We start from the raw sequence: 57,671 nt of genomic DNA, 5'->3' as shown, positions 1-57,671 counted from the left end.
AAAGTTCCAAAGCGCAAGCTGATGCCGCGTACCTCCACACATGCTTTCACGATCGCGGGAATCGAAGCCCGTCGATACATCGAGATTCCAATGCAGCTTCGCGCTCGTCGCTTCGATGACGGATAGACCGAGAAGCCAATCAGACGTTCTGATCCGCCGCATGAGGCGCAACTGGACAAGGCGACGTTCCGAATGATGCGTCCCTGGCCTCTTCCTCAGTCAGCAATTTCAGGAGCACCGTCCGCTTGGACTCATCGTTGAATTCAGCGAGACGTTTCCTGAACAGGATGAGGTTCTGCAGATGAATGTATTCTTCCATGACCGACCTCACTGATGGGAGCCAAGAACAACGCGTCGGGCTGACCTTGATTGAGATGAATTTCGGGCATGATGCTCTTCCCGGTATCGCCGATGACAATCTCTGCGCCGCAGTCGGCAGCCTCGCCCCCCAAAATTCAGATCGCGTTCTGACAAGCCGAGACATGGCACGTCCCGTGTTTACACCATCGTGCATGCAAACGCACGATCAGCTGCGCCGATCAGGTGGCACGACCGCAGTCTCGATCATCCGTTGATCCAGAGAACGGGCGCCTGCGGACGTACTGTGCCGCAGCGCGACATGACCGGTTGGTCAAAATTGCTCGTAAATTTAACGAAACGAGCTGATGCCGCCCGCGGGACACGCAAGCTCGCCCATCGAATGGCGATGTCAACGCCCCTGACACATAGGACCAGTCGGCCGATACGGCCAAGCTCAGTCCGGCGCGCGCAGCCGATAGCCGATGCCGGTCTCGGTCAATACGAATTGCGGGCGCTCGGGATCGGCCTCGATCTTCTGCCTGAGCTGACGCACATAGACGCGCAGATATTGCGCGTCGGTCAATTCGTCCCACAGCTCCTTGAGCAGGAAGCGGTGCGTCAGCACCTTGCCGGCGTGCTGCACCAGGACGCGGAGCAGATCGTACTCCTTGGGCGACAGCTTGATCTCGCGCTCGCCGACCTTGACGATGCGGCGGACGAGATCGACGGAGAGATCGCCGGAGCGGAACACCGGACGCTCGCCCTGCACCTGCAACTGATGCCGCAACGCCGCGCGCAGCCGCGCCAGCAACTCATCCATGCCGAACGGCTTGGTGATGTAGTCGTCGGCGCCGAGATCGAGCGCCTGGACCTTGCCCGCCTCGTCGCCGCGGCTGGACAGCACCACGACCGGCACAGCCTCGTTGCGGCCACGGATGGTACGCAGCAGCTCGAGCCCGTCGATGTCGGGCAGGCCAAGGTCGAGAATGATCAGCGCCGGCTCCTGGCCCAACAGATCCAGCGCAATCCTGCCGTTCGAGGCTTCGAGAATCTCGTAGCCCTGCGTGGTCAGGCCCATCCGCAGCAGCTTGCGGATCGGCGGCTCGTCGTCGATCACGAGCACCTTGATCGGAGCGCCGGTCATGCGGCCGTATCCAGCGGTCTGGCCTGCGCCGGCACCGGCAGGCGGATGGTGAGGACCGCGCCGCGCCGATCGGTGCGGTTGCCGGCGAAGATGCGGCCATGCATCGCCTCGATGAAGCCGCGCGAGATCGCGAGCCCCAGCCCCGTGCCGGGCCGCACCTGGTCGCCCTTCTGCACGCGATAGAACTTGTCGAACACGTGCTCGACCTCCGCGGCGGGAATGCCGTCGCCTTCGTCACGGATCTCGAGCACGACCCAGTTGTTGTCGCGGGCCGCACGGATCGCGATCGAGGTCTCGGGAGGCGCATATTTGGCGGCGTTGTCCAGCAGATTGAACAGCACCTGCTCGAACAGCACCGCGTCGACCTCGACCATCGGCAGATCGGGCGCCAGCTCCAGCGAGACATGATGACCGGCGAGGATCTTGCCCGCGCGCCGCAGCGCGCTGCCGACGATCTCGCCGACGTCGTGGAGCGCGGCGTTCGGCACGATCGCGCCCGATTCCAGCTTGGTCATGTCCAGGAGATTGGCGATGAAGCGGTTGAGCCGCTCGGATTCGTCGATGACGGTGGCGAGCAGGTCGAGCTTCTCCTTGTCGGACAGCCTGGCGGCCAGATCGCGCATCGTCGAAGCCGCGCCGAGCACGGAGGCGAGCGGCGTCTTCAGATCGTGCGAGATCGAGGTGAGCAGCGCCGAACGCAGCCGGTCCTGCTCCATGGTGCGCTTGACCTTGTCCATGTCCTCGACCAGCAGCACGCGCTCGATCGCGAGCGCGCCCTGATCGACCAGGGCATCGAGCAGGCGGCGCTGGTCCGGCGTCAGCAGCGGCCCGGTGCGATCGTCGTCGATGCCGATGACACCGATCGAGCCGCGCCCGGTGCGCATCGGCAGGAACAGGCGCTTGGCGCCGGGCAGCGTGTCGGAGCCGCGGCCCGCTGCGCGGTCGTTGCTCCAGGCCCAGCTCGCAGCGGCGAGGTCGGCGTCGTCGAGCTGATCCTCCGGCGGGTAGCCGGTCATGACCGTGAGCTTGCCGTCCTGCGGCAGCAGCAGCACCACCCGCACCTTCAGCATCAACGCCGCCTGATAGGCCGTCGCCCACAGCACGTCGTCGAGGGTCGCGGTGCCCGCGAGCTTGCGGCTGAAGGCGTAGAGCTGCTCGGTGGTCCGGATGCGCTGGGTGGCCGAATCCGCCTGAACGCGCACGCGCGCGGCGACGTTGGACACCAGGATGGCGATCAGCATGAAGAAGAAGAACGCGCCGATGTTGGTCGGATCGGTGATCGTGAACGTATACAGCGGCGGCAGGAAGAAGAAGTTGTAGCAGAGCGAGGCGGCGAGGCTCGCCAGCAGCGACGGCCCAAGACCGTAACGCGCGGCGACGCCGACCACGGCGGTCAGGAACACCAGATCGACGTTCTCGATACCGAAGAAGGGCTGGATGAGCTCGGCGAGGCCGAGGCCGACAGCCGTGATCAGCAGCGCCATCAGATAGGGCTTTGGCTGCAGCGGCTCGCTGCGCGGGCGCGTCTGCACCGACGGGCTCGGCGTGTCCGGCGCCTCCTCGCCGGCGATCACGTGGATGCTGATGTTGCCGGCGCGCCTGACGAGGTCATGCACCACCGAGCCCCTGATGATCTCGAACAGGCGCGAGCGGCTCGACTTGCCGATGATGATCTGGGTGACGTTGTTGGCCTGCGCGAAGCTGATGAGGTCATCCGCGATGCGCCGGCCGACGCCCGGAATCGTCAGCGCCTCGCCGCCGAGGGTCTCGGCCAGCCGCAGCGTATCTGCGAGCCGGTCGCGCTGCTTGTCGGTGAGCTGCAGGTTGCGCCGGGTCTCGATGGTAACGGCGGTCCACGGCGCGTGGACACGGTCGGCGAGCCGCTTGGTGTAGCGCACCAGCCCTGTCGCCCGCGGATCCTCCGACACGCAGACGAGGATCCGCTCGCCGGCCGCCCAGGGCCCGGCGATGGCATTGGCCTGCATGTGGGTGAGCAGTTGCTCGTCGACGCGCTCGGCCGTCCGGCGCAGCGCGAGCTCGCGCAGCGCGGTCAGATTGCCAGGCGAGAAATAATGCTCCAGCGCGCGCTCGGCCTGTTTGGGGACATAGACCTTGCCCTCCTTCAGCCGCTGGATCAGATCGTCGGGCGTGAGGTCGATCAGCTCGATGGCGTCGGCGCGGTCGAGGATCGAGTCCGGGACGGTTTCGCGTACGCGCACATGAGTGATCTGGGCGACGACGTCGTTGAGGCTCTCGATGTGCTGGACGTTGACCGCGGTGTAGACATCGATGCCGTGCGACAGCAGCTCCTCGACGTCGAGATAGCGCTTGGGGTGGCGGCTGCCGGCGGCATTGGTGTGCGCAAGCTCGTCGACGATCGCGAGCTTGGGGCGGCGCGCGATCACGGCATCCAGATCCATCTCCTCGACGATCTGGTCCTTGTAGGAAATATGTTTGCGCGGGACGACCTCCAGGCCGCGCACCAGCGCCTCGGTCTCGGCGCGGCCATGGGTCTCGACGAAGCCGATCACGACGTCGACGCCGGCCCTCAGCTTGGCATGCGCGCTCGACAGCATCTCATAGGTCTTGCCGACGCCGGGGGCGGCGCCGACGAAGATCTTGAGCTTGCCGGCAGGACTGTCCTCCCGCCGGGCCGCTTCGAGCAGGGCTTCCGGCGAGGGACGTTGGTCAGGATCGCGGCGTTGACTGGCCATGCGGCATTATAGACGGAGGGACCTCGGCGCCAAGGCCAAGACCTTCAAGGCCAAGACCTTCAAGGCCAAGACCTTCAGGGCGTCACTGCGGTTTGGCAGCGTCGAGTGCCAGATTGAGCGCAAGCACGTTAACGCGGGGTTCGCCGAGCAGTCCGAGCAGACGGCCCTGGGTCTGCCGGGCGATCACGGCCTGGACGCTTGCCTCCGGCAAGCCGCGCGCCTTGGCCACCCGCGGCACCTGGAACAGCGCCGCCTCCGGCGAGATGTCCGGATCGAGCCCGCTCGCCGAGGTCGTCACCAGATCGACCGGCACGGCCTGCGCGGGATTCTCCGCCTTCAGCTTGTCGACGTCCTCCTTGACGCGGTCGGCCAGCGCCTTGCTGGTCGGGCCCAGATTGGAGCCGGACGAGTTGGCGGCGTTGTAGGGTGCCGGCACGGTCTTGGTCGCATCGTTCGGATCGGCTGCCGAGGTCGCCGACGGACGGCCGTGGAAATATTTGTCGTCCTTGAACTCCTGGCCGATCAGCGCCGAGCCGATCACCTGGCCGTTGCGCGTGATCAGGCTGCCTTCGGCCTGCGCCGGAAAGATGGTGCCGGCGACGACGGTCATGGCGAGCGGGTAGATCAAGCCCGTGATGAGCGTGAGGGCGAGCAGGACAAAGATGGCGGGACGGATTTCTTTGAGCATCGGTGTCTCCTATTTTTCTCCGTCATTGCGAGGAGCGAAGCGACGAAGCAATCCAGGGCTGCGCGCGGGACTCTGGATTGCTTCGCTTCGCTCGCAATGACGCCGGTAAGTGGTCAAGCCAAATGCAAGGCGGTCACGATCAGGTCGATCGCCTTGATGCCGATGAAGGGGATGATGATGCCGCCTAAGCCGTAGATCATCAGGTTACGGCCGAGCAACGCGCCGGCGCCGATGGCGCGGTAGGCGACGCCCTTCAGCGCCAGCGGGATCAGTGCGATGATGACGAGCGCGTTGAAGATGATCGCCGACAGGATCGCGCTCTGCGGGCTCGCCAAGTTCATGACGTTCAGCACGTTGAGCTGCGGGTAGAACGCCAGAAACATTGCCGGGATGATCGCGAAATACTTGGCGACGTCGTTGGCGATCGAGAATGTCGTCAGCGCGCCGCGCGTCATCAATAGCTGCTTGCCGATCTCCACCACCTCGATCAGCTTGGTCGGGTTGGAGTCGAGGTCGACCATATTGCCGGCCTCGCGCGCGGCCTGCGTGCCAGTGTTCATGGCGACGCCGACATCGGCCTGCGCCAGCGCCGGCGCGTCATTGGTGCCGTCGCCGCACATCGCCACCAGCTTGCCCTTGGCCTGCTCGTCGCGGATCAGCCTGAGCTTGTCCTCAGGCGTCGCCTGCGCCAGGAAATCATCGACGCCGGCTTCGGCGGCGATCGCCGCCGCGGTCATCGGGTTGTCGCCGGTGATCATGATGGTGCGGATGCCCATCCGGCGCAGCTCGGCGAAGCGTTCGCGGATGCCGCCCTTGACGATGTCCTTGAGCTGGACGACGCCGAGCAGGCGCCCGTCCCTGGCGACCGCGAGCGGCGTGCCGCCGGATTTGGCGATGTCGTCGGAGATTGCACGGATCTCGCGGACAAGCTCGCTCTCGACCGGCTGGACCGCACGCACCGTGTTGCCGGAGACGGGCTGGGTCGGGCCACCGCCGATGGAGTTGAGGATGGCGTCGACCGCCCCCTTGCGCACCGAGGAGCCGCCGGCATCGACGCCGCTCATGCGGGTCTGCGCCGTGAACGGCACGAAGGTCGCGCCGAGCTCGGCCATGTCGCGGCCGCGGATGCCGTATTTGTCCTTCGCGAGCACCACGATCGAGCGGCCCTCCGGTGTCTCGTCGGCGAGCGATGCGAGCTGCGCCGCGTCGGCGAGCTCCTGCTCGCTCACGCCCCTGACGGGACGGAATGCAGTCGCCTGGCGATTGCCGAGCGTGATGGTGCCGGTCTTGTCGAGCAGCAGCGTATCGACGTCGCCGGCGGCCTCGACCGCGCGGCCCGACATCGCCAGCACGTTGAAGCGCACCAGGCGGTCCATGCCGGCGATGCCGATCGCCGACAGCAGCGCGCCGATCGTGGTCGGGATCAGGGTCACGAACAGCGCCACCAGCACCACCACCGAGATCGAGCCGCCGGCATAGGCCGCGTAGCTCGGGATGGTCACGGTCGCGAACACGAAGATGATGGTGAGGCCGGCGAGCAGGATGTTGAGCGCGATCTCGTTCGGCGTCTTCTGCCGCTCCGCACCTTCGACCAGCTTGATCATGCGGTCGATGAAGGTCGAGCCTTGCGCCGCCGTGATCTTGACGCGGATCCAGTCCGACAGGACCTGGGTGCCGCCGGTCACCGCCGAGCGGTCGCCGCCGGATTCGCGGATGACGGGAGCGGACTCGCCGGTGATGGCGGCCTCGTTGACCGAGGCGACGCCTTCGATCACCTCGCCGTCGGAGGGGATGGTGTCGCCGGCCTCGACCAGCACGATGTCGCCGACCTTCAGGCTGGTGCCGGGCACGAGCTTGTAGCTGTGATCGGCCGGGTTCGTGCCCGTCAGCAGCTTGGCCTGGCTCTCGGTGCGAGTCTTGCGCAGCGAATCCGCCTGCGCCTTGCCGCGGCCTTCGGCGACCGCTTCGGCGAAATTGGCGAACAGCACGGTGAACCACAGCCAAAGAATGATCTGGAAGGTGAAGCCGAGGTTCGCTCCGCCGATGACGACGTCGCGCAGGAAGATCACCGTGGTGAGCGCGGCGACGACCTCGACCACGAACATCACGGGGTTCCTGATCATCAACCGCGGGTCGAGCTTGACGAGCGCCGCCTTGATGGCCGGCAGCACGATCTTCGGGTCGAGCATCGTCGACATCGACGAGCGCTTCTGCAGTTTCATGGTTTCCATGGAGATTGCTCCGGATCAGAACACGGTGCCGGCGGTCATCGCGAGATGCTCGACGATCGGACCGAGGGCGAGAGCGGGGAAGAAGGTGAGGCCGCCGATGATCAGGATGACGCCGACGACGAGACCGACGAACAGCCCGCCGGTGGTCGGCAACGTGCCCGCCGAGGGCGGGATCGACTTCTTCGCGGCGAGCGAGCCCGCGATCGCCATCGCCGGGACGATCATGAAGAAGCGGCCGACGAACATCGAAGACGCGAGCGTCAGATTGTAGAAGAAGGTGTTGCCGGTGAGACCGCCGAAGGCCGAGCCGTTATTGGCGGTCGCGGAGGTGTAGGCATAGAGCACCTCGGTGAAGCCGTGCGGACCGGCATTGGCCATCGAGGCGACGGCCGAGGGCAGCACCACGGCGACCGCGGTCCAGCCGAGATACATCAGCGGCAGCACCAAGATTGCCAGCATCGCCATCTTGACCTCGCGGGCCTCGATCTTCTTGCCGACATATTCCGGCGTGCGCCCGACCATCAGGCCGGCGACGAAGATCGCGAGCACGACGAACAGCAGCATGCCGTAGAGGCCGGCGCCGACGCCACCGACGATGATCTCGCCGAGCTGCATGTTGATGAGCGGGATCATGCCGCCGAGCGCGGTGAAGCTGTCATGCATGGCGTTGACGGCGCCGCAGGACGCCGCCGTGGTGATCACGGCGAACAGCGACGAGGCGACGATGCCGAAGCGGACCTCCTTGCCCTCCATGTTGCCGCCGGTCAGGCCGAGCGCGTTGAGCACATTGCTGCCGCTGGCCTCGGCCCAGTAGGTGACGGCGACGCCGGCGATGAACAGCACGCCCATCACGGCGAGGATCGCCCAGCCCTGGCGCTGGTTGCCGACCATGCGGCCGAACACGTTGGTGAGCGCGGCGCCGAGCGCGAAGATCGAGAGCATCTGGATGAAGTTCGACAGCGCAGTCGGGTTCTCGAACGGATGCGCGGCGTTGGCATTGAAGAAGCCGCCGCCATTGGTGCCGAGCATCTTGATCGCGACCTGCGAGGCCACCGGGCCGACCGCGATGGTCTGCTTCGCCCCTTCCAGCGTGGTCGCCTCGATATAGGGCCCGAGCGTCTGCGGGATGCCCTGCCAGACCAGGAACAGCGTGTAGACGATGCAGAGCGGCAGCAGCACATAGAGCGTGCATCTGACGACATCGACCCAGAAATTGCCGACGGTCCGCGCCGAGGCGCGTGAAAATCCGCGGATCAGCGCCATCGCGAGCACGATGCCGGTGGCGGCCGACAGGAAGTTCTGGTGCGTCAGGCCGAGCATCTGCACGAGATAGGAGACCGTGCTCTCACCGCCGTAGTTCTGCCAATTGGTATTGGTGAGGAAGCTGATCGCGGTGTTGAACGACAGATCTTCGGCTACCGCCGACTGCCCGGCCGGATTGAACGGCAGCACGGCCTGCAAGCGCATCACGCCGTAGATGATCAGGAAGCCGCCGACGTGGAACAGCAGCATCGCGACCGTGTAGGTCAGCCAATGCTGCTCGCGCCGCTCATCGACGCCGCCGATCCAATAGATCGCGGATTCGACCGGCCGCAGCACCGGCGAGAGGAAGGTGCGCTCGCCATTGAAGACGCGCGTCATGTACCAGCCGAGCGGCTTGGCGAGCGCGACGATGACGGCGCAAAAGAGCAGGATCTGGATCCAGCCGATCACAGTCATGGGATATGTCCTTGAAGGCGCGACAGCCGGCGGTCAGAACCGCTCGGGCCGCAGCAGCGCATAGGTGAGATAGAACAGAAGGCCGAGCGACACGGCGCCGGCGAGCGAATAGTCGAAGATCATGGCCCGTCTCCTAGAGTCGCTCGCAGGCATAGGTGTAGCCGATCGCCAAGGCGAAGAAGCCGGCGGCCAGCGCCAGCATCAGGATGTCAAGCATGGTGTGCTCCTCATGCGCGCGAGAGACGCGCAAAGCGTAAGGACAGCCGGAGGCGCGCGACTTGTGATAGATCAAGCATCCCGTCGCCGTGCCCCACGATCCGCTCCATCGCGACAGATGGCATCCGGAACCATAGGTTTTCGAGACAGCGCTGCCGGGAAAGTTATAGGAATTTCATAAAGACCACGGCATTCCCGCAGTGGCTTTCGCCTGGTCGCCGCGGCGATCGCATATGGAGGCAGCCACAGCACCGAGGCATCTTTATGCGCCGCTTATTTCTCTCAGCCCCCGCCCCTCTCGCATTCCTACGGCGCCGTCGGCCACATTGCCGATCAGGGCCCATCGGGCCAACGCTCACTGACGACGGGAGGCCAGCATGGCTGCCTTGACAACACGACCGGATGTCCTGGAGCCGGCACAGCTCGCGCAGACCACCACGGCGATGCTGACGGCTTTGCTTGACGACGACGAGGGAGTCTCACCCTTGTCGGCGCGCGGGCGGCGCCGGCTGCGGATCGCAAAATTGCTGGAGACCGAGGCGCGCGTCGATGCCGCGCTCGAACTGGTCGCGTTGCAGCTGCCGCGATGGCAGCTTCGCCGCATTGCCTATGACGACGGCGAATGGCACTGCGCATTGTCGCAACAGCGCGAATTGCCGGACTGGCTCGATCGTTGCGCTGAAGCCCGCCATAGCGATCTCGCCCTCGCCATTCTCCACGCCGCGGCCGAAGCCCGCCGTCTCGAGCCAAGCGTCTCGCAGCCTGACGCAAGGCGCGGCATCACGACGGAGCCGGCGGTCGCCGACCTGCTCTGCTGCGACAATTTCTGAGCCGCCGTCATTGCCGCGATGTTGCTTTCCGCTGACAAGGCCACGGAGCTTCCGGCCGCCAGGGTGCTGCTTCGATTTCTGCTACGAATGTTGGTCCTCATCCTGTTCGCCGCGTTCGGCAGCATCGGCTTCGGTCGCAGCCTCGCTGCCCTGCTCTGGATGACGACGATCCTGTGTGCCGTGCTCGCGACGCTGCGCCGGGAGCGCGTGTTCGCCGCGAGCCTGAACCATTGGGACGAGATGATCGGCTACACCGCGCTCTATTGCGCGGTGATGGCGCTGATCCAGCCGTCCGGAAACTAAGCGCCCTTACACCGCTCTTATGCGATCGCACGCGGCGCCATCTCGAATTCCTACCCCTCGCCTTCGATATTGCCGTCCATGAGCGCCGATCGTTCCGACCGGCCTGCTCACACCACAACAAGGAACAGTCCCGTGAAAAGTCTCGAACCCCCATCGTACAACATGCCGGCCCCCGCGCTCGTCTTCATCGGCAAGAACGGACATGGCCAGTGGGTCGCCCAGGAGCAGAATGGGCTCTATGGCGGGCTGTTCGTGAGCCGCGCCGAGGCGATGAAATATGCGCTGTTCGAGAACGGCCACCATCCGGAAACCATCGTCGAGCTCGCGCGCACGATCGAGCTCGATGCCGATGGCCGGCTTGCTCCGATCGGTCTGCTGTTCGCGAGCGGAAGGCGACCGGTCGCATGAGCGATGCGCTCAGGATGCAGCCTGGATCGGCCGCACGCTGGCTCGCCGGCACCATCGCGGACATTCCAACCCCGTTCGATGCCAATGGTGCGCTCGACCGCCCGGCGCTCGCCAGACTGTGCGAGCGGCAGATCGAAGCGGGCGCCAGCGCGATCCTGGTCTGCGAGACCGCAGGCGAAGCATCTACGCTCACCGCGGCAGAGCGCGAACAGGTCATTCGCACGGCAGTGACGGCGGCCGCCAATCGGGTCCACGTCATCGCCGGAGCAGGATCCAACGCGACGCTCCAGGCCGTGCAGAACACCCGCCAGGCGGCAGCCGCCGGCGCGGATGCGATCATGTCGGTGGTCCCTTACTACAACCGACCTACGGCAGAGGGAATCTACGCGCATTTCCGCGCCGTCGGCGACGCGACGGCGCTGCCGGTCATTCTGCACGATTGCCCGTCGCGCACGGGACGCGCACTGCCCGACGATACACTGGTGCGCCTTGCGCGGTGGGCGCAATTCGTCGGCCTGCGTGACGGCACCGGCGATATCGCACGGACCGTACATCTGCGATCGCGGCTTCCGGTCGGCTTCCGCCTGTTGTCAGGCGACGATGCGACGGCGGTGCCGTTCGCAGCCGCCGGAGGCGACGGCAACATCTCGCTGGTGGCCAACGTCGCACCGCAGCTCTGCGGCGCGCTTTTCGCCTATTGTCAGCGCGCCCGCTGGAGCGCTGCGCGACGGCTGCATCATCAGTTGCTGCCGCTGATCGAGGCGTTCAGCCGCGATACGCCGGCCGCAGTCAAATACGCGCTCAGTCTCCAGGGGCTCATCGCTGTCGGCGTTCGTCTGCCATTGACAGCTTTGGACTCTCCCACGATGGCAGCCGTCATGCAGGCCATGACGCTGCTCAGCGCTCACACCGCAGCCGCGTCACGGAGGCAAGAGGTCCGGTGTTGAGAGGGCCCACCGCGCGGTGCCGCGAGGACCGATCGTTCAGAAGCTCCCTTTGTCGTCAACAATCTGCGGCGACCGCGGCCGGACTCTCGCATCACCCGGCAGCGACGGAGACGCCACGGAACTGCGCCGACAGAGCAGCTCGTTGCGCAAGCGCCGCAGCTTGGCCGCGGCGATCGCGGCATGAATGGTCCTGAAGATGCCGCGCAGCGTCTTGATTGGATGCGGCCGCCGGATGGCTCTCAGGCCGATAGCGCCGCGGGCTTCGCGAAACAGGTCAACCGCGCTCATGTCCATTCTCCGTCGGGCCGGCGCCAGATCCGGCCGGCAAGGCGGAAGATGGAGCCCAGCAGCGTAGGAATGCGAGAGAGGCCGAATTCGTCTCGTATAGGAAATCAATAAGTGCAAGGAGGTTCGGCGCTTTCGCGGTAAGCGAGCTTCCACCTAGCGGCCGCGCAGCACCGCGCAAAAAAAGGGGCGGCCGATCCGGCCGCCCCGTTTGTATCATCGTCGATCGGTCAGAAGATCTTGACCGCGCTTTCCAACGTCTTCCAGACGCCCCAGGCCAGCGGCACGCCGACGAAGGCCCAGAACAGGGCGGCCTTGACGTCGAGGCCGCCCTTGCCGATGCCGAACGACCCGTGCTGGATCGCCGACTCGTTCTTGGCGAGCTCCGCCTGGTACTTCGCGACTTCGTCCGCGCTCATGTTCCACTTGTCATCGACGGGCTTGATCAGGAAGTTGCAGATCAGGCCGGCGAGCAGCATGGCGCAGAGAATATACATCGTCGTGTTGTACAGCTGGTCGCGCGGCACGCCGGCGGCGAGCTGGAACTCGCGGATGTAGTTGACGACCACCGGGCCGATGATGCCGGCTGTCGCCCAGGCGGTCAGCAGCCGGCCGTGGATGGCACCGACGAACTGGGTTCCGAACAGGTCGGCCAGATAGGCAGGTACGGTCGAGAAGCCGCCGCCATACATCGACAGGATGATGGCGAAGGCCCCCACGAAGAGCAGCTTGGACCCCATCGCTGCGAAGGTCGGCGCCAGCGCATAGAGCACGATGCCGATCAGGAAGAAGCAGTAATAGGTGTTCTTGCGGCCGATGTGATCCGAGAGCGACGCCCAGAAGAAGCGGCCGCCGATGTTGAACAACGACAACAGGCCGGCAAAGCCTGCCGCGATGCCCGCGATCGCGGCCTTCTGGCCGGCGTCGAGCTGGTTGAAGCTGACGTCGGGCAGACCGATCAGCTTGCCGGCGAAGATCTCCTGCAGCATCGGCGAGGCCATGCCGATCACGCCGATGCCTGCCGACACGTTCAAGCAGAGCACCCACCAGACCAGCCAGAACTGCGGAGTCTTGTGCGCGTTGTCGAGATGCACATGGTGCTCCGAGATCATTGCCTTCTTGACCGCAGGCGGCGTCCAGCCTTCGGGCTGCCAACCGACCGGAGCGACGCGATAGGCAAAGGCACCGATCATCATGAAGACGAAGTAGATCACGCCCATCGTGACGAAAGTCTCCCAGACACCCACCGAGGTCGGGGTCTTGAAGTAGTTCATCAGCAGGTTGGCGAGCGGAGCACCGATCATCGCGCCGCCGCCGAAGCCCATGATGGCCATGCCGGTCGCCATGCCGCGCCGGTCCGGGAACCATTTCACCAGGGTCGACACCGGCGAGATGTAGCCGAGGCCGAGGCCGATGCCGCCGATGACGCCGGCGCCGACCCACATCATCCAGAGCTGGTGCACATAGATGCCAAGCGCTGCGATCAGCAGGCCGCCACCCCAGCAGCAGGCCGCGACGGCACCCGCCTTGCGCGGTCCGGCCCGCTCGAGCCAGCCACCCCAGACCGCCGCGGAGCCACCCAGCAGTACGAAGAACAGGGTGTACATCCAGCCAAGGCTTGCGACCTTCCAGTCGCAGGTCGTCGTGAACAGCTCCTGCACCAGGGTCATGTCCGGGCAGGCCTGGGTCTTGGTCACGCCGATCGCGCGCGACAGCGGCAGCCAGAACACCGAGAAGCCATACGCCATGCCGATGCACAGATGGATGCACAGCGCAGCCGGAGGAACCAGCCAGCGGTTGAACCCCGCCTTGGCGACCGTGTGCTCACGGTCGAAGATCCCCGCTTGCGAGCCCGGGAGCGTGCCCGCGCTTTCAATGGTAGCCATGCATTCCTCCCCTACGGACTCCCGTCCAACGCAACAACGTCATGTTCTGTCCCCTTGATCAGAATCAATACGCCCACTCACCCCGCCCGCTATCGCGTACCAGAGCAGTCCCGCAACGCACAAACGTTCATCATTGGCTCGATGCGCATAACACCCCACCCGAGACGTTATGCCCTCACCATCTTTGTGCCGCTGTTCTGCCTGGCCCGCTCCCCAGCGGGCATGACTCGTCTCCCGCAACCTCCGCGGAAGCGTCTCAATTGGTGCAGAACTGAGGCAAATTGTCGATAGTAAAATGGTAATAATCGGTCGATCTTCGTGGATTGATCGCAATGCAGCGGGAATGTGTTGCTAACAAACACACAAATTCACGTGCAACCAACGCGACCGCCACTCACGGCTGTAGCCGCATTGCTCTCGATTACTTTCCGGACGCGTCACGACCATTCCTGATGGAATCAACTAATGAGATGTCCGGGCGATCAGCGACGGGACACGGCTTAACGCCGCATGCGCGGCGCTCGCGGAAACGTGAAGACGAAGCAACTTGTCCTTGCCTGGCAACAGCGTCGCAAGCCTGGACTGAGAACGCGGCATTGTTGTGAGCTCGGGTTGACGCCGCTGCGACGATAGGAAGCAGCACGATCCCTTGACACATCGATGCGTCGAGATCGCACCCGCGAACTACGTAGTTCGAGCAACCTGCAGCAGAGGATGTTCACCGCCGCACGGGTCATCCGGCCGGTCCCGCCGCCTTCTCGATCCGAAACAGAATCCCGCGCTCGGTGCGATCGACGCTCTCCACCCGATCTCCGGTCTCCCGTACCAGATTCGGGATGTCGATCACCGCAAGCGGGTCGGTACAGCACACTTCGAGCCGCTCTCCCGCCTTGAGCGTCCGTAACGCCTTCCGGGTCTTCAGCACCGGCAGTGGGCACTTCAGGCCCGTCAGATCCAGCCTCGTCATCATCATGTGCGCGACCATGGCCAAGCGGTTCCGGCACGTCAACCGGGCCGCACCATCACGGGAACCCTGAACTGGGTTCCTGGGATGCCAGAGGAACACTGGCGTTGCGAACTCGCGCGAGTTCCATCACGGAACACCAAGTTTGTCGCACAACGCCAGAACGTCCGCCAGCGGCATCGCCAGATGGTGGACGAGCGCCGCGATCGCCGGGATATCGTCGAGATGAACGCGCGGCAGCGCGGTCTCGACATCGCCGTCGCTGGCGAGCCCGACGATGCCTGGATCATCGGGAAACAGCAGCGGCTTGCCGTTGGCTGTGCGATGCACCTCGATGCGGCGATGCGGCCCGGCCTTGTAGCCTTCGATGACGACCAGATCGACGGGAGACAACTTCGCCAGAAGCTCCGCGAGTGCCGGCTCCCTTGCGCCGCGCAGCTCGTGCATCAGCGCCCAGCGCGTGCCCGACGCGACGAGGACCTCCTCGGCGCCGGCCTCGCGATGCCGCCACGAATCCTTGCCGGGAACGTCGACGTCGAACTTGTGATGGGCATGCTTGATCACCGAGACGCGCAGTCCCTGCCCCTTGAGATGAGGAATCAGCCGCGTCAGCAGCGTGGTCTTGCCGGCGCCGCTCCAGCCGGCGAGGCCGATGACTTTCATCGCGGTCTCCAGAAAAGCCCCGGCGCTTTCGCACAGCCAGGAGCGCGGGATCGATCGATGGCCCGAAGGCCGGGTGGAACGCCATATCCACGCTTCGCGCTGTCATGCCAGCAGCCCCGCGGACCAGGCAAGGCCCGTAAGCGAGGGGCATGCCGGTGCGGCCGCCCCGCAGGCGCAAATGGTGGATCGTGCGCGCCCAACGCTGACGCCCTGGCAGCAGTCGTGGTAACGAACCCGCGATGACAGCGATGACCTCGACTTCGATCCCCGGCGTGCTGCTCGCCGGCGGTCGCGCGCAGCGGATGGGCGGCGGCGACAAGCCGTTGCGCATGGTCGACGGCCGCACCATCCTGGAGCGCGTGATCGCCCGGCTGGCGCCGCAGTGCAGCCAGCTGATCCTCAATGCCAATGGCGACCCCGCGCGCTTCGCAGGCAACGGCCTGACAGTCGTGCCGGATGGTGTCGTCGGCTTTCCGGGCCCGCTCGCCGGCATTCTCGCCGGCCTCGACTGGGTTGCGGCGCACATGCCGGAGGCACGGTGGATGCTGAGCGCCGCCGGCGACTGTCCATTCCTGCCGCGTGATCTGGTCGCACGGCTGGCGACAGCGCGGGCGGCGGAGCAGGCCGAACTGGCGTTGGCGGCGTCCGGCGGACAGATCCACCCAGTGATCGGGCTGTGGCCGGTCGGGCTGCGCGAGGACCTCCGCCACGCCCTGGTCGCGGAGGACATCCGGAAGGTCACCCGCTTCACGGCGCGCTACAAGGTCGCGACCGTGAGCTGGCCGTCGGTTCCGCTGGATCCGTTCTTCAATGCCAATACCGCGCTCGACCTCGCCGAGGCGGAGCGGCTCGCAGCTCTCGAGGATTGAGGACGCCTGATGGACGCGACAACCATGGTCCGCCGCGCCGTGCTCGCCGTTGCCGTGCTCAATCTCGGATATTTCGGCATCGAGTTCGCCGTGGCGCTGGCGATCGGCTCGGTGGCGCTGTTCGCCGACAGCGTCGACTTTCTGGAAGATGCCTCGGTCAACATCCTGATTGCGCTGGCGCTGCGCTGGAGCCCGCCGCGGCGGGCGCTGCTCGGCAAGGTGCTGGCGCTGATCCTGCTGGCGCCGGCGATCGCCGGACTGTGGACCGCCGGGGAGAAGTTCTTCACGCCGATCGTGCCCGCGCCGCTGCCGCTCACCGTGACCGGCCTCGGCGCGCTGATCGTCAATCTCGGCTGCGCGCTGATCCTGGCGCGGGTCAGGGACCACCGGGGCAGCCTGACCCGCGCCGCCTTCCTGTCCGCACGCAACGACGCCTTCGCCAACATCGCGATCATCGCGGTCGGTCTCGTGACCGCCTTTGTGTGGCCCTCGATCTGGCCCGACCTGATCGTGGGCGTCGGCATCGCACTGATGAACGCCGACGCCGCACGCGAGGTGTGGGAGGCTGCGCACGAGGAGCAAATGACCGCCAAGGCCTGAACGGCCGAGGAGCCTGCGCGCGTGCGCGACGACCTCGCTGCTTGCGGCGTTGCAGCGCACAGGGTCGCTCCGCCGCTCCGCCGTCCGGCACGATTGACGGCCGCCCTGGATTGATTGCAGATAGGCGGACCGGCCGGCAGAGCCGGAACAAACAACGGCATCATGCCGGTATCGGTGGAGGACTGATTGCAACTCAGCTGCTTGAAGCGGGCGGCGTGGGCCGCAGCCGCGCTGCTGGTCACGACCGCCGCGCAGGCCGAGATCTCCGACAACGTCGTCAAGATCGGCGTGCTCAGCGACATGAACGGCCCGGCCTCGACGCCGACCGGACAAGGGTCCGTCACCGCGGCGCAGATGGCGGTCGATGATTTCGGCGGCAAGGTTCTGGACAAGCCGATCAGCGTCATCGTCGGCGATCATCAGCTCAAGCCCGACATCGGCGCGGCGATCGCGCGCCGCTGGTACGACACCGAGCAGGTCGATCTCATCGTCGACGTGCCGGTCTCCGCGGTGGGCCTCGCCGTGCAGACCATCGCCACCGAGAAGAAGAAGCTGTTCATCACCCAGTCGACCGGTTCCGCCGATTTCCACGGCAAGTTCTGCTCGCCCTACGCGATGCAATGGGTGTTCGACACCCGCGCACTCGCCACCGGCACGGCGAAGGAGGTCGTCAAGCGCGGCGGCGACAGCTGGTTCTTCATCACCGACGACTACGCTTTCGGCCATTCGCTGGAGCGCGACGCGTCGAGCGTCGTCACCGCCAATGGCGGCAAGGTCGTGGGCGCGGTGCGGCCGCCATTCGCGACGCCGGATCTGTCGTCCTTCATCCTGCAGGCGCAGGCCTCCAAGGCCAAGATCATCGGCATCGCCGCCGGCCCGCCCAACAACATGAACGAGATCAAGACCGCATCCGAGTTCGGCCTGCTCAAGGGCGGACAGCAGATGGCGGCTTTGCTCGCGCTGGTCACCGACATCCATTCGCTCGGCCTGCCGGCGGCGCAGGGGCTCCTGCTCACCACCTCGTTCTACTGGGACATGGACGACAAGACGCGGGAATGGTCGAAGCGATATTTCGCCAAGATGAACCGGATGCCGACGATGTGGCAGGCCGGCGTCTATTCCGCAGTCATGCACTATCTCAACGCCATCAAGGCGGCGGGCAGCGACGATCCGCTCGCGGTCGCCGCGAAGATGCGGGACACGCCGGTCGAGGACTTCTTCGCCCGCAACGGCAAGCTGCGCGCCGACAATCTCATGGTGCACGATCTCCTGCTGGCGCAGGTGAAATCGCCGGAGGAGAGCAAATATCCCTGGGACTACTACAAGATCCTCGCGACCATCAAAGGCGATGACGCGTTCGGCCCGCCAGATCCGGCGTGTCCGCTGATCAAGAAGTGATGGCGCACTGAACGATCGGCGGCCGCGGGCGACCGGGCCGCCGCACGCGAGCTGAATGACAACAATCGATGGGGGAAGACGAGCATGAAGCTGGCGCGCGCGCTGCTGTTCGGGCTGATCGTGGCGGCGGGACTCGCCGCCAAACCGGGGCCGGCGCTCGCCGCCTATCCGGACCGTCCCATCCGCTGGCTGATCGGCTTCGCCCCCGGCGGGCCGGTCGACATCGTCGCCCGTATCATGGCGCAGTGGCTGTCCGACCGACTGGGCCAGCAGGTCGTGGTCGAGAACCGCACCGGCTCGGGCGGCAACATCGCGGCCGCCGCCGCGATCAACGCGCCGCCGGATGGCTACACGCTGCTGTTCGTCGCGCCCAACAACGCGATCAGCACCTCGCTCTACAAGAAGCTGCCTTACGACTTCATCCGCGACACCGTGCCGGTCGCCAGCATCATGCAGCTCACCAACATGCTGGTGGTCAGCAACGACGTGCCGGCCAAGACCGTCAAGGAGTTCATTGACTATTGCAAGGCCAACCCCGGCAAGATCGCCTTCGCCTCCTCGGGCAATGGCACCTCGGTGCACATGGCGGCCGAGCTGTTCAAGGCGATGACCAAATGCGACATGCTGCACGTGCCCTATCGCGGCTCGGCGCTGGCGTTCCCGGACATCATCTCCAACAAGGTGCAGTTGATCTTCGACAATCTGCCGACGGCGCTGGAGCAGGCGCGCGGCGGCAGCGTGCGCGCGCTCGGCGTCACCTCGCCGCAGCGCTGGCCGACGGTGCCGGACGTCCCGGCGATCGCCGAGACCGTGCCGGGCTACGAATCGGTCGGCTTCTACGGCATCTCGGCGCCCAAGGGCACGCCGCCTGAGATCGTCGAGATTCTCAACAAGGCGGTCGGCGAGGCGCTGAAGGACCCCAAGCTGGTGGCACGGCTCACCGAGACCGGCGGCATCCCGCGCGCGATGACGCCGGCGGAGTTCGGCAAGCTGGTCGTCGACGAGACCGAGAAGTGGCGCAAGGTGGTGGAATTCGCCGGGGTTTCGGTGGACTAGCGTCGCGGCGGGCCGAGACCGGGCCGGCGGCGACGGCGGCGCGCCAAAACGATCCGGTAGCGGCATTGCCGGATGGCTGGCCAGGCTGTAAACGGAGCCCGAACCGTCGTTGGGGTTCCACACCGCGCCGGACAGGCCCGCTCCTGCCCGCCGCCAGCAAGACCTCCGCGCCGCGGGGCCTGTAGCTCAATGGTTAGAGCCGACCGCTCATAACGGTCTGGTTGCAGGTTCGAGTCCTGCCGGGCCCACTCGCACAGTCAATAGTTTACGGCTTGCGGGCCAAGTGCCTCTCCAGGTCAACCACTGGTTCGACCACCGATACGTTCTGCTTGCGGTCCTTTGACGCAATCGCGGCCGCGGCCTCGCGCATGTAATCCGGATGATGATGGCCATATGTGTCGAGCAGTACCTTGACCGACATTCCGAGAAAACCTGAGGCCTGCCAGGGGTCGGCGCGCCTCTGCATGAGCCACGTCGCTGCCGTGTGGCGCAGCGTGTGCGGCGAGATATTCCCCTCCCTCAGCGACGGCCCTGACAGCCGCACCGCGGTCGCAAATCCAGTTTTGACGGATTTGACCGGCTGGCCGTTCCATTCGACGAAGTGCGAACGCACTGCGCCGCGCCGCGTCCAGCGCCGCATGTGCGCCAAAAGCCGTCCTGGTATCGGTACTGGAGGCTGCCGCTTGTTAGTCGCTCGCTTGCCCTCCGCGAGGCGATAGAAGATCCCCCGATCGAGATCGACGAATGACCGGCCTCCGTCGCGCTCAGGCGAAGCCGACGCGATGGCCCCAGCGCGCGTACCAGTGTACAACCCGATCAGCAAGAAACGGGCGATATGGTGCAGCGGCCGCCGGCTCGGAGAATTCCTCCATGCGGCGACTGGCCAACTGCGAGCAAGGAAGTCGTTGCCGGGATGGAGACCTGCTCGGCCCAACGCCGGATGCGGTCAACCTACCTTGCTCATGACGTTGACCAGATCGGCATCGGCAGGCGCGTCGGCAGGAGCCAGGGTCGGAGAGGTCGCACGTTGTGGCCGCACGGACTGAGCCGTGGCGACAACGCTCGAGCGGCCGACGATGATGTGGGCGGTGATGACAGCCGGAACGCCGAGCCCGAACGCAATGTGGACCGTGCTGATCCAGGGCCGAAGCGCTTCGGATCCGACGTAGTAGAGCCCGAACGCCGTCGCGATGAGCAGACCATACATCGCGAGGCTGACGATACCGGTCGCTCGATTCTTCCCGGCACGCCACGCGCGCTGGACGTGCATGGGACCGAGCGCCCCAAGCAGCATCAGCGTCACCATTGCAGTTCCGCCATGCATGCTCAGCAGGAATGCGGCGGCCTGCTGCCACATCTCGCTGTCCAGCTCCGTGCGGGTCTTCATCTGATCGGCATAGATCCACAGCGCCCCGCTGGCGAACAAGAGTCCGAGAATTCCGTAGAGGGCGAACCGAAACAAGCCTTTAAGCCGCATGCTGGTGAACTCCTTGCCAGTCCGGTGTCGTATGAATGGCGCCGTTCGCCGCAATCAACATCGCGCTCGCCTGGAAGCGCGCCAGTGGCGCCGCAGCCTGTTGGCCAGCCACCATCACGACCTTGGTGAGGGCGTCGGCAACCATGCAGGTTGGCGCGCTCACGGTGGCGCCGTGGGCCACCCCTGTGGGCAGCCGGGTCGAAGGCGTGACGACCGCTGTATCCATTGTTTCCATCGATCGAAACGGGTCGAAGCGGCGCGCCGACGACGCGAGCGCCCCATTGCTTACTTCGACCTGGCACAAAAGCCTGTCTGGGAAACGCGGGTCGCGAATGTGGACGATGCGAGCATCGGGCCCGAAGGCGGCGAGGTCCCCACCTGCATTGACCATTGCGGAGCGCACGCCGCGGCTCTGCAACGCCGCGATCGCGCGGTCCACGGCGAACCCCTTGGCGATGCCGCCGAGATCGATCTTGACGGCGGAATCGCGGAAACGGACGCGGTCGTCGGCGAGCAACTCGATCGCAGTCGACTGTGGGACATCCGCTTGCGCCGTCGAGCCCACAGACGGCCTTCCCGCGCCGGCGACGGCAACGTCGAAGGCGCCGTCGGAGTGATGGGTCACATCGAGCGCCATCTTCAGCACGGCGTAGGTCCAAGAATGCACATTCACGACGCCGCTCGATGCCGCGCGGTTCAGCCGCGACACGTCGCTGTCGGGATCGTGGAAACTCATCAGCCGATGCACGTCGGTCACCGCGGAAAACGCAGCTTCAACGGCATTCTCCGCATCGCAGCGGTGTGCATCCGTGACGTCGATCTCGACGAATGTCCCGAGCAGAGCCCGTGCTCGTCGAAGGTTAGCGGAAGTGGCTGGCATGATACGACAGCACCTTCTTAACGCCCTCGGTCAAGTGGGTCGAGGACAGCGTGGCGCCCGAGATGTTGCGAATGTCGGAGTTGATGCGAAGCTCGTTCTGACTGCTCTTGCCGACGAACTGACCGAGCCAGCTGGCATCGTGCACCTCGCCGCCATAGGATTCGCGATAGTTCAGAATGTCGACGCGACGCACCCGCCCGTCGGGTCCGACGGCAACCGTGTAGTCAATCAGGAGGTGCTTGCCGACGACGTGATCGTAATAGAAGTAGCCGCCATTGCTCGCCTTCCATACCCTGCCCGGCTGGACTTCGGAAAAGCTGGCTCCCGGAAAAGCGGCCTTCTGCGCCTCTTCGACGCTCATGTACTGAATGGCATGGGCCGGTGCGGCGATCGACATGACGGCCACTGCGGGCGCCGTCCATTTCAACCAATCGCTCATCTCGTCCACCTCAACTTTGTTTCCATGGTACGCCCTCCCTCGCCGAACGCATTTTCGTCTTCTCAGGGCATCAATCGCTGTCAACCTCTCCTGCGAAGCCGTCTAAACGGCAGCAGCGACGCTCCGAACCATCCAGTTCAGTGCGACAATGAACCCGAGCGATCGATCACACTTTGCCTCGGCAACAGCCCTACCCGTTCGCGGGTCTGCCTCCGTCCTTGCGACGTTCGCAACCAAGCGCGCTGCAAATGGCTCCGAATGTCAGTCGAGAGAGTAGTGTTTCGATTGCGGCGAATTGCCACGTCGATGTTGGCGATTTGCCGGAGCGGCTGAGGAATAACAATGTTGCTGCAGATCGCCACGTCGCGGGGACCGCGCTCGTGCAGCTTGCGGCACGCGAGCCTGACATTTCAAAGTCATGCAAAGACGTTTGCAGCCGTTTAGACCGATTCAAAATGCGCAATTCCTTCTTCGAACCAGACCTGGAAAGCGCGTCGCGTTTGGCAGGCGATCGTCCTTCGCGGCGGTAAGGCGGCCGCGCAAGAGCATCGCTGCGCACAAACGAAGGTCGGCGCCACAGATGTGGCGCCGACCTCGTGAACGACATGGCAGAAGACCGCTGCCGCAACTACCACGGCATCTGGTTCATTGCCTCCCATGGATTGCCGCCATAGGGCGAGGGCACGACCTTGATCTTCGCCATCATGCCTCCGTCCTCATGTTCGAGAATATGGCAGTGATAGACGAACTCGCCGACCTGTGAGAACGGGATATCAACCACCACGGGCTTCGACGTGCACTGCCCGTTCCGCCACTGCTCGATGCTGCAGACCCCGCTCTGGGATTCCATTACTTCCGGGACGTTCGGAGTCGCGACGCCGAGCGGGACGTTGTCCTGCAGCATGCCCCCGCCGATGCTCCTGTTCAGCGATACTGATAGTGGCGTGTTCTCCCCCGCCTTGCTGTTGACGGTCCGGAAGCGCGTCTGGTGAATGTGGAAGTTGTGATTTTCCGTCGACAGCTGCACCAGCTCCCAGGTCTCGTGGACGGGGCGCTGTCCCGGCGCGAGCGGTAGGCAGACGATGTTCTGCGACGGGTCGAACTGGCTCACCGGAAGCTGGGTGCCGGGCACCGGGTTGCCGTTCTGATCGACCTCCTCATAGCCGAGACCGAAGGTGCCGTCGTCGGTCAGGTCGGCGATGCCGAAGAAGATCCGGCGGCGATGTCCCGCCGGCAGCGGACGGCAGCCGGCACGCAGCGGCGCAGCGTTCGCATACGGCACCTTGGCATCGAGGATGCCTGATGGCTGCATGGTCGCCAAGGCGTCGCCCCTGATGTCCATGGCGTAGGCGATGTGGTTGCGCCAACCGCGCTGGTGGAAGTGCACCTTGGCGAGATCGACCGCCGGCCACTGATCGCCGCTGCCCATCGTCAGTCCGGCCATCTTGAAGGTCGCGGAGGCAGACCGCCCGAGGCTGGCGATCGCACCCGTCGCGGGATCGCGATAGGTGACGAACACTTCGGTGCGCGAGCTCGGCATCATGACCATCTGGGTGACGCAGACCGGCTTCGAATGGAAGCCCGACGTCGGCGACGGCGGACAGGGAACGACCCTGAAGCGGGCGCCGCCGAGACGAACCATGGTGTCCATCGTCGTATCCTGCGGCAGGTTCACGCTCACGCCGTCGACCGAGATCAGCTGCATGACCATCGGCTTCTGCGTCTCGTCATCGGTCAGCTGAAGATTGTAGGACAGGCTGCCGGACGCATTGGTGAGCCGCCAGATCTCGCCATCGGGATCGGTGACCTTGATCTTCGGGAACGTCTGGCCGTTGACCGTGAAGAACCATTTGCCGCCGGAGAAGTTGGAGCCGCCATCGGCCGACAGATCGACGCCCGGGCACGACCCTTCACGCACTTCGGAGCTGCCTGCCGGAAACTGGGCGCAGAAGCCCGGATCCTGCTGGTTGATCACCTCGCCCGGCTGGACGTCCACCGGACCGCTGTCGAACTGCACCGGGCCGCCGGGCGCGACCTGAAGATCCTTCAGGATCAGATGGCGCACGCTCGCGTCCGGAAACGGCGAATGCCTGGCATCGCCATGCGCGTAGTCCGAGACCTCGCCGACCGAGATGATGCCGGCCAGCCCCTGCGAGACCTGGTTGAGCGAAATGCCATGGATGTGCGGGTGAAACCAGAACTGGCCCGACGGGTGGTTGCGCGGAATCTCGATGCGGAAATCCGCGGAGTCCATCTTGTTGGAGCCGTGCTGGTGGGTGGTCTGCGGCACCGGCATGCCGTTGGCCGAGTTGAAGACCTGAACGAAGACGTAGTCCCCGAAGGTCTGGTCGGTCAGCGTCGGCGCGCGCGGCTCGACGATCAGCCCATGGGTATGCAGGTTGGTCGGGTTGCGAAACAGATTGGCCTGACCGGGATCGGTGTTGTGGTTCACCTTGGCCGGATCGAGCTGCGGCAGCTGGTTCACCAGCCTGATCTTCAGCGTATCCCCCTTCTGCAGGGCAAGTCGCACGCCACCGTAGTCCGCCACCGCGGCGCCGGCCGGACATTTGTCGCCTGAGGCGGGCCGCCGACAGATCTCGTAGACCCAGCCGGTCGGGTTCATCGGCGAGCCCCCAGGGGGCGCATAGGTGATCGTCGAGATCGGCTTGGGGCGTGCGATCATCAGCAGATCGAGCACGCCGTGCCAGCTCCTGAACACCGTCGGCTCGGCCAGATCATGGGCCTGCGCCGCAGGACCCGCAACGGTCAAGCCGGCCAACACCGCCGCCGCTGATGTCAGTGTTCGCAGAGTTGGTTTGTGCACACGCCCGACTAACATGCCTGATCCCCATCTGGCTCGAGATACACCCGGTAAAAACGATGACGGTCTCCGGCGCGTGACAATCGAATGAGTCGTCCGAACTCATCAGCAGATCGACCGCCATCGTCCCCTCAGCTTCGTCGCTATGGATGTCGGGTGGCTCCTTTGTGACGATTTTCTTCGTTTTGTGAGAATTGCCGACCGGCGTTTAAGAATCGATCTAACAACATGGCCGGCCGCTTGCGTTGTGCGCGTGGCGGACAAGCGCCGACACAAAAACGACAACCCGCTCTCGTAGCTCGCGATGGATCTCATTAGATCGTGCCGGACGCGGACGCTGTCGGACGGATTTGTGAGTGCCCTGCTCCAAGGAGACCGAAGGATGCTGCTTGCTGTTGTTCTTGCATGGGCCTGCAATGTGACCGGCATTGCCTGCGGAGCGCCGACTACCGAGATCATCCAGAAGGCCTACGAGCAGGAAGCGCCGTCATCCGGCGTGCGCCACGACAGGGGACTGAGGATTGTCGAGGCGACATGCGACAAGGGCGACGAGGGCGGGCGCTTCCTGTGTCAGGTCTCGTTCGTGTCGGAGGACGACCCCGACAAGCGCCTGTATTTCGACATCGTTTCCGCCGCTCTCACGGACAAGGGATGGGTTCTGACGAGCGGATTGTGCAAGCGCTGAGCGCCACCGACCGACAGCCGCATCGGCTTCGATCGGGGCATGCCGGTGCGGCCGTCCGGCGTCCACCGTCGCGCCTCGATCCAGATCGGATCCATCCTCACAATTGGCGGCGTCCCGAACGTTGGCGTTGATGCATCCGAAGTAGCCTGGACTCAGGCGACAGAAAGGGCGGCCCTGCTTGAGCCAGCGGAGGCGCCGTGGGGGTTGACGGCATCTGCGCAAAACTTTCGTTAGCTGAATTTGTCGGCTGGGCCGGCGCCGGCGTCGGCAGCAGCGTGAGAACGGTGACGTCTTCGCCCCGTTGCAGCGTGACCGATCTCGCCTCGACGAGACGCAGCGTCCAACCCCGATAGTCTGCGCCGGTTCTGATCCGCAACGGCGTCTTGCTGCTCGTATCGACGAACACGGCAAGGCCGCGGTCCCCGTTCACGACGGTGCCGACGAGCGCGAGCTGCGGCCGTTCCGGAACGGACGGCTCCTGCACCACCGGAGCGGCCACGACGGCCGGCGGCGGGACATCGGTCGGCGGAGGACGGCGAGACGGCGAGAACAGCGGGCGTTCGCGCGTTGCCGACAGCTGCTCGAGCGGAATGCCCCACAATGGGTTGCCGGTGCGCGACGGCGGTCGCTGCGCGATGGACGAGGCTTGCGCCGATCCGCTCGGCTGTTCGGCGGAGACCGCTTCCGAGACGTCCAGGCCGGTCGAATGAGCGATGCCGAACGCCGACCCCACCGCCAGAACGCTGCAACAGCCGATCATGCAAAGCTTGGCGAGACTGCTCATTGCGGGCCCTGCCACTGTCCAGAGACCGTGATCAGCACGCGCAGTTTTCCGCTGGATGCCGCCGCAGGGGCGTGCCCCTCGACGACCAGCTCGTCGACGAACAGACAGGGCATGCCGGCCTCCAGATCGTAGAGGATCGGCTGCAGGTCGGACTGACCGGCCTCGAAGTTCGCGCTCCCGCTGATATGACCGTCCTTGGCACGGGGGCCCTGCACATCGAGCTGCGACGACGACACGCTGCCGCCATGACGCGTCACCACGTCGCCGAGGCGCTGCAGCAGCGCTGCTCCTGCTACGGTCACGGTCGGTCCTTCGAGAAAGGCCGATCCCGTCATGCCGGCATCGCCGTTGCTGTCCTGACGCGCGGCCGCCATGCTGTGGGCGTCCAGCAGGTGGAGTGTATCGGCGAGCGAGGTCACTTCGCTGCGCTGATCGATCATGCTCTTGATCGACAGCACCGTGACCGAGATCAGCACGATCAGCAGTCCCGCATAGGCGACCGCGGCGATCGAGGGCGATGCGGAATTATCCGTGACGAGCTTTGCGACGCTCATGTGCCAAGTCCAAAATGGGGCTTGATGCCAGCTTCGATATGGAACCGTTCTCCGGGATCCTCAGCCGAACGCGTGGTCGGCGCGAAGAAGGTCGCACGCGTGAAGTGCGCCGACTGCTCGATCAATTTGACCAGCGCCGGCGCATCCTGGGTCATTCCGACGATCTGCATCCTGTCCTTCTCGATCCGCAACTCGGTCACGTAGGTGTTGTCCGGTAGGATCCGGGACAGCGCCTCCAGCAGCACGACCGCTGCGGGAGTCTCCTGCTTGCGTCGCATCAGGCTACGCAGCGCGGCACTGTCGGCCCCTTGCAGATCGAGGCGCAGCGCTGCGCGCCGATCCGAGATCTTCTGCGCGAGCTGGCGTTGCTGCTCGTCCAGATGTCCTCCCAGCAGGCTCGTTGTCGCGAACGACAGCGCCGCCGCGAGGGCGGCGACCATCAGGAGCGCGGTGAGGACGCGACTGATACGGCCGACGTCGAACGCTCCCTCCAAGCGCTGCTCGGTCAGCCTCGTTTCGCTGAACGCAATGAGCCGGTCGTCACGCGGCGTCGGCGCCGTCTCGGGCGCAGCAAACAGGACGATCGATCCGGCACGCCAGGACTCGGCAAGGCGAATGAGCGGATCCAGCTTCGCTCTTGGTGCTGCGATCACCATGGTCCGGATGCGCTCACCCGATATCTCTACTGGCGCAGTCCTGCCGAACACGGCCTCTTCGGCCGACCACGGCGTCAGCCGATCGAGCTGCGAGCGTATCATGGCATCGAGAAACTCGACGGCCCGCTTGGGCAGATCGAGCGGCCGCCACAGGAAGCGGTCCGATCTCAGCGCCACTTCGATCCGGCTGCCGCGCAGGACTGTCTTCCAGCTCTCGGGAAGTGCGGGAAAGGCCTCGTGGCCGTCCGGCAGACGAACGCGACAATCCGGCGGGACCGGTCGCCGAGGCCGCGCGACCATCCGCATGATGAAGACGTTCCGTTCGGTCTCGATCAGCCGAATCCCCGGCCTGATATTGAGCCGGCCGATCGCGGCGACGATGGTTTCGGCGACGGAGCCGATCCAGGCCGCCAGTTCGTGGCGCACTCTCGTCGACATCGTCATCTCGGCGCCCTCCCCGCTTGTTTGAGCATCCCCGGAGCATCGACGTCATCGCGCCACGACAGCACCCGGTAAGGATCGTCACCATCGCCCAGCAGGATGACCGCCTCCGTTGCGGCCCGGCGACCGCCGTCAAAGCCGATCGTGATCCACACGCGGACGGCATCGGCGACCTCCAGCGTCGCTGCGGCGCGTGCGGGACCGAGCGCCGCGTTGAGCGACCTGACGTCTCGACGCAGGCCGGCTCGCTGCTCGAGGAAGCTCTTCAGCTGATCCGGCGTCATTCCGGGAAGCGCGGCCACCACTTCGGGGGCGGCCTCCAGCGGGTCGACCTCCCTGCGGCCGCTGAAGACGGTCACGAAGGGCATCGCCTTGTCGACCAGCGCCGGCGGCAGGTTGAGCACCAGCCGAAGCTCCTCGACATTGGCGAACGGCGCGGTGCGCGGCATGTAGTCCGCACCGGCTGTGCGGTAGAGATCGCGCTCTGTGTCCGCGCCGGTCTCGGCCGGCGGCGTTCGCCAGCCGACGATCCGCTCGGCATATTCGCCGGCCCTGTCAGCGCGCGCGCCGAGACCCTCTAACAAGGCGGCCAGCATCTGCTTGGAGGCATGATTGAGATCGATGCGAGCTGCTTCCGACCGAAACGCGACCGAGACCTGCGCATGATCGAGCCGGAACGAAAAGGCCCCGGCAGCGGGGCGCTGCGGCTTCGGCAACGCCAACAATTTGTAGGCCGCAAGCTCCAGGCCGGCGGGGACCAGCGCGGCGGATCGCAGGCGCGCATCGTCGAGCGACAGCCGCTGGGCGGTGCTGACGAGATAGACGGACAGGGCTCCCGCGAGTCCTGCGAGCGAGACAAGGAGCCAGAGCACCGCCACGAGGACGAAGCCACCTTCCCGATCATCGGGATCAGACTCTCGCGGATGGCTGTCTCGGCACATGATCATTGCTTCGATGCCGCGGAGGCACGCCCGACCGTCGCATCGGCGGAAAGCGCCTGCCTGTCGCAATTGGTGTCCGCGGGCCGGCAGACGCTGTCGGCCGACGCCGAGACACGAATGACCGCGATCCGCGACAGCGATGGCGCGCTCCCGCGGCTTCCGTCATGCACCGTCACCCGCACGGCTGCCGGCAGCTTCTCTGCATTGCGCCACGACGGACTCCAGATCCGGTCGGACCCCGCATAGGCGAACGACACCCGGTACGGCGCCTGCAGCAGCACGACCGGATCGGCGAACTCCCAGGCGGACACACTGCCAGGTGCGAAGGCCGCGCGAGTCCGCGTCAACGCCACGTCGTCGCCACCGCCGCTTTCGGCGATGCGGATCACATCGAGACCCCGGCCCCGCTGCGGTCCGAGCGCCGTTCGGACGAGCGTGATCGACGTCTCCGATCCGTCGAACAGAACGGACTTGGCCTGTCCATCGGGCCTCATGAACTCGGCGGCCGCGATATCGGCGGCAATGCGGTCGAGCGCCACGCTCACCGATTCGCTGCGCTGGATGCGATGCAGACCGCGATTCCAGTTCGGCAGCCATTGCGCCGTGATCGCGAACAGCGCGGAGACCAGCAGCCCCATCACCACCATTGCGACGAGGGCTTCGACCAGCGTGAAGCCTGCTCGACGATCGTTGACCCGTGTCGTCATCACTCGGCCCGCCTCCGGAACAGCCGGACGGTTTCCAGCTCCATGGTCGCGCCCGATGGCGATCGCACCTGGAGCATGATCTTCTGCGGGATCCAGGCGGATGCGCCGCCCGGCGCGCCGATATCGACGGGGAAGGGCTCCGCCTGCGCGCGCCAGAGATGTGCCGTCGCCTCCCCCGACTGCGTCGGAGATGCCGGCGGCAGGCGCGACGGAAAGGCCAGCCACAGCGCGTCGTAGGCGGCCTGCACCAGCGCGACGTGCTGCTCCAGCTTCCTGCTGCCGCGCGCCGAGGACCCCATGAGCGCACCGATGGCGACGAGCGACACCGCCACGATCGCAAGCGTGACGAGCGTCTCTATCAGCGTGAATCCTGCTGTCGCCCTATCGCTTCGACAGACCAGCGTTTGAGACAACTTCGATCCTTCCTGTCAGCCAAGTGACGCGAATTTGGTAGCCGGCGTCGAGATGGGTGAGCGTGATGACGCCGCCGCACGACCTGCCCCATCCGAAGAAGCTGATGGTCTCGAAGGCGGGCCGCTCGTCGCAACTGCGCGGCAGCACCGTCTCGAACCGCACGTCCGCAGGTAAGCGGACGACCTGCCCGTTCGCGCCCGAGCGGAGCGACCGCGCCTGCGCATCGATGCGAGTCGTGACCTCGAGGCCCCGCCTGATCGCGGCATTGCGATCGGCCTTCAACAGCGCAGCAGCCTCGACCGCATAGGCTTCGAGTTGCGGCCGCGAGGTCTGTCGCGATACGGCGGGGACCACGACGGACGCCAGCAGCGCGACGATCGCGAGCACGCACACCACCTCGATCAGAGTGAAGCCGGCCTCGCAGCCGTCGCGGCCCCCCATTGCTATTTGGCACCGATCGTCATCGACGAGGAGATGTCAGCGGCGAGATCCACGCCACCCTCCTGCCCGTCCGATCCGTACGACACGATCTCGTAGGGCACATGCTGCCCGGGCGAGCGGTAGACGTAAGCGTGGCTCCAGGGATCGCTCGGGACGTTTCCTCCCTTGAGATACGGTCCCGCCCAGCCTGGGATGGTCGAGGCGGGCCGGACCAGCGCGGTCAGGCCCTCCGACGAGGTCGGATAGCGGCCGGTGTCGAGATAGAACAGATCGAGCGCGCTGGAAAAACTCTGAATCTGAATCCGGGCCGTCTTGACCCGGGATTCGTTCAGGGAGGACAGCACACGCGGTCCGATCAGACCCATGATCATTCCGATGATGGCAATGACGACCAGCATCTCGACGAGCGTGAAGCCGCTCTGAGGGTCGTCGCGCGCAATGTTGGTCCGCCGCGCGGTGCCGCTGATCCCTGCCTGTTTCATGCGATGGTCCATCTTGTGCTACCCGACGAGTTGCGTCACCGACAGGAGTGCGGTCATCACCGAGACGATGAGGCCGCCAACGACGGTGCTGATGAGAATGATCGCGGCCGGACCGACGATGCCGACGATCCGATCGAGGCCGCGTTGCAGCTTCGCCTCGTAGAACTCGGCGATGCGGCCGGCGAGGACCGGCAGTTGTCCGGTCTCCTCACCGATCCGGATCATCCGCGTCGCCATCGCCGGCAGGATGTTGGTCGCTGCCAGCGCCTCCGACAACTTGCCGCCGTGACGAACGCGGTCGGCGGCGGCGTTCCACGCCGCACCGCTGCCGGTGACCGACATGATGTCGACCAGGATGCGCAGCGTCGCCGTCAATGTCAGCCCGCTGCCAAGCAGGATCGCCAGATTGCGGCAGAACACGCTCGTGCGATACGACCGGAACACGGTCGCAAGACCCGGAAGTCGGCAGACCCGCGCAACCACCGCAGCCCGTACGCCGGCGCGGCTGAAAGCGAGAAGACCTGCAGCGATCAGCGCGCTTGCCGATAGCGCCATCGCCGTGCCGTTGCCGCGCACAAAATCAGAGATGTCCAGAAATGTGTTGATAGTGGCATCGGTCCTGGCGCCGAAGTCGCGCAGCACGGCCGAAAACTGCGGCAGCACGACGATGAAGAAGAACAGCATCACCAGACACGCGGCGATCAGGACGAAACACGGATACTGCATCGCGTCACTGAGCTTGCGACGCATGGCTTCCGCGCGCGCCCGCTCGGCGCCGAGCACGTCGAGCACGTGATCGAGGGTGCCCGAGACCTCGCCGACCCGCACCAGCGCGACATACATCGCAGGAAACTGCACAGCATGATGCGACAGCGCTTCGGCGAAACTTTCTCCCGCCAGCACGCTGGATCGCAACCGGCTGATGATCGGACGCAGGCGCCCGATATCGGCGTCGCCGGCCAGCAGTTCGAGCGACTCCTCGAGCCGTGCCCCGGCTTTCAACAACAGCGCCAGATCGCGCGTGAAGGTCGTGACATCGCCGTGGGTCGGACCGCCGAGCAGCGCAAGCATGTCGCGCGCGACGAAGCTCGCGGTCCTTTCCTCGATCGTCTCGATCGGCAACAGCCGCAGATACTCGATCCGGTCAATCACCTCCTTGGCCGTCGCAGCCGAGATCGTGCCGCGCACCACGTCGCCGTTCTCGGTCAGTGCGCGATAGCGGAACTTGCTCACCGGCTCACCGCAACGTTGTAACGCGCAGGATTTCCGCGACCGACGTGGCGCCGGCCCGGCACTTTTCGAGGCCATCGTCGAGCATCGTGGTCATGCCGTTCAGAATGGCGCTGCGGTCGATCACGGCCGCATCGGCCGTGCCCTGGATCAGCGATCGGATCTCCGGATTTAGCTCCAGGACCTCGAAGATGCCGAGCCGGCCGCGATAGCCGGTACCGCCGCAGCTCTCACAGCCCGCCGGCTCATAGACCGTCTCGCCGACGTCGAAGCCTACCGCGGCGTAGCGCGGGTCCGCGCAGAGATCGGCGGCGCTCAGCATCCTTTTCGACCTGCAGCGCTCGCACAGCCGGCGCACCAGCCGCTGCGCGATCACCGCGCGGAGCGTCGATCGCAACAGAAAATCTTCGACGCCGAGATCGAGCAACCGCGGCACCGCCGCCGCAGCGTTTTCGGTGTGCAGCGTGGTCAGCACGAGATGGCCGGTCAGCGCCGCATGGACCGCGACATGGGCGGTCTCGTCGTCGCGCACCTCGCCGACCATGATGACATCCGGGTCCTGCCTCACGAAGGACCGCAAGGCAGAGGCGAAGGTCAACCCGATCGATGGCTTGACCTGCGACTGGTTGATGCCGGGAATCTCGTACTCGACCGGATCCTCGATCGTGAGGATCTTCCGCGTCGGCTCGTTGAGGATCGACAGCGCGGTCGCGAGCGTCGTGGTCTTGCCGCTGCCGGTCGGCCCGCAGATCACGATCATGCCATGCGGCAGCGCCAGCAGCCGGCGGAGCGATCGATCGTCGTGCGGGGCAAAGCCGAGCCTCTCGATGGCGAGCAGGCCCCGGTCCTTCGGCAGCAGCCGGATCACCGCCGACTCGCCATGCTGCGTCGGCATCACGGCAACGCGCACGTCGAGCTCGAAGCGGCCGGCGCGGAGCCGCGCAGCGCCATCCTGCGGCAGGCGCCGTTCGGCGATATTCAGCCCGGCGACGATCTTGATGCGCGAGATGACGGCTTGGGGCAGCACGCCCGACGGCTCAGGGACCGGCTTCAGCAGGCCGTCCACGCGCATCCGGACCGACAACCCGCTCCGCATCGCTTCAACGTGAATGTCGCTGGCGCGCAGCTCGACCGCCTGCTCGAACAGATCGTTGACGGCGCGCACCACCGGCGCTCCGGTGGCGAGGTCGCGCAAGCTCTCGATGTCGTCGTCGCGCAGCTGCGGCGCGGCCACCTCGTTGCGCGCAGGCACCTCGTCATCACCGGCGAGCCGGTTCAGCGCGGTGGCAATGTCCTCGGTGGAGGCCACCACCAGCTCGACCGCGCCACCGAACACCAGCTCCGCGGCGCGTGCAGCCGCGGTGTCGCAGGGATCGGCCACCGCAAGGCAGCGTCCATGCGCGGCGGATTGGAACGGAAAGACCATCGTCTCGCGCAGGAAGCGCCGTGAAAAATGCTCGGCCAGCGGGTTGGACGCTAGCAGTTCGGACAGCGCGATCCGAGGCAATCCGAGCTGTCGCGCGATGTCGTCGGCGGATTCGGGAATTGCGGCATCGGTCGCCGCCGTTGATCTCATCCCCGCGCTTTCGCGCGCCGCGCCGACCGGTCGAGCGGCGAGACCGTCCGCCCCTCCGCCACCCTGCAGATCGTCAGCAAATCGGAGAAGAGGAGTCGAGCTCATGGCGCGTCCCGTGATGGATCGTTGTCGATCACCTCATTGCCGAGGGCCGGATCGTTGAACGGTTCGTTGTCGATGCCAAAGATGACACTTCTGCGGTGACCTGATTAGAAGAACTACAAACCTGAATCCGATGCGGCCGCACCAACCCTGGTCGTCTGTGTCTGCCGCCATTCGAGCGCGAGGCGCTGACCGTCGACGATCTGATCAGGTGACATCCTGAGTGCGACCGCATCGCGAATTCGCAGATAAGGTTCGCGCAGGGGAACGGGCGCGGCAGCCGCTGCCAGGCTCAGCCATTTGTAGGCCAGCACATGGTCCCGGCACACGCCACGCCCCTTGTCGTAGCTCAGGCCCAAATGGTGCTGCGCCGTGGGATCGCCGCGTTCGGCGGCTCCGGCATAGAACTCGACCGCGGCCTCGTAGGACTGCGGAACACCGAACCCGTTGTCGTACATGTAGCCCAGCGCGGTCATGGCCCGCGGATGTCCGCGCTGCGCCATCGGCGCCAGCAACGCCGCCGCCCTGACATAGTCGCCATGCGCGAGCGCGGCCCATCCGTCTCCCTTCGGCCGCGCGCCGGACGGAGCGGTGCTCAAGGCAAGCGCCAGAATGGCGAAGGCGGCCGTCGCTTGCCTCGTCATCGATTGCTCCGCGGCGCCTGGAGCGCACTCGTCGACACCGGCCTGATCGTGCCGCGCAGCTTGGAGCGCAGCTCCTCGGCGACGTAGTGCGCGTCAGTGCCGTCGCGGATGATCTGGGGGCGAATGAAGATGATCAGCTCGGTCCGTCCGCGGCTGCGGTCGTTGTTGCTGAACAGGTCGCCGAGGCCCGGGATCTGGTCGATCCCCGGAATGCCACTGCGGGTGCCCTGATGGGTCTCGCTGATGAGACCGGCCAGCAGGACGGTCTGGCCGCTGGCGACTGCGACCGAACTCTTCACCTTGCGCTGCGCAACCGTCGGCGTGAGGCTGTTGGCGGTCTGCGGCGAGACGTTGCTGATCTCCTGCTCGATCTCCAGCCGGACGTTGCCGTTCTCGTTGACCCGCGGAGCGACCCGCAGGATGATTCCGGTGTTGCGGTAATCGATCGTGTTGACGACCGTGTTGTTTGTCGTGAGCACCGTCGCGCTGCCGGTCGACACCGGCACCTGATCGCCGACCTGCAAAGTCGCCGCCTGGTTGTCGATCACCACCAGCGATGGGTTGGACAGCACCTTGACGTCGGTGACCGTATGCAACGCGCTCAGGATCGCGCTCGGCTGGGATTCCGAACCGACCAGGAAATTGAACCCGGGGAAAGCGCGGCTAAGAAAGGCGTTGGTGATCGTTCCCGCGGCCGAGGCAACCGTTGCCGGCGCCGATGTCGAGGTGGTGTTGAGCACTGACCCCTGGTCGGGCTTCAGGCCGAGATTCTTGCTGGTGAGATAGGCCTGCACGCCGTAGTTCAGCGAATCGTTGAGCGTGACTTCGGCGATCGTCGCGTCGATTGCGACCTGCAGCTGCGGACGATCGCACTGACGCAGGGTGGCTTCGATCAGCCGGTAGTTTTCCCTGTCCGCGTAGATGAGAAGCGTGTTGTTGACGACGTCGGGCGTGATCCGCACGCCCTCCATGAGCGGCTTGCCGCCCGCGCCCGTTGCGCGCGATTCCGATCCCGCATCGAGGCCAGCCTGGGTCGGTGGCGGCGTCCCGCCGAAGCCGCGGTTGGCGACAAGGCCGGCGTTGCCCTGCTGCTGGCTCGCGAAGCCGCCCGACTGTGCCGTCGTGCCGGCGGCCGAGAGCCGCTCGCTGCTCGAGCTCGACGATGCTCCAGACCCAGGAGCGAGGTCCGAGGACGACGCTTCGGCCGCGCTGCCCGCGTTTCCGGTGAACATGTCATTCAGCACCCGCGCCATCTGGCGCGCCTCGCCATACTTGACACGGTAGACATGCACGCTGTTGCGCAGCGTGTTTCCGGCATCCAGCCGCTTGATCCAGGTCTCCGCCGTGTGCAGCAGCGCCGGCTTGCGGCTGATGACCATGACGGCGTTCATCCGGCTGACCGTCTGGAACTTGACCATGTTCTGGCCGAGCCCGCTATCGCCGGTGTCCATGATCTTCTCGAGCTCGGCGACGATCGGCTCGGGATTGCCATTGACGATCGGAAAGATCCCGACCGACTGTCCCCGCATCCAGTCCGCATCGAAGCTCAGCGCGGCATCGATCGCGGTGCGGCGCTCGGCGCCGGTCCCCTGAATCAGCAGCAGGTTGCGGCCCGGATCGGCCCGCACCGTGCCCGGCTTGAGCGCAAAGCTGTCGAGCAGCTTCAGCAGTGTCGGGGCGGAGACATATTGCAGCGGCAGCACGGAGATGCCGTAGCCGGGCTCTGCCGAGCCTCCGGCGGGATCGACGTTGCCGGCGCCGACCGCGTCGCCGAGCGGAATCAGCCGGTATCCGGAGTTGTCGCGAACCAGCGCCGTCCCCGAGAGCCGGAGCGCGTTCTCGAGCACGTAGGCAACGTCCGATTTCGGGACCGGGCGCACCGAGGACAGGCTGACCGTTCCCTGGATCCTTGGATCGATGGTGTAGCCGACGCCGAGGACGTCGCCGAGCACGACCTTGGCCACCGTCGCGATCGGCGTATTCTCGAAGTTCAGCTCGAACCCGTTGCCAACCGGCTGCGAATGCGCCGCCACCTGCTGGATCGGAAGCGAGCCCGCGGCCGGCGCTTCCGCTCGCGCATCCCTGGCATCTCGTGCATCGTCGTTGCCACCATAGATTTCGGCACGGGCGCGCCGCGCCGCCGGCGACTGCTCCGGCATCGCCTGCCTGGGATAGCGCGGCGAAAGGTCGATCCGGCCCACCTTGTCAAGCACGTCATCACCGCGGCTATCGCTGCCGAGCGTCGCCGGGTTGCAGCCCGCCAACGCGATCGACGTCATGACCAGCGTTGCGAGCGTGCGGCATCGCAGCCAACCTGCGCTCAAATCAGCAATCTCAACCACTCGCCCGCCCACCCGATCTGCCGAGTCCGTTCTTCGTTTCGAGGCACGCCCGGGCGGAGAGCGGCTGCTTTCCGCCCGGGTCCTCCAACCTGTGTCTCGCGAGGAGACGCCGCTGCCGTCAGGCCGCGGCCCCTGCGCGCGTCGGTCGGCTACCAGAGCCAGCCGACGCCCGCGAGAACCCGATCGGACATCGCCCCCGCCGCGCTGTGATCGATCACCTTGGTGTAGTTCAGCTTGTAGACAAGGCTCGGATTGGGAAACACGGCAATGCCGACATCGTGGAACGTCATGTCACCGCTGCCCGTGATGTTGTTCAGGCCGTTGGTGAGATCGGAGCCGAGCATGCCCGACGTCTGGAAATTCTGTCGGGTATAGCGGTAGAACGGCACGATGTCGTAGTCGTTCGGCGCCCTGAAGTGGTAGGCGATCTCGCCGGAATAGCCCCACATGTTCTTGCCGACGTTGTTGTCGTCGACGAGATCATTGTTGGCGCGGAGGTTCTCCGGATTGGAGAAGTTTACGTGGGCATATTCAGCCCGCAGCTCCAGCCCGGTGTTCGGAACGCGATAGCGAGCCTCGGTATTGAAGATCGTCATCGCGTTCTTGCCGAGCGGCACCTCGCTGCCGTCCGGCAGCGTCGCATAGGCGCCCCGCGGCGTGACGTTCGGCGAATAATAGATCGCCGAGCTTCCGGCAAAGCCGGGGAGGAACGATGGCGTGTAGCTCAGCCGGAGCGTATAGGCGAGCTCGTTGCTCAGCTGCCGATAGTCGCCGATCGGCGCTCGCGACAGTGCGAGCGCTTCCGAGCCGCTGATGCCGCCTTCATAGCCGCCCGGATTGATGTGGCCATTGTCGCCGCGATGATCGAATCCGTCACCGAAGTCCTCCGCGCTCTGGCTGACCTGGAACTGGTAGTTCAAGCCATCGATGATCTTGCCATGAAATCCTGCCGATGGCGCATACCACGTCGTCGGGATCAGGCCGTTGGCGAGCTCCGGCCGATGCACGCTGTAGAATAGCGTCGGCTCGTGATACAGGTTGGTGAAGGAGATCGGGATCAGGTCGATACCCGGAGAGCGCAGGGTGAAGTGGTCGTTGAACTTGATGTCGAAGAAGGCCTGCTCGACCTCGACCGCACCGTGGAGCTTGTCGTCATTGTCGAACGCGATGCCGCCATGCTCCCATTCCAGCTCCGCGTTGAAGGTGATGGAGTCATTGACCTGATAGGTCGGCAGCAAGACCAGGCGGGCCATGTCGAAGCCGTTCTGCCACTGACCGTTAGCTGCGGGATTTTGCACCGAGCCGAACTTGATCTCGCCGTACATGCCGATCTTCATGCCGGGGACCGGCGACGGCGCGGCACCGAACAGGTCTCTGCTGGGCTGCGGCGCAGGCGCTTTCAGATCGGCTGCTGGGAGAAATCGCGGCTTGGAATCCGAATCGGCGAACGCTGCCGCGAGCCGTGATGCCGGGGACGACGATGGTGCGGCATCAGCCGCCTTCGATCCACTGGCCTTGACGTCCTTCGGGTCGGCGAGCGCCATGGCATTGCCGACCGGCAGCCTGGATGCAGCCTGTGCGTTGTCGGATGCCTTCGCGCCGCCGGCACGCGCGTCCTTGGCGCCGATCAGAGGCATCGGATCGGACGGGCGGCGGGATGCAAGTGATGCGGACTGCCCGACGCTGGTCGTCTTCTTTGCCTTGGCGTCCTTGAGCTCGACTTGAAGGCTGTTGATGCGCTGCTCCATGGACTCGAGCTTCGCCATCAGCGCTTTGACGGCTGCCCCGTCCGTGGACCGCGCCGAACCGGCTTCGGCCGCCTGGGCTGCTGCCGCGCTCAACGCCAATGTCGATACCGCGGCAAGCAGAGATGGCAGGAGTCGGTCGCGGCCGCGAAGCGGGCCGCCGCCTTTGCCAATACTCAAAGCGCCGTCGTGTGAAGACGCGGAGCAATCTGCGCGCCTTCCGCTGCAGCTAATCAAGACCATCAGTCAAACCTCCCCATGATGATGCGCGGACGTGCATCCCCTTCGCCCGCGCCGCCGTGAGCACAGAATTCGTGCGCGACTGCGAGCCATTCGCGCTAGAAGCCCGCGATGTCGATACTTGGGCTCGTCGGGGATGCTCGCGTGTCAGCACTTGGGCGGCGCTCGTTGCGCGGCAGAGGCGCGGCTGGGCCTACCAATCGCTCGGACCCTGCCGAGATCTGGCTAAGTGTTTTCAGTCATTGATAATTGCTGCTGGGTTCATGTCCGGCGTGCGAAGCGCTGAGTAGCGCAGCGTAGAGCTGCATTCATGCCTTTGCATCGCGAAGTAATAAGCGATGTCACACTTCGTCAGCGACGGCCCTACTCCGAAAGAAATTGCGTTGGCGCGATGGCGCAGCTCGGACGAAGCGATGGAATCCGACGAAAAACCGCAAGTGATCGCGACTGAGATTGCGGCAAGACGCCGCATGCTTCTCTCATGGAGATGCCGCATCTACGCACGCGAATACCAGCCGTTTCCGATCAAGGCAGTCAAACCGGAAAGACGCTCGGCTTCTTTAAAGGGATTCTAAACCGGTTACGCGAACCGACAGCGGCGGTTCTCGAAATGATAACAAATCAGTTGGCGCAATTTTCAGGACCGACGACACGCCCGGACTAGCTCCCATCATTACGCCGCATTGCGTGACGCTACTATTCGCCAGTTAGTGCGGTCTATCTGACGTTGGCTTCAGTATTCCCTCGAATGCCGTCGACGAAAGACGTCGCCTGGCCACATCGGGATCGTGAATAGTCAGATACGTCCATCTTCTTCGACGCGCGTGACGGAATTTTCTGCAAAGCGGGACGAACGTCAGGACGGGAGTTGAGGGTGAACCGATTGCTTCGCTTGGTCGCCGCTATCATCGGAGAGGCACTATGAACGCTGTCCATCGGTTGGAGCCGGCGGCCGGACCGTTGCAGAATGTTCTTGGATATCTCACCGAGATGATCCTGCGCGATGCACGTGCGGTCGCGCGCCTGTCTGACCATCGGCTTGCGGGCGGACAATGCTTCGTGTTTCATCAGCATGAGCTGGAGAAGCTGCCCGGCATTACCTACAACACGTTCGATGCTGATGGCCCCGTGTGGCTCTCCATCGAACGCCTGGTCGCCACCGATCCTCCCGCCGTCGAGTACGACCTGGCGATGTGGATCGACGTGTCCGCCGATCCGGACCGTCGCCCTCTGGTTCGGCAGCGCGTGACGATCACGGTGCACGCGGCGGAAAAAGACCTGCTGATCGCGGCCGGTCACGCACGCGCCGAGCACTGCTCGCCGGCGAACGGCCCGGGGGTGGCCGCCGGGCTCTGGAGCGTGCGATTGCATCTTGAGCAGCGCCCGGACATCGTCGAGCGTCTGGACCGCTATCTCGCCGGCTCGTGGGCCAATTGGGCCGCGGCCGAGCGGCCACGCCGCAAGACCATCGCGGTTCACCAGCGATTGCGCGAGATGGCTCGCGTGGCGGGAGCCGGAGGCAACGATGGCAGCTGCGAAATCGTGTGGGGCGTTGGCGTGTCACGCTGGCGGCGACAAGGCCGCGAGCTGGATCTGCCGCTGCTCGAACGCCTGGTCGAGATCGAGGTCCTCGATGGCTCCGACACCGAAATCAGAATCCGGCCCCGCATGGTCGGCGCGACGGCCAATCTCAAGGCGTTCGAACCGCCGACATCAGCGGCCGGCTTGGCGGGGCAAACGGCCGAGCAGTTGCTCGAGACGATCGAGCGCGGCAACGAGCTTTCGCCATTCCAGCCCGCCAGCTTCGAGCCGGTTCTCAGCGCCATCGGCTCACAGCTCGACCCGCATGGGATCTACTGTCCCACCATGCCCGACTCCGCGTTGCTGCTTCCCGAGGAGGACGAGCAACTGGTCGTCTCCGATCGCTGGGTGGTCTTTGCGCGGCCGCGCTCCGACGCACTGCTGTTGCGCGACATCGAGCGGCTAAAGCGAGCGATCGAATACGCGCCGGGCGACGCGTGCTGCCTGGCCGCACTGTCTCGCCTCCTACTTGGCGCGCCGGACCACGAAGCGCATGACGGCGCGCGCCGTCGTCTATCCGGCGTGATCGGTGACCCGATCGACATCGGGCCGGATGCGCAGATCGCGGCGGATCACGGCGACCTGTTCTTTCCGCTGCCGACGAACTCCGACCAGATGGAGATCGTGCGACAGCTCCGGCGATCGGACGGACTTGTCGTGCAAGGCGCGCGCGGGTCCGAGCGCACGTCCACCCTCGTCAATCTGGTTTGCCATCACCTCGCAATGGGCCTGCGCGTTCTCGTCGTCTCGCGCAACGAGGCTGCACTTGGACTGTTGTCCGAGAAGCTGCCGCGCGCCGTCCGTGATCTGACGGTCGATCTGACCGGCTCCGACAAGGACGTCTTGAAGCATGCGGAGACAGTCGTCAGCCGGCTGCTGTCGATCCTCAAGACGACGAACCCGCGCGCGCAGGCGGAACAGGTCAATCGGCTGGAGCGCGACATCATCGCGACCAGCGTCGAGATATCGCGTCTCGATGACGCGTTCGCAGATATCGCCAGCCGCAGCATGCTGCGGTCACCCGGTGTCCCCGACCTGCCGTTCGACGCGTTGACGACGCTGATCGCCGACCGCGACGCCTATGCCTGGTTCACCGATCAGCCGTCACGATTCGTGAGTGAGAACGACCTTCTGGTTGCGGCGGTCGAGCAGGCCCGTGAGGCGCGTGTTCGGCTGGGTGCCGATCTCGCATATGTCGACGACGCGCTCCCGGAAATCGCGGCCCTGCCGGACGCCGCGACCGTGAGACGTCTGCACCAGGACCTGCAGCCGGTGCGGATCGACGGCGAAAGCCGTGACGGCCGGCTTGCCTGCCAGATCATCGCGGAGCTCGGGCCGGACGGAGCGGACTTGCTCGCCGGCGACCTCGACGCGCTCGCGGCGGCCCACCGGGTCATTGCCGACGAGCCCTGGCTCGCAGCGCTGTCGCCGGTCGGCCGCAAGGCCGATGCAATGTCGGTTGACGGTGGCATCCTCGTCGATTTTGCCCGCGATGCGTCGTCCCTGCTGTCGCAACGTGCCGGCTTCCTGGTTCGGCCGGTGGAAACGCCGGCGGACGCCTTCGCCAGCCAGGAACTGCTCACGATTGTCGAACGGCTGTCGGCCGGAGCAAGGCCGTTCGCGACATTCTCCCTGTCCGGCCGTGCGTTGAAGCAGACCGTGGAGGCGATCAGGGTGGCGGGCTTCGCGCCGAAAGGCGCGGCCGACTGGGGCCATGTTCGCGACTATCTGACCTGGCGTCGTCACCTGCATTCGCTCGACGCCAGATGGCGATCGCTGGCGGCCGAAATCGGTGCGCCTGCGCCCGAGCCGGACTCCTCTCACACGTTCCACGGTCACGAGCGCGTCGTCAAAAGCGTCGAGGCCGCGATCGTGCTGGCGGCGCTGGCGAAGCGCAATGTTCTCACCGCCGCACCGAAGCTGTCGATGTCGGACGACGCGATCGCCGGATTGCTCGGCGACGGCCGACGACTTTCTGCGCTGGCAGCTGCGGTGAGGAGCATGGCTCTCCGCATCACCAAGCAGCGGCTGGAGCTCACCCGGCTGAACGGGCTGTTTCGCGGCAGCGGTAAGCTCACAACGCTGGCTCATGCCGACGTGCTGTCGCAGATCGGCTGCGATGGTGTCGAGCCGCGCGACATCGAGACGCGTTGGACCACCCTTCGCACCCGGCTGAAGTCGCTGCACGACCGGCGCCAGGATCTCGAGCTGCTCGACGAGGTCTGCCGAGCGATGACCGAGGCCGGAGCAGATGCCTTCGCCCGTCGGCTCAGGACCGAGCCGGCACATCCGCAGACCGGCGATCCGGTGCTCGTTGCAGATTGGATGATGGCCTGGAACTGGGCGGTGCTGATGCGGCAGAACGAAGGCATCGGTCAGCATCAGCGCTTGCGAGATCTGTCCGACCAGCGCGCGGCGATGGAGATGCGACTGCGCGAGCTGTTCGGCCAGGTGGTCGTGGCACGGATGCATCTCGGCCTGGTACAGAACACCGGCAGCGCCATGAGGCAGGCCCTCACCGTGTTCATGACCACGCTGCGAAAAATGGCAGCGACCTGTTCCGGCCCCACCGCATGCCGGTTGCGTCAGGTTACACGCGAGGCACTCGAGAGCTGCTACGAAGGCATCCCATGCCAGCTCGTGCCGGCATGGCGCGTGGCCGAGCAGCTACCGGCCCGGCTCGGCGCATTTGATCTCGTCGTCATCGACGATGCCTCGCAATCCGATCTGCGCGAACTCACTGCGATGCTCCGGGCCCGCAAGGTCGTCGTCATCGAGGACGATCGGCAGACCGGCGAGCGCGTCGCGCAAGGTGAGCACGACATCGAAACCATCGCACGCAGCATCCTGCGCAGCGGTCCGGCTGCCATGCGCCAGTTCCTGCTGCCGGGCGCAGCGCTCTGCGATTTCGTCAAGATGCTGTTTCCCGACCGGATGATCAGACTTCGGGAGCACGCTCGCCGGGTCGATCCGGTCGCGCTTGCAGCCGTCGGCTCACCGCAGCCATCGGCACAGCCGGCAACCGGTATGCATCCGGCTGCCACGGGACCCGCTGCTGGCACGGCGGCGGATCACCCTGCATCTGCGCAATCCCTGACGCGCCGCGCCTATTCGCTGGAAGACGAGATCGCCACGGTGGCCGAAAGCCTGTCGATGGCCCGGCTGTCGGAGCAACGCGACGAGCCGGCCATCTCGATCGAGAGTCCGGTGCCGGATTGGCTGAGCAACAGGACAGGCGCCGGCATCGATGCACGCCCATCGCGGCGCGGGGCGCGTGAGGTCGCGACCGACGAAACGCCTGCCGCCTCGTCGTCTGATACGCCCGCCTCTGCGCCGCCAACGTCCGTCGCGCCCGCAGCGCCGGTCGAAATCGCGGAGAATGAGCCGCCCGTGGCCGATCGTTTTGCGCAGGCTGCAAGGCCGCCGGCGGACGATGTCGCCGTCGCACGAGTGGCCGTGCTCGCCCACGAGGTGGAAACGTCCGAGACGATGACACTCGGTCAAGCCGAGTCGGAGCCTGCCGCTGTCCGTATCGATCATCGCGCGCTGTCGCCGGGTCGGCGTCCGCGGCCTGATCATGGAGCGAGGCGTCCACACCGCTCGCTCCGCCGGCACATGATGGCCGCTGCCGCCGGCTTGGCGGTCGCGGTGGTTGGCGCATCGATCTACTGGCAGCCGGCGGCGAGCCGGATCACGACGTCCTGGCAGACGGTCTTGAACCGACTCCCGGTCTCCTGGAATGCGGCCTCGCCGGCCGCCGCGCTACCGGCCGGCACCGAGCCCCGCAAGGTCACCGCGGATCGGATCACGCCCGACGTCAGGGGCGGTGCAGGCGGCGATGCGATCACCACGGGGAACGCGACCGCGACGATGGTATCCCACGCCGTGCTGTATCAGGAGGATCCGCAGGATCCGAACGGCAAGCGCTATCTCGGGAAGGTAACCTGGCATGTCGAGCCTGAGGCAGGAGCGGTGCCGGCATCGATCAAAGGCGATGTGGAGATCGACAAGAGGATGAAGGCGACGTTGTCGCTGCGTCCAAATAAGGAAACCGAAATGCCAGCGAGCCACATCATGGAGATCAAGTTCAACTGGCCGGACGATCCGTCTCACGTCGGGGTGGAGACTTTGAAGGGCGTCAGCATGAAGCCCAAGGAAGCGGGCCGCGGGACCCCGTTGACCACCATGACCGCCAAAGTGACGCCAGAGTTCTTCATGATCGCGCTGTCGGCGGGTGATGTCGACATGAAGCGGAACGTGTTGCTGCTCAAGGGCAAGGACTGGATCGACATCCCGATCGTCTACAATGGCGGCAGCCGGGCGGTGCTGGCGATCGAGAAGGGAGCGGACGGTGAGCGTGCATTCAAGGATGCGTTTGCCGCCTGGGGCCAATGACTCGGCGGCAAGGCCGGCGCACGAAAGGTGTCCGATGATCGGCATCGACGTCGTCGCGCCAGCGCAGGCGCCGGCCACCGATCGAGACGAGCGACCGCTGACCGCCGTGACCTATCCGGTGCCTTGCGAGCAGTGCGGCCGGATCGTGCGGGTGGCGATGAACACGCTGCGCCCGCTCAGTTTCCACAGTGTCGACGAGCAGGTCGCCTGCCCCGAGATCCAGGAGCGCCGCAGCAGGGGCGACGGCGGACTGTTGTTGATGATGTGCGGCCCCTTGAAGCAATCGCTCGCCGCACGATGCGATGCGGCCGAGGTCGAGGCCACCGCTCCCGGTGGCGGACAGGCGGGACGGGTCGTCTGCAGCATTCCCGGCGTCTCGATCGCTCAATACGCCCCGAACGAGGCGCGCAGCCGCGCGGAGATCTGGCAGGCGCACGGCTACGACAAGCTGGCCACGACGCTTCGTGCGGCCGCGGCGAGGGCGGAGCGCAGGCCGCTGGTCTGGACCCGCGCTGCGGCGGCCGGCCTCGGCGCATTGTTGCTCGCTGCCGCCGCTAGCTGGTTCATGCTGGCGCGGGAGCCGGCCGCTCCCCCACCAACACAGCCGCAAGCCGCCGAGGCCTCTGTGGCCGCGTCGAGCCGCGCAAGCATCGAGAGTTCGGGGCGCGTCGTCACGGCAGAGGCCATGTCGGCCGCGACCGCCCCCGCCCCGGCGCCGATGCCGGACGCGCCCTCGGACACTGCAACGCTCTCGCGTTCCGCGGAAACCGCGCCGCTCGAGGCGCCCGCCCTGCTCGCGTCGGCAAGCGCTGCGACCGCTCCCGAGACTGCGCCGGCAGCAGAGTCGACTGCGACCCCAGGGCCGGCGGAGGCAGCGGCGATTCGCCTGCCTGACATGGTGATGATTCCAGGAGGGGAATTCGCGATGGGCGGCGTCGAGCGCTCCGAGCTTCCGGTCCACCGCGTCACGATCAAGCCGTTCGCGCTCGGCAAATACCCCGTCACGATTGGCGAGTGGAAGGCGTGCGTGGCTGACAGGGCATGCGCCGACGTGATGAGCGGCCCGGACGACAACCCCGTGACAAATGTCGGCTACGACGACGCCAGGGGCTATCTGGCTTGGCTCTCGCGGGCCGTCGGCAAGCCGTTCCGGCTCCCGACCGAGGCCGAATGGGAATATGCAGCGCGCGGCGGCGCAACGACGGCGTTCTGGTGGGGCGACCAGATGCGCTCCGGCATGGCCAATTGCAACGGATGCAACGAGCCCGGCGCGCCCGCGCAGCTCATGAAGGTCGGAAGCTTTGCGGTCAATCCGTTTGGCCTGTTCGACATGGGCGGAAGCGTCGACCAATGGGTGGCCGACAGCTGGCACAAGAGCTATCAGGGCGCGCCGTCCGATGGCTCGGCATGGATCGACGAGCAGAGCTTCGTCCATGTCATTCGCTCGGGTTCATGGAAGAAGGATGCGAGCTATGCCCGCAGCGGGAGCCGCGATCGCTATGATGGGCGCGTCAGGTATCCGACCCATGGCTTCCGCCTCGCTCTTTCGCTCTGATGCGGCCGCTGTATGCTGAGCCAGGTCAGGGTGCCGTCGACACCGATGCCGGGCCTGCGCCCGCAAATGTCTCGCACCACAGCGAACACCAGCGTCGCAGATCCGCAGGACGCCTGTTCTGCCGAGCCTCTTTATTCAAATTCTTATCGGGAATCGTAGGACGAGACCGATCGAAACCTCAAATTTGCCGCGCTACGCCCCATTCATAGACCGGCTACACCGTTCGATATTTGCGATCGATGATCGTCGTTGTTTATGAGTTGGGGATTTATGTGGAGTGAGAAATCTACGCGTCGCGCGCCGCTATTGGATCTGACGCCCTGGCGACGACGTCGTCTCGCCACAGTCGCGACGCTCGGGTCCACCGTGTTGGCCTGCACGCTGGTGCTGTTGCCGCCTTTCGCATGGGCGCAGGCGAAAACGACGCCGAAGGACGCCTACCTGTATTTCATCACGCCAACCGACGGCGACACCGTGAAGAGCGCGTTCTGGTGCCGCTTCGGACTTCGCAACATGGGCGTGACCCATGCCGGTGACGCCTTTGCCAATACCGGCCATCATCACCTCCTGATCGACGCCGATGAGCCGATCAGCCCAGGCGAGCCGATTCCGCAGGACAGAAAGCACCTGCACTACGGCGCGGGCGAGACCGAGGCTCTGATCGAGCTGCCCCCCGGCAAGCATACCCTGCAGCTCGTCCTGGGCGACGGCATGCACTTCAACTTCGATCCGCCGCTGGTATCGAAGAAGATCACGATCACCGTGAGCAGTGCTTCGCAGAGGCACGGGCGGAGCGCCACTCACGCCCACCGGCGGACGCGGCATCTTCACGCGCACACCGCGCGTCAGGCGGCGCAACCGTCGGCCGCCGAAGCGCCGCCGCCCGATCCGGCAAAATCGGCGGGAGCCGTCGATTTCATCAAGAGCTTCCTGTCGGGTGCGAAATGAACCTCCGCCGCTCCCCCATGGAGCCGGTTCGGCCGGCACATCAGTTCATCGCGACGTGCCGAAGCCTCCAACCGCAGCGCTGCATTTGTCCGGCTCGGCTCTATTGATACGACCTCCAGACGCGTGGCTTGCTTCGCCTCGGCGAGCGCCAAGAGCGATCATCAGCATCGGTCCAAGCTCGGAGGCGAGGCGCTGGGAGACCACGCCATTGATCGTCCGGAACAGGTACGACAGGAAATAACCAGCCGCGAATGGAATGAACACCAGAGCCGTAACGGTCCAGCCTGGGATTGCTGGCACCACCGACCTTGGCGTCAACGCCCATCCTGCCGAACATGTAGTCCGGCTCGAGCTCCCGGTGACCTCTTCCGAGCCGCTGCTCAGCGCATTGGTCCCTGCGCAAAGCGAAAGGGATCCTCGCCGCCCTCCCCGGCAGCCGGCACACCCCCGCGAATGCTCGTTAGCCGCGCCGACCTCGCCCTGCAGACGCGGGGACGCGCCGACACGCTCGTCGACCATGTCGTCGCCGATGTCGCCGCCCGGGGATTCCACGGGGCCAGTTGCGCAGACGTCGCACGCGCTTCGTGATCGTGTTCGCGGGCTGCACGCATACCACGGCGCGATGGCTCGATGGCCTCGCCGAGAACGGCCGGCTGCTCCTCCCGCTGACCACCGAGGATTGGTCCGGCCTCCTGCTGCGCGTGGTCCGCCGCGGCACTTCTTTCGACGCCTCGTCCACCGGTGGGGTCAGCATCTACCCCTGCAAAAATGGCCGCGATGAGGACGCCAGCCGCCGGCTGAAGAGCGCACTCGAGAGCGCGAACACGGTGAATGTCCCGATCCGGGCACTCCACCGCGGGAACCCATCGTCCGCAAGATTCCGGACGGGTCTGGTATCATGCCCCTGGCTTTTGGCTGGAGCGATAAGGAGCTGAGACCGATAGGCCCGCACAGGAGGCCGAGGTCGGCAGCAGTAGCACCGTCTGACCCGAGTGATCCCCCGAAGGAAACGACCAAGATTTCATTCCGGCCGCGGCGGCGGAACGCATCGGCCAAGGCTCCGAGATACGACGGCGCAACACGATTGATCGGTCAACCCGCACTCCGAGTCGCAGATCCTGCACTCGTTGCGTAGCTCCACCGAGTTTTTCGCCGGAGTTCGCTAGACTACGATCAGTGCCGAAATCGCCTTTCACTTTGCTGACAAAAAGCTCGATTGCGGCACTCAGCTCGACCGAACGAGCACGGTTGAACGCTAGCCATGTCAATGGCTTGCTGATCAACAGGCGAGCCGCTTTTATCTTGCCATCAGACCCTGCCCTCTTCTCACCTGATCTTTCGGCAAAGATTTCTGTCAGATCATTGCTAAGAGGCTTACGGTCGAGCCGCAAAGAGTTAGCAGGCAGATCGATTTCCGTGGCGAGAGCGCACCATCATCGGTTGGCGGGTGATATCGTTCAATTGCGACTATCATCTCGCTTCAGACCTGCACCAGGGGTGCATAGGGTGTGAAATCTCCCTTCCCTTCCTTCCTTGATCCTTGGCTTGGCTTCTCGTCCTCTTCCGGGGCTTGTGGATCAGCCAGATCTCAGCGGACAAATCGCTTAAGTCCTGCGGTCGGCAAGTCGATATGGCTACAGTTGCGCTGCCAACAAACTGCCTTCCGAGTGCGACGTTCGTGGAGGCTCTTTGCATTACGATCGGGCGAGCATATTCCTACCCCCGTATAGCAATGAGACTATCTCGGCAGTCCCGCTGCAGACCGATCGCGGCTCGCAGCGGCCGATCGATCCTGGGAATCGTCAGCCTGATAAATTGGACCAAGACGATTCGGCGCCGCGGGGCCAAGGATGAAGCCGCTTCCAACGCGTGGCAACTGACGCACGCCGCCTGACTTTCTGCCCACCCACGGCAAATCAGATGTCGGTTGTCAGTCGATTTTCGGCCAGACGTCAGCACCAAGCTCGCCACTGCATGCCGACGTCGTTGGCGATATTGTTCCGTGCAGGATGCGCACTAAGCCCATGATCTCGCGAAATTGGCAAACCAGCGCGATCCAGAAACGTCGGACGAATCGTTCGTCCGCCTGGAAGTCGTATCTGTGATCGACTGTTCGATTTATGCTCTCGCGAGCCGGGCTGAAGGACCGGCGAGCCCCCGGCCGTGTGCACGCGGCCGCGCCGCCGGTTCGGCTTGCGGGAGCGGCAGCGCTGAAGACCGTGCGTGCAGACGGCCGCGCAACCGGTGTCAACCGGTTGCGCGGCTTGTGCTCAGGCGGCACGCTCCATCAGGCGCCTGGCCTTGCTTTCGAGCTCGAGTCTTCCGTCCTGATGCGCCTTGCTTCGGGCCACGGCGGTGATGCCCTGCACGAAGTCGAAGATGCTCTCCGGCTTGCGGTTCTCCTCGCCAAGAACGGCTTCAATGACCTTCGATGTCTCGGCTTTGGAAAAGCCATTCTTGCGCAGAAAGCTCTCCCGGTCCTCATCCGTGCGAGCAACGATCCGCTGCCGTGCGGCTGCAATACCAGCGACAAACGGCGCGGGCGAGGAATTGGCAAAACTCGTCAATGCCGGTGCAGCTTCATGCGCAAACCGCTGCGCGGCGAACTTCGAATGCCGGATGGTGATCAAAGTTCTCCACGCCCCAGAGATTGCGGTTCATGCAGACGGCGCGCAGATAGAAGCTCGCTATGCCAAGCGTCTTGCTCCCGACCTCACTGTTCCAACAGTAGAAGCCCCGGAAATAGACATCGGGCGAGCCGTCCGGCAGCCGTCCCGCCTCGATTGGATTGGTGTCGTCGACCAGAAACAGGAACACGTCGCGATCACTGGCATAGAGCGTGGTCGTATCCTTGGTCACGTCCACGAAGGGATTATGGCTCATGCTCGACCAGTCCAGCACGCCCGGCACTTTCCATCGTGTGTCACCGGTGCCATTGCCGGCGATCTGCACAACGGCGGCAACGAGTTCAAGCCGATCAATGCCGTGCAGACGATCTGCGTGGTGAGGCCGGGTCACCCTCGTCGAGCTTCATTTCATCCTTCGGCCCGACAAAGCGCGAAAGCTTTCTGCTTAAAATCCGGCCGACGTCGTCCATGATCGTAAAGGCGGCCGGCACGAATACGAGGCTGAGAAAGGTCGAGGCGAGCAGCCCGCCAATCAATGCGACCGCCATGGGGGAACGGAATGCGCCGCCTTCGCCGACTCCCAATGCAGAAGGGACCATGCCTGCGGTCATAGCCGCTGTGGTCATGATCACGGGCTGAGCGCGCTTGCGGCCGGCTTCGATCAACGCCTTCGTGCGCTCCACACCGCTCGCCACCTCGGTGATTGCGAGGTCCACCAGCAGGATCGCGTTCTTCGTTACGATTCCCATCAGCATGAGGAAGCCGATAATGGCCGAGAGGTTGATGGCATTGCCGGTCAGAAGCAGCGCAAGGAACGCTCCGCCGATCGAAAGCGGCATGGAGAAGATAATGGTGATCGGATGCATCGCGTCGGCGAAGAGAAGAACGAGGACGGAGAGCACCATGAGTACGCCTGCAGCGATCGCGAGCGAAAAACTCGAAAAAACTTCTTCCATGATCTCTGAATCGCCGAACCTTGCGATCGTCACACCGGCTGGCAAGTTTCGCGCCGAGGGCAGCGCCATAACCTGCTCGATCGCCTCGCCGAGCGGGGTGTTTCCGACGAGATCGGCCTGGATCGCGACGCGACGCCTGCTGTCATAGCGTTCGATGGTCGTCGGCCCCTCGCCGAAGCCGACGTCGGCGACCGTGGCCAACGATACGGTGCCGTTCTTGGCCCTGATTCGCAGCATATCGAGGGTCGATAGATCGCCCCGCGCCCGCTCGTCGAGTTGCACGCGGATCGGTACTTGCCGGTCGATGGCCGAGAACTTCGCCAGATTTGCGGATGTATCTCCGATCATCGCAATCCGTGCAACTTCGGCGATCTGCGTCCCGGAGATTCCGAGATCGGCAGCCTCCTCCAGCCTTGGCAAGATGCGAATCTCCGGCCGGGCAAGAGCCACAGTCGAGACGACATTCGCGAGAACGGAGACGTTCTGCCGGACGTCCCGCTCCACCGCGAGCGCCGCCTGCTCAACTGCGGCGCCATCGGGTCCGGAAAGGATCAGCGTGAACTCGCGTCCGCCGCCGCCATTGCCGAAGCTGTAACGTATGTCCGCGATCGCGCTGAGCGTCGCGCGCATGTCGTGCTCGAATGCCTTCTGGTCGTGCGACCGGTTCCTGCGCGCAACGAGCTCGACGATGATGGTGGCCTTGCGGACGTCACCGGCGGTGACGCTCAGCCCGTTGGCGCCGGCGGCGCCGCCGGTGACATAGACGCTCCTGACTTCTGGCCGTTTCGCGAGCAGGGCCGTGATGCGGTCCGCGGCGGCCGCGGTATCCGCGATCGTCGAGCCCGGTGGCAGCTCGATCTGGAGAACCGAACGCGACAGGTCATTGGTCGGCAGAAAGCCAAGCGGTAAGGATCCTGCGACCATTAGCGAGCCCAGGAAGACCAGCGCCGCAAGCGCGAGCGTGACGAAGCGGTGGCGAAGCGACCATTCGAGCATGCGAAGATAGTGCCGCATGATCACTCCGTGCCCTTCGGCATGGTGCTGACGGTCGCGAAGGAAATATGCCGCCAGTAGCGGCGTTATCAGCCTTGCGACCAGCAGAGAAAACGCCACTGCAATTGCGACCGTGAGGCCGAACTGCTTGAAGTATTGACCGGCGATGCCGCCCATGAAGCTGACCGGCACGAACATGGCGACGATGGTCATGGTCGTCGCGACGACCGCGAGCCCGATCTCGTCGGCCGCCTGGAGCGCGGCGCGATAGGGTGATTTGCCCATCCGGATGTGCCGGACGATGTTCTCGATCTCGACGATCGCATCATCGACCAGGATGCCGGTGACCAGCGTGATCGCAAGCAGACTAACGGCGTTCAGCGAAAACCCGATGAGGTCCATCGCCCAGAAGGTCGGAAGTATTGACAGTGGTATCGCGAGCACGGAAATCGCCGTCGCTCGAAGGTCGCGCAGAAAAATCAATACGACGATGACCGCGAGGATTGCGCCTTCGGCCAACGTCTGCATGGTGGCTCTATAATCGGACTTGGTATAGCGCACCGTGCTGTCGATCTCGGACACAGACAGGTCGGGATGCTCGTTGGTGAGCGCCTGCAACTTCTTCGCGACCGCCTCCGCGACGGCCACGTCGGAGAAGCCCTTTGCACGAAAGACACCGAAGGCGACCACCGGACTCCCATTGAGGCGAGCAAAGCTGCGTGCTTCGGCTGCGCCATCGGTGACCGTGGCAATCTCCTTCAACGCAGCCCTTCGACCGCCCGGCAGCACGATCGCGCTATTGGTCAGTCCGTCGATCGTCGCGGCCCCCGCGAGCATCCGTATGGTTTGCTCTCCCGACCCCACTTCACCGCGCCCGCCGGTGAGATCGACATTGGTCGCTCGCAGTTGCGAGTTCACGTCCGCCGCGGTGATGCCAAGTGCGATCAGCCGGTCGGGCAGCAGCGACACCCGGATTTCACGATCGGCGCCGCCCGCACGCTTGACCTGCGCGACGCCCCGAACGCCCTGAAGCGCCCCCGTGATGACGTCATCGACGAACCAGGACACCTGCTCGGTCGTCCAAGAGGGAATCGACACGGCATAGGTAACGATTGCCATCCCTTCGACCTCCACCCGCTGTATCGAGGGTTCCTCGATGCTCTGCGGCAACTCCGACCGGATGTTAGCCATCGCATTGCGGACGTCGTTGACCGCACGGTCCGCCGGCGTCCCCAGTTGAAACTCGACGGTCGTCACGGAGACCCCGTCAGAGATGCTCGACGTGACGTGCTTGACCCCGACGACCCCGGTCGCCGCATTCTCTACGTTCTTCGTGACCTGCGTTTCCAGCTCACTCGGCGCAGCGCCGGTCTGGGCGATCGTGACGGTCACGATGGGGATGTCGATGTTGGGCATCTGCGTTATCGGCAGGGTCTTCAGGCTGACCGCGCCGAGCACGATCAGGACGCCAAACAACACCAATGACGGAATAGGCTTACGAATCGACCAGGCGGAGATGTTGAGGGCCATATCAATCTGCCCGCCCTGGTCCGGCATCGCTGCGGACCGGCAAGATCCGTTCGCCTGGCCTGACAAAAGCGGCGGCTCGAACGACGACCTCCTGACCTTCGATCAGCCCGTCGACAATTTCGACACGGGTGCCGCGTTTGAGGCCGGTCTGGACATTGCGGATTTCGACGACATCGTTGGTCGCAAGCTGAACATAGGTGCCATTCTTGCTGAAGCTCACGGCGGACAACGGCACAGTGATGGCTTGTCGCTTGCCGATTGTAATGCTGCCGCGGGCAAAAACACCGGCCCTCATGGCCGTATGCGGCGGGAGCGCGACCGCGACGCGGCCGAGACGGCTCGATTTGTCTACAGTGGGATCGACCAGCCGCACATGGCCGATGACGGCCTCGCTGACGCCGGGCAGCCAAACCTCGACGTCTTGGCTTGGCTCGATCTGTGGAAGCACCGTTTCCGGAACCTCGGCATCGAATTCGATTTGACCGTTGCGGACGAGCCGGAATAGAGGTTCGCCCCCCGTGCCGGCCACCGCGCCCAGGCGGGCGGCGCGGTGCGAGATAATCCCCGCAGACGGCGCCTTCAGTTCGGTTCGCGCGATTTTCAGCTCGATCTCGCCACGCTGCGCCTCCGCAAACGCTTCCTGGGCTTCGGCCATGCGCAAATTCTCCGCAGCGGCAGCGGACTTTGCCGCGGCGACCTTGGCCTGGGTCTCACGCGTCAGGAGGTGCGCTGGAGATATCGCGCCGGTCGCGTTCAAGGTTTGCGTGCGTTTCAACGTCTCCGCCGCTTCCGCTTCGTTGGCTTGCATCTCCGTCAACGACGCGTTCATCTGCGCGACCGACGCTTGGGTTATCGCGATCATCGCGGTGTTTTGCGCGAGCTGTGTCCGGAGCATCGTGCTGTCGAGGCGAGCGAGCACCTGCCCTTCTTCGACGCGATCGCCGACGTCGGCCAGCATCTCGACGATACGTAACCCGTCGACTTCCGCACCGACAACATCCTCCTCTCGGGCCACGAGGGATCCGGTCACCGCGAGTGTCTCGGTGATCGAATGCCGTACGGCTCGGGCGAGCGTCGTGGCGATCGGTGCGGCCCCCGGGCGCTCGGCTGCGTCCCGTCGCGGATCGGAGATTTGCGTTGCGACCGCTTCGGCCTGCTGGCGCCCCGCGCCGATCACAGCGAAGATGTAGACGCAGACCGTGACGACGAGCACTAGGAGGGCGATCCAAGCGAACCTTAACACCGGCCTTTTCACCCGACTACCTTCCTTTGGATCCGACCGCGAAGCCGGCATGATGTGAATCCGACGGCCGGCGTCAGCATCCGCGATCGACCGCTTTTCGAATGAGTATGGCGTATGCCGTTCGAGGATCAGGACGGATCAAACCGTTCCCAACGTCCCGCGTATCAAACCAGCGTCGACGTCGATCGTCCGGCGGCTGGCGGCCTCCGCAGGAGTACCGACAGGGTCGAACCTGTGACGCGGATTTCCCTGAGAGCTGGCCGACGATCCGCCCGCCGCAAGCCGTTCGACCAGTTCCGCAATCTCGTCACGAGCGTTGTGGCGGACGAACGCGGTGCGTAACGCTTGCGCACCGCGTCGGTATTGCGGCTTGGTGAGCACGGCGCGGACCGCCTCGCGAATCTGCGAGGCGGATGGCCGGCCGGTTCCAAGATTGATGCCGGCGCCTGCCCACGCGACCCGCGCAGCGATTTCCGGTTTTTCCTCACTATCCCCGGCAACCACCAACGGCACACCGAGACTGAGCGCGTGATTGACGGCGCCATAACCGCCATTGGTCACCATGACGCTCACCTTCGGGAGCAGGCGGTCGAACGGCAGGAATGTCACCGCCTTCGCATTGGGCTGCAACACCACCGGGATCGATTCGACTGGTGGGCCGCCGGTGCATGCGATCACCGTCAGTTCCTCGTTCGCCAGGGCCGTCAGAGTTGGTCCGACAAGCTGCCCAAGATCGCCGTTTGCGAGAGTGCCTTGCGTGACGAGTACGATCGGACCCGCTTTGTCGACGTCGTCCCACCAAGGCGGCGGGTGGAAGCCGATCGATGGCGGTGGCAGCAGCGGTCCGACGAAGCGGATGCTGTCTGGCATCTTGCCACGCGAATATTCGAACTCCTTGGCCGTAAGCTGCAAATACAGATCCGGCAGCGTGATCATGCTATCGAACAGAAATGCCGGCAGAGGGCGCGCCCCGTTCTTCACCAGGACATCGTTGAAGTATTGCTGCACCGAGCCGAAGATCGCTTGTTGCAGGTGGCTGTTCATTGCAGCATTGCGCGCGCGATCGGCTGGCGTGATGGATGGCGGGAGCGCGGTGCCGAAGAATGCGGTGTCCGCGCTCGACAAGGCGAGAGCGGTGATCCCGAGCGCGACGATCGGGGCTCTTTTTTCCGGCGGCCCGAGCACGAGCGGAAAGGTCCCGCAGAACATCGTATCGGTGATGATCGCATCGAAAGGAAAGTCGCGGCGCAAGTCGCGTATCCCGGCGGCCTGATGCGGCATTGCATCCGCAAAGATGTGCTTCAATCCGAAGCAGAGCTGAGCGGGGCCAGGTGCAATCTTGCGGCGTTCGGGAAAGCGCTCGTCGAGCTTCCGATAATCGACGTCGATTTCCGGGCGAAACGCGACGAAGCGCGCGCCGGTCGCCTCCACTCGCTCTCTGAACAGGCTCCCGCTATATACGACGACCTCGTGGCCGCGACCAACGAGGAGTTGGGCAACGGCCAACAAGGGAAATACGTGACCGGGTAGCGCGGTGACCGCGATGAGAAACCGCGCCATGTTGTGCTCTCCTATCCTAACCCACCAACCGATCGCTGTTCATTTCGCCGTTTCTGGCAACCGCATCGGACACAGTTCCTGCGAGCCGCAGATTGACAAAATAGCGTTCGAGAAGGGCCGCGCTGACCGGAGCGATCGCCGCGCCCACCGCAGCCAAGTGTTCCTGCGTGAAGTCCGAGGTAATTTCCGGGTGCGATCGCGACGTGTCCTCCTTTGACACGATCGACAGGACGGCTGCGAGATCATCGTCCTGTGTTTCGGCAAGCCGCCGTCGTCCAATGTCGATCCATTGATCGAGCGGCACGAGGTCGAGCCGAAGGCCGAGCCGGCGAAAGATCCGTGGGACCTCCCGCACATCAATTGGCTCACGGTTCATGAGATGATAGACGCTTCCCCAGGACGCTTCCCTGCCCGCGAGCCGGACGATCGCTCGCGCGACGTCATCGGCCGGCGTCATGTTCAACATCAGGTCCAGGTCGGGAATCGCGCCAAGTTCCGCATAGAGCCGGACAAGGCGCCAGATCAGATCCGTTTCGTTGCAGATTCCGTTCGCGCGATCACCAGTGACGCTGCTGAGGCGATAGATCGACAGCGGCAGGCCGCGAAGCTGCGCCTGCCGGACGAGCGTGTCGCCGACCCACTTGCTTTGGCTATAGCCGCTCGCGAGACCCTGCCACGAGGTCAGATCAGTCTGCTCCGACACCGGCCCAGACTGATATTTGTCGATCACCGCAAGGGTGGAAACGTAGTGCAGCCGCTTTGGTCGTCCACTCACGGTCCAATCGAGCAGCGTGAGGACGCTGTCCACATTGGCGGGTTTTATCGCAGCATAGTGATGGAGGAATTCGACGCTCGCGCCGCAATGATAGATCGCTTCGCACTCGTCTCGCACAATGCGGACACCCCTCTCATCGAGTCCGAGAGCCGGATGTCCGAGATTTCCGGTCAGAACCTCGATACGATCCTCGTCCCAACACGCCGAAAGCTTTCGCTTATCGAGCGCCTGCCGCAAACGGGCTTCGGCCGATTGCCGATCTGGGGCGCGAACGTGGCAGGCGATTTGCGCGTCCGTCTCCTGGATCAGCGTGGAGAGAAGATGACTGCCGACGAAGCCGGTGGCGCCCGTCAGGAAAATGCGTTTGGGCTTCTGCGGCGCGCGCCCGCCGATCAGCCTGATGTGCGTCGGCAGGAGAATGTCGCGGGACAAGTCCAGCGGCCCCTCCGAAGGTCCGTCGAGATCGAGCTGCGCTGCGAGGTCCCGGACGATGGGCGTCGCATAGACCGCCGTGATCGGGAAGTCCGGCTGGATCTCGTCGCGGATGCGGCGGCCAAGACGGATGGCGAGCAGCGAATGGCCGCCGAGATCGAAGAAGTTGTCATGGACCCCGACGCGCTCGAGCCCGAGGGTCTCGGCAAACAGAGCGCAGAGTTTCTCTTCGCGTGGTGTCCGCGGCGGGGTGT

The 57,671-nt window shown here is 65.0% G+C and carries 47 protein-coding genes, 1 tRNA gene and 2 pseudogenes; 14 read left to right on the top strand and 36 right to left on the bottom strand.

The features are described from left to right. Nucleotides 1-139: 139 nt before the first annotated feature. Nucleotides 140-319, bottom strand: a complete 180-nt coding sequence (locus tag QX124_RS06055; protein ID WP_315738670.1) for a hypothetical protein — start codon at nucleotides 317-319, stop codon at nucleotides 140-142. Here QX124_RS06055 and QX124_RS06050 point away from each other — a divergent pair. Beyond that, on the top strand, nucleotides 318-575 hold the full coding sequence (locus tag QX124_RS06050; protein ID WP_315771968.1) for a hypothetical protein: 258 nt from the start codon (nucleotides 318-320) through the stop codon (nucleotides 573-575). The genes QX124_RS06055 and QX124_RS06050 overlap by 2 nt on opposite strands. A gap of 179 nt (nucleotides 576-754) precedes the next feature. On the opposite strand, the gene QX124_RS06045 is transcribed toward QX124_RS06050, so the two are convergent. The 7 genes from QX124_RS06045 to QX124_RS06015 form a co-directional block, all read right to left on the bottom strand. After that, on the bottom strand, nucleotides 755-1,444 hold the full coding sequence (locus QX124_RS06045) for a response regulator transcription factor (protein WP_315775903.1): 690 nt from the start codon (nucleotides 1,442-1,444) through the stop codon (nucleotides 755-757). Then, on the bottom strand, nucleotides 1,441-4,158 hold the full coding sequence (locus QX124_RS06040) for a sensor histidine kinase KdpD (protein ID WP_315796643.1): 2,718 nt from the start codon (nucleotides 4,156-4,158) through the stop codon (nucleotides 1,441-1,443). Before QX124_RS06040 ends, QX124_RS06045 begins: the two co-directional genes overlap by 4 nt. An 82-nt stretch (nucleotides 4,159-4,240) precedes the next feature. Then, nucleotides 4,241-4,846 (bottom strand): K(+)-transporting ATPase subunit C, encoded by a 606-nt coding sequence (locus QX124_RS06035; protein WP_315796642.1) that lies wholly within the window; start codon nucleotides 4,844-4,846, stop codon nucleotides 4,241-4,243. A 113-nt stretch (nucleotides 4,847-4,959) separates the two neighbouring features. Continuing rightward, entirely contained in the window at nucleotides 4,960-7,077 is a 2,118-nt protein-coding gene (kdpB, locus tag QX124_RS06030; protein WP_315796641.1) for a potassium-transporting ATPase subunit KdpB, read from the bottom strand. A gap of 15 nt (nucleotides 7,078-7,092) precedes the next feature. After that, the gene (gene kdpA, locus QX124_RS06025; RefSeq protein ID WP_315796640.1) at nucleotides 7,093-8,796 is read right to left on the bottom strand and encodes a potassium-transporting ATPase subunit KdpA; all 1,704 of its coding nucleotides are present in this window, start codon (nucleotides 8,794-8,796) and stop codon (nucleotides 7,093-7,095) included. 33 nt (nucleotides 8,797-8,829) lie between these two features. Further along, a complete protein-coding gene (locus QX124_RS06020) occupies nucleotides 8,830-8,919 on the bottom strand; it encodes a K(+)-transporting ATPase subunit F (protein WP_018454042.1) in 90 nt (29 codons plus the stop codon). 10 nt (nucleotides 8,920-8,929) lie between these two features. Beyond that, nucleotides 8,930-9,088 (bottom strand): hypothetical protein, encoded by a 159-nt coding sequence (locus tag QX124_RS06015; RefSeq protein WP_315771963.1) that lies wholly within the window; start codon nucleotides 9,086-9,088, stop codon nucleotides 8,930-8,932. A gap of 301 nt (nucleotides 9,089-9,389) precedes the next feature. On the opposite strand from QX124_RS06015, the gene QX124_RS06010 reads away from it, so the two are divergent. The 4 genes from QX124_RS06010 to dapA all read left to right on the top strand — a co-directional run bounded on the left by QX124_RS06010 (nucleotide 9,390) and on the right by dapA (nucleotide 11,500). Further along, nucleotides 9,390-9,842, top strand: coding sequence for a hypothetical protein (locus QX124_RS06010; protein ID WP_315771961.1), 453 nt, complete (start codon nucleotides 9,390-9,392; stop codon nucleotides 9,840-9,842). Between the two features lie 18 nt (nucleotides 9,843-9,860). After that, nucleotides 9,861-10,145 (top strand): hypothetical protein, encoded by a 285-nt coding sequence (locus QX124_RS06005; RefSeq protein ID WP_315771960.1) that lies wholly within the window; start codon nucleotides 9,861-9,863, stop codon nucleotides 10,143-10,145. A 132-nt stretch (nucleotides 10,146-10,277) separates the two neighbouring features. Further along, nucleotides 10,278-10,553 carry a hypothetical protein gene (locus QX124_RS06000; RefSeq protein WP_315771958.1) on the top strand — a complete coding sequence of 92 codons (276 nt, stop codon included), beginning with the start codon at nucleotides 10,278-10,280 and terminating at the stop codon, nucleotides 10,551-10,553. Beyond that, the gene (dapA, locus tag QX124_RS05995; protein WP_315771956.1) at nucleotides 10,550-11,500 is read left to right on the top strand and encodes a 4-hydroxy-tetrahydrodipicolinate synthase; all 951 of its coding nucleotides are present in this window, start codon (nucleotides 10,550-10,552) and stop codon (nucleotides 11,498-11,500) included. Before QX124_RS06000 ends, dapA begins: the two co-directional genes overlap by 4 nt. Nucleotides 11,501-11,536: 36 nt before the next feature. Here the strand turns inward: dapA and QX124_RS05990 are convergent, their stop codons facing one another. The 4 genes from QX124_RS05990 to mobB form a co-directional block, all read right to left on the bottom strand. Then, nucleotides 11,537-11,794, bottom strand: a complete 258-nt coding sequence (locus tag QX124_RS05990; protein WP_315782061.1) for a hypothetical protein — start codon at nucleotides 11,792-11,794, stop codon at nucleotides 11,537-11,539. 221 nt (nucleotides 11,795-12,015) lie between these two features. Next, nucleotides 12,016-13,671, bottom strand: a complete 1,656-nt coding sequence (locus QX124_RS05985) for an OFA family MFS transporter (protein WP_315755233.1) — start codon at nucleotides 13,669-13,671, stop codon at nucleotides 12,016-12,018. A 733-nt stretch (nucleotides 13,672-14,404) separates the two neighbouring features. Continuing rightward, nucleotides 14,405-14,644, bottom strand: coding sequence for a sulfurtransferase TusA family protein (locus QX124_RS05980; RefSeq protein WP_315738740.1), 240 nt, complete (start codon nucleotides 14,642-14,644; stop codon nucleotides 14,405-14,407). Nucleotides 14,645-14,764: 120 nt separating this feature from the next. After that, entirely contained in the window at nucleotides 14,765-15,298 is a 534-nt protein-coding gene (gene mobB / locus QX124_RS05975) for a molybdopterin-guanine dinucleotide biosynthesis protein B (RefSeq protein ID WP_315738683.1), read from the bottom strand. A 239-nt stretch (nucleotides 15,299-15,537) separates the two neighbouring features. On the opposite strand from mobB, the gene mobA reads away from it, so the two are divergent. From mobA to QX124_RS05950, 5 genes are all read left to right on the top strand, one after another. Next, complete coding sequence (gene mobA, locus QX124_RS05970; protein ID WP_315755232.1) at nucleotides 15,538-16,167, top strand: molybdenum cofactor guanylyltransferase MobA; 630 nt, start codon at nucleotides 15,538-15,540, stop codon at nucleotides 16,165-16,167. Nucleotides 16,168-16,176: 9 nt separating this feature from the next. Continuing rightward, on the top strand, nucleotides 16,177-16,767 hold the full coding sequence (locus QX124_RS05965) for a cation transporter (protein WP_315755231.1): 591 nt from the start codon (nucleotides 16,177-16,179) through the stop codon (nucleotides 16,765-16,767). Between the two features lie 186 nt (nucleotides 16,768-16,953). Then, nucleotides 16,954-18,165 carry an ABC transporter substrate-binding protein gene (locus QX124_RS05960; protein ID WP_315796639.1) on the top strand — a complete coding sequence of 404 codons (1,212 nt, stop codon included), beginning with the start codon at nucleotides 16,954-16,956 and terminating at the stop codon, nucleotides 18,163-18,165. A gap of 84 nt (nucleotides 18,166-18,249) precedes the next feature. Then, a complete protein-coding gene (locus tag QX124_RS05955) occupies nucleotides 18,250-19,221 on the top strand; it encodes a tripartite tricarboxylate transporter substrate binding protein (protein WP_315771948.1) in 972 nt (323 codons plus the stop codon). 175 nt (nucleotides 19,222-19,396) lie between these two features. Next, nucleotides 19,397-19,469: transfer RNA gene (locus tag QX124_RS05950), tRNA-Ile, on the top strand. Between the two features lie 17 nt (nucleotides 19,470-19,486). Here the strand turns inward: QX124_RS05950 and QX124_RS05945 are convergent. From QX124_RS05945 to QX124_RS05925, 5 genes and pseudogenes are all read right to left on the bottom strand, one after another. Then, a pseudogene (locus tag QX124_RS05945) lies at nucleotides 19,487-20,074 on the bottom strand (tyrosine-type recombinase/integrase); the annotation flags it as partial. A gap of 93 nt (nucleotides 20,075-20,167) precedes the next feature. After that, the gene (locus tag QX124_RS05940; RefSeq protein WP_315771947.1) at nucleotides 20,168-20,698 is read right to left on the bottom strand and encodes a hypothetical protein; all 531 of its coding nucleotides are present in this window, start codon (nucleotides 20,696-20,698) and stop codon (nucleotides 20,168-20,170) included. Beyond that, on the bottom strand, nucleotides 20,688-21,578 hold the full coding sequence (locus QX124_RS05935) for an FAD:protein FMN transferase (protein WP_315771945.1): 891 nt from the start codon (nucleotides 21,576-21,578) through the stop codon (nucleotides 20,688-20,690). The genes QX124_RS05940 and QX124_RS05935 overlap by 11 nt, the downstream gene beginning before the upstream one ends. Further along, the gene (locus QX124_RS05930) at nucleotides 21,559-22,017 is read right to left on the bottom strand and encodes an FMN-binding protein (RefSeq protein WP_315715594.1); all 459 of its coding nucleotides are present in this window, start codon (nucleotides 22,015-22,017) and stop codon (nucleotides 21,559-21,561) included. The genes QX124_RS05935 and QX124_RS05930 overlap by 20 nt, the downstream gene beginning before the upstream one ends. A 628-nt stretch (nucleotides 22,018-22,645) precedes the next feature. After that, complete coding sequence (locus QX124_RS05925) at nucleotides 22,646-24,640, bottom strand: multicopper oxidase domain-containing protein (RefSeq protein WP_315772088.1); 1,995 nt, start codon at nucleotides 24,638-24,640, stop codon at nucleotides 22,646-22,648. Nucleotides 24,641-25,220: 580 nt separating this feature from the next. On the opposite strand from QX124_RS05925, the gene QX124_RS05920 reads away from it, so the two are divergent. Next, on the top strand, nucleotides 25,221-25,523 hold the full coding sequence (locus QX124_RS05920) for a hypothetical protein (RefSeq protein WP_315771944.1): 303 nt from the start codon (nucleotides 25,221-25,223) through the stop codon (nucleotides 25,521-25,523). 97 nt (nucleotides 25,524-25,620) lie between these two features. Here the strand turns inward: QX124_RS05920 and QX124_RS05915 are convergent, their stop codons facing one another. The 14 genes from QX124_RS05915 to QX124_RS05850 form a co-directional block, all read right to left on the bottom strand. Beyond that, a complete protein-coding gene (locus tag QX124_RS05915) occupies nucleotides 25,621-26,307 on the bottom strand; it encodes a hypothetical protein (RefSeq protein WP_315738694.1) in 687 nt (228 codons plus the stop codon). Further along, the gene (gene gspM / locus QX124_RS05910; RefSeq protein WP_315738695.1) at nucleotides 26,304-26,861 is read right to left on the bottom strand and encodes a type II secretion system protein GspM; all 558 of its coding nucleotides are present in this window, start codon (nucleotides 26,859-26,861) and stop codon (nucleotides 26,304-26,306) included. Before gspM ends, QX124_RS05915 begins: the two co-directional genes overlap by 4 nt. Then, nucleotides 26,858-27,955, bottom strand: a complete 1,098-nt coding sequence (locus QX124_RS05905) for a PilN domain-containing protein (RefSeq protein ID WP_315771942.1) — start codon at nucleotides 27,953-27,955, stop codon at nucleotides 26,858-26,860. Before QX124_RS05905 ends, gspM begins: the two co-directional genes overlap by 4 nt. A gap of 2 nt (nucleotides 27,956-27,957) precedes the next feature. Then, nucleotides 27,958-28,899, bottom strand: coding sequence for a type II secretion system protein GspK (locus tag QX124_RS05900; protein ID WP_315771940.1), 942 nt, complete (start codon nucleotides 28,897-28,899; stop codon nucleotides 27,958-27,960). A gap of 2 nt (nucleotides 28,900-28,901) precedes the next feature. Next, nucleotides 28,902-29,606, bottom strand: coding sequence for a prepilin-type N-terminal cleavage/methylation domain-containing protein (locus QX124_RS05895; protein ID WP_315771937.1), 705 nt, complete (start codon nucleotides 29,604-29,606; stop codon nucleotides 28,902-28,904). Next, nucleotides 29,606-30,019: a type II secretion system protein gene (locus tag QX124_RS05890; RefSeq protein ID WP_315813765.1), complete on the bottom strand. Its 414-nt coding sequence runs from the start codon at nucleotides 30,017-30,019 to the stop codon at nucleotides 29,606-29,608. Before QX124_RS05890 ends, QX124_RS05895 begins: the two co-directional genes overlap by 1 nt. After that, nucleotides 29,988-30,461: a prepilin-type N-terminal cleavage/methylation domain-containing protein gene (locus tag QX124_RS05885; protein WP_315771935.1), complete on the bottom strand. Its 474-nt coding sequence runs from the start codon at nucleotides 30,459-30,461 to the stop codon at nucleotides 29,988-29,990. The genes QX124_RS05890 and QX124_RS05885 overlap by 32 nt, the downstream gene beginning before the upstream one ends. 2 nt (nucleotides 30,462-30,463) lie before the next feature. Beyond that, entirely contained in the window at nucleotides 30,464-30,943 is a 480-nt protein-coding gene (gene gspG, locus QX124_RS05880) for a type II secretion system major pseudopilin GspG (RefSeq protein ID WP_315771933.1), read from the bottom strand. 18 nt (nucleotides 30,944-30,961) lie between these two features. Next, nucleotides 30,962-32,176 (bottom strand): type II secretion system F family protein, encoded by a 1,215-nt coding sequence (locus QX124_RS05875; RefSeq protein ID WP_315771931.1) that lies wholly within the window; start codon nucleotides 32,174-32,176, stop codon nucleotides 30,962-30,964. A gap of 4 nt (nucleotides 32,177-32,180) precedes the next feature. Beyond that, nucleotides 32,181-33,854 carry a GspE/PulE family protein gene (locus QX124_RS05870; RefSeq protein WP_409997666.1) on the bottom strand — a complete coding sequence of 558 codons (1,674 nt, stop codon included), beginning with the start codon at nucleotides 33,852-33,854 and terminating at the stop codon, nucleotides 32,181-32,183. A 113-nt stretch (nucleotides 33,855-33,967) separates the two neighbouring features. Then, on the bottom strand, nucleotides 33,968-34,495 hold the full coding sequence (locus tag QX124_RS05865) for a tetratricopeptide repeat protein (RefSeq protein WP_315796637.1): 528 nt from the start codon (nucleotides 34,493-34,495) through the stop codon (nucleotides 33,968-33,970). Continuing rightward, nucleotides 34,492-36,849, bottom strand: a complete 2,358-nt coding sequence (gene gspD, locus QX124_RS05860; RefSeq protein WP_315796636.1) for a type II secretion system secretin GspD — start codon at nucleotides 36,847-36,849, stop codon at nucleotides 34,492-34,494. Before gspD ends, QX124_RS05865 begins: the two co-directional genes overlap by 4 nt. A 137-nt stretch (nucleotides 36,850-36,986) precedes the next feature. Beyond that, a complete protein-coding gene (locus tag QX124_RS05855) occupies nucleotides 36,987-38,603 on the bottom strand; it encodes a porin (protein WP_315796635.1) in 1,617 nt (538 codons plus the stop codon). 454 nt (nucleotides 38,604-39,057) lie between these two features. After that, entirely contained in the window at nucleotides 39,058-39,294 is a 237-nt protein-coding gene (locus QX124_RS05850; protein ID WP_315775874.1) for a hypothetical protein, read from the bottom strand. Nucleotides 39,295-39,743: 449 nt separating this feature from the next. Here QX124_RS05850 and QX124_RS05845 point away from each other — a divergent pair, with 449 nt between their 5' ends. The 3 genes from QX124_RS05845 to QX124_RS05835 all read left to right on the top strand — a co-directional run bounded on the left by QX124_RS05845 (nucleotide 39,744) and on the right by QX124_RS05835 (nucleotide 47,301). After that, a complete protein-coding gene (locus QX124_RS05845) occupies nucleotides 39,744-44,798 on the top strand; it encodes a helicase (protein WP_315796634.1) in 5,055 nt (1,684 codons plus the stop codon). A gap of 34 nt (nucleotides 44,799-44,832) precedes the next feature. Next, a complete protein-coding gene (locus QX124_RS05840; RefSeq protein ID WP_315796633.1) occupies nucleotides 44,833-46,353 on the top strand; it encodes a formylglycine-generating enzyme family protein in 1,521 nt (506 codons plus the stop codon). A 384-nt stretch (nucleotides 46,354-46,737) separates the two neighbouring features. Beyond that, complete coding sequence (locus tag QX124_RS05835; RefSeq protein ID WP_315776243.1) at nucleotides 46,738-47,301, top strand: DUF4399 domain-containing protein; 564 nt, start codon at nucleotides 46,738-46,740, stop codon at nucleotides 47,299-47,301. 2,270 nt (nucleotides 47,302-49,571) lie between these two features. On the opposite strand, the pseudogene QX124_RS05825 reads toward QX124_RS05835, so the two are convergent. From QX124_RS05825 to QX124_RS05805, 5 genes and pseudogenes are all read right to left on the bottom strand, one after another. After that, nucleotides 49,572-50,271 (bottom strand): annotated as a pseudogene (locus QX124_RS05825) (DUF932 domain-containing protein); the annotation flags it as partial. A gap of 7 nt (nucleotides 50,272-50,278) precedes the next feature. Further along, the gene (locus tag QX124_RS05820) at nucleotides 50,279-53,407 is read right to left on the bottom strand and encodes an efflux RND transporter permease subunit (protein WP_315796632.1); all 3,129 of its coding nucleotides are present in this window, start codon (nucleotides 53,405-53,407) and stop codon (nucleotides 50,279-50,281) included. A gap of 1 nt (nucleotide 53,408) precedes the next feature. Further along, entirely contained in the window at nucleotides 53,409-54,620 is a 1,212-nt protein-coding gene (locus QX124_RS05815) for an efflux RND transporter periplasmic adaptor subunit (protein ID WP_315796631.1), read from the bottom strand. A 168-nt stretch (nucleotides 54,621-54,788) separates the two neighbouring features. Next, nucleotides 54,789-56,210 (bottom strand): glycosyltransferase, encoded by a 1,422-nt coding sequence (locus QX124_RS05810; protein ID WP_315782099.1) that lies wholly within the window; start codon nucleotides 56,208-56,210, stop codon nucleotides 54,789-54,791. A 16-nt stretch (nucleotides 56,211-56,226) separates the two neighbouring features. Next, nucleotides 56,227-57,671: thioester reductase domain-containing protein (locus QX124_RS05805; RefSeq protein WP_315738711.1), on the bottom strand; the 1,445-nt coding region annotated here is incomplete at its 5' end.

The organism is Bradyrhizobium sp. SZCCHNRI3043, from assembly GCF_032377735.1.
GTDB lineage: Bacteria > Pseudomonadota > Alphaproteobacteria > Rhizobiales > Xanthobacteraceae > Bradyrhizobium.
This window is presented reverse-complemented; position numbering and strand designations above follow the sequence as displayed.

Coding starts and splice junctions, on each gene's coding strand:
- mobA (WP_315755232.1), top strand. CDS start 15,538: ATGACAGCGATGACCTCGACTTCGATCCCCGGCGTGCTGCTCGCCGGC.
- QX124_RS05845 (WP_315796634.1), top strand. CDS start 39,744: ATGAACGCTGTCCATCGGTTGGAGCCGGCGGCCGGACCGTTGCAGAAT.
- mobB (WP_315738683.1), bottom strand. CDS start 15,298: ATGAAAGTCATCGGCCTCGCCGGCTGGAGCGGCGCCGGCAAGACCACG.
- QX124_RS05820 (WP_315796632.1), bottom strand. CDS start 53,407: ATGGCCCTCAACATCTCCGCCTGGTCGATTCGTAAGCCTATTCCGTCA.
- QX124_RS06010 (WP_315771961.1), top strand. CDS start 9,390: ATGGCTGCCTTGACAACACGACCGGATGTCCTGGAGCCGGCACAGCTC.
- QX124_RS05985 (WP_315755233.1), bottom strand. CDS start 13,671: ATGGCTACCATTGAAAGCGCGGGCACGCTCCCGGGCTCGCAAGCGGGG.
- QX124_RS05955 (WP_315771948.1), top strand. CDS start 18,250: ATGAAGCTGGCGCGCGCGCTGCTGTTCGGGCTGATCGTGGCGGCGGGA.
- QX124_RS05965 (WP_315755231.1), top strand. CDS start 16,177: ATGGACGCGACAACCATGGTCCGCCGCGCCGTGCTCGCCGTTGCCGTG.
- QX124_RS05855 (WP_315796635.1), bottom strand. CDS start 38,603: ATGGCGAAGCTCGAGTCCATGGAGCAGCGCATCAACAGCCTTCAAGTC.
- QX124_RS05920 (WP_315771944.1), top strand. CDS start 25,221: ATGCTGCTTGCTGTTGTTCTTGCATGGGCCTGCAATGTGACCGGCATT.
- QX124_RS06040 (WP_315796643.1), bottom strand. CDS start 4,158: ATGGCCAGTCAACGCCGCGATCCTGACCAACGTCCCTCGCCGGAAGCC.
- QX124_RS06020 (WP_018454042.1), bottom strand. CDS start 8,919: ATGATCTTCGACTATTCGCTCGCCGGCGCCGTGTCGCTCGGCCTTCTG.
- kdpB (WP_315796641.1), bottom strand. CDS start 7,077: ATGGAAACCATGAAACTGCAGAAGCGCTCGTCGATGTCGACGATGCTC.
- QX124_RS06055 (WP_315738670.1), bottom strand. CDS start 319: ATGGAAGAATACATTCATCTGCAGAACCTCATCCTGTTCAGGAAACGT.
- QX124_RS05885 (WP_315771935.1), bottom strand. CDS start 30,461: ATGGGGGGCCGCGACGGCTGCGAGGCCGGCTTCACTCTGATCGAGGTG.
- gspM (WP_315738695.1), bottom strand. CDS start 26,861: ATGAGCGTCGCAAAGCTCGTCACGGATAATTCCGCATCGCCCTCGATC.
- QX124_RS06005 (WP_315771960.1), top strand. CDS start 9,861: ATGTTGCTTTCCGCTGACAAGGCCACGGAGCTTCCGGCCGCCAGGGTG.
- QX124_RS05980 (WP_315738740.1), bottom strand. CDS start 14,644: ATGATGATGACGAGGCTGGATCTGACGGGCCTGAAGTGCCCACTGCCG.
- gspG (WP_315771933.1), bottom strand. CDS start 30,943: ATGAAACAGGCAGGGATCAGCGGCACCGCGCGGCGGACCAACATTGCG.
- QX124_RS05930 (WP_315715594.1), bottom strand. CDS start 22,017: ATGAGCGATTGGTTGAAATGGACGGCGCCCGCAGTGGCCGTCATGTCG.
- QX124_RS05990 (WP_315782061.1), bottom strand. CDS start 11,794: ATGGACATGAGCGCGGTTGACCTGTTTCGCGAAGCCCGCGGCGCTATC.
- QX124_RS05940 (WP_315771947.1), bottom strand. CDS start 20,698: ATGCGGCTTAAAGGCTTGTTTCGGTTCGCCCTCTACGGAATTCTCGGA.
- QX124_RS06045 (WP_315775903.1), bottom strand. CDS start 1,444: ATGACCGGCGCTCCGATCAAGGTGCTCGTGATCGACGACGAGCCGCCG.
- QX124_RS06050 (WP_315771968.1), top strand. CDS start 318: ATGACCGACCTCACTGATGGGAGCCAAGAACAACGCGTCGGGCTGACC.
- dapA (WP_315771956.1), top strand. CDS start 10,550: ATGAGCGATGCGCTCAGGATGCAGCCTGGATCGGCCGCACGCTGGCTC.
- QX124_RS05900 (WP_315771940.1), bottom strand. CDS start 28,899: ATGTGCCGAGACAGCCATCCGCGAGAGTCTGATCCCGATGATCGGGAA.
- QX124_RS05850 (WP_315775874.1), bottom strand. CDS start 39,294: ATGCGGCGTCTTGCCGCAATCTCAGTCGCGATCACTTGCGGTTTTTCG.
- QX124_RS05905 (WP_315771942.1), bottom strand. CDS start 27,955: ATGTCGACGAGAGTGCGCCACGAACTGGCGGCCTGGATCGGCTCCGTC.
- QX124_RS05870 (WP_409997666.1), bottom strand. CDS start 33,854: ATGAGCTCGACTCCTCTTCTCCGATTTGCTGACGATCTGCAGGGTGGC.
- QX124_RS06035 (WP_315796642.1), bottom strand. CDS start 4,846: ATGCTCAAAGAAATCCGTCCCGCCATCTTTGTCCTGCTCGCCCTCACG.
- QX124_RS05935 (WP_315771945.1), bottom strand. CDS start 21,578: ATGCCAGCCACTTCCGCTAACCTTCGACGAGCACGGGCTCTGCTCGGG.
- QX124_RS05925 (WP_315772088.1), bottom strand. CDS start 24,640: ATGAACCCGACCGGCTGGGTCTACGAGATCTGTCGGCGGCCCGCCTCA.
- QX124_RS05810 (WP_315782099.1), bottom strand. CDS start 56,210: ATGGCGCGGTTTCTCATCGCGGTCACCGCGCTACCCGGTCACGTATTT.
- QX124_RS05840 (WP_315796633.1), top strand. CDS start 44,833: ATGATCGGCATCGACGTCGTCGCGCCAGCGCAGGCGCCGGCCACCGAT.
- QX124_RS05865 (WP_315796637.1), bottom strand. CDS start 34,495: ATGACGAGGCAAGCGACGGCCGCCTTCGCCATTCTGGCGCTTGCCTTG.
- QX124_RS05915 (WP_315738694.1), bottom strand. CDS start 26,307: ATGAGCAGTCTCGCCAAGCTTTGCATGATCGGCTGTTGCAGCGTTCTG.
- QX124_RS05895 (WP_315771937.1), bottom strand. CDS start 29,606: ATGACGACACGGGTCAACGATCGTCGAGCAGGCTTCACGCTGGTCGAA.
- kdpA (WP_315796640.1), bottom strand. CDS start 8,796: ATGACTGTGATCGGCTGGATCCAGATCCTGCTCTTTTGCGCCGTCATC.